We start from the raw sequence: 57671 nt of genomic DNA, 5'->3' as shown, positions 1-57671 counted from the left end.
GCATCGCTCGAAGAAGAATCAGAGCCGCTGAAGGATCGTCCCGGTCGCCAGCGCCCCGCCCGCGCACATCGTGATGAGCGCGAACTCCTTGTCCGTCCGCTCCAGTTCGTGCAGCGCCGTGGTGATCAGCCGGGCCCCCGTCGCCCCCACCGGGTGGCCGAGCGCGATGGCGCCGCCGTTGACGTTCACCTTCTCCAGATCCTGTTCGAAGACCCGCGCCCAGGACAGCACGACGGACGCGAACGCCTCGTTGATCTCGATCACGTCGATGTCCCCCAGCGTCATCCCGGCCTTCCCCAGCACGGCCCGGGTCGCGTCCACGGGTCCGTCCAGGTGGTAGTGCGGATCGGTGCCGACCAGGGCCTGGGCCACGATCCGGGCGCGGGGCCGCAGCTTCAGCGCGCGGGCCATCCGCTTGGACGCCCACAGCACCGCGCACGCGCCGTCCGAGATCTGGGAGGAGTTGCCGGCCGTGTGCACGGCGGTCGGCATGACGGGCTTGAGCCCGGCCAGCGCCTCCATGCTGGTGTCGCGCAGCCCCTCGTCCCGGTCGACGGCCCGCCACATGCCCTCTCCGGCGGCCTGCTCCTCCTCGGTGGTGGGCACCTGCACCGCGAAGGTCTCGCGCTTGAAGCGCTCCTCGGCCCAGGCCCGGGCCGCGCGCTCCTGGGAGAGGAGGCCGAGGGAGTCCACGTGTCCCCGGGTGAGCCCGCGCCGCCGGGCGATCCGCTCGGCGGCCTCGAACTGGTTGGGGAGGTCGACGTTCCACTCGTCGGGGTACGGCTTTCCCGGCCCGTGCTTGGAGCCGCTGCCGAGCGGCACCCGCGACATGGCCTCGACGCCGCAGCCGATGCCGATGTCGATGACGCCGGTGGCGACCATCGTGGCCACCATGTGGTTGGCCTGCTGGGAGGAGCCGCACTGGCAGTCCACGGTCGTCGCGGCCGTCTCGTACGGCAGGCCCATGGCCAGCCAGGCGTTGCGCGCGGGGTTCATGGACTGTTCGCCCGCGTGGGTGACCGTACCGCCGACGATCTGCTCGACACAGTCGGGCTGGATGCCGGTGCGGGCGAGGAGTTCGCGGTAGGTTTCCCCGAGGAGATAGGCGGGGTGGAGATTGGCGAGCGCGCCTCCACGCCTTCCGATGGGGGTGCGCACGGCTTCGACGATGACGGGTTCCGCGGCCATGACTCGTCCTCTTCTCCATCGCGTCCGCGGGGGCTCCCGGCAGCGCCCGCGCCAGAACTAGTACGCGTTCTAGTTCTTCGCTCAGTTTGCTGAGGCCCGCCCTGACGGCGCAAGGGTTGTGCACAGGGCGAGTTGAAGCGTCCGCCTCAAGAAGGACCGTCATGGCCCTTGCTAGTTATAGAACCCGTTACTACCTTCTGGACACTTTCTGATAGGCCGTCAGATCTTGGAGTGGCCGATGTCCTGTCCAGCGCTCCCCGAAGGCTTCGACTTCACCGACCCCGACCTCCATCAGCACCGGGTGCCACTCCCCGAGTTCGCCCAGCTGCGGCAGACGGCCCCCGTGTCCTGGATCCCCCAGCGGCACGGCATCGCCGGGTACGACGACGACGGCTACTGGGCCGTCACCCGGCACGCCGACGTCAAGGAGGTCTCGACCCGGCCCGAGATCTTCTCCTCGCACCGCAACACCGCGATCATCCGCTTCAACGAGCACATCCAGCGCGACCAGATCGAGGTCCAGAAGCTGATCATGCTCAACATGGACCCGCCCGAACACACCCGGGTCCGCCAGATCGTCCAGCGCGGCTTCACCCCGCGCGCGATCCGCTCCCTGGAGGACGCCCTCCACGACCGCGCCGTACGCATCGTGGCGGCCGCCAAGGAGAACGGCACCGGCGACTTCGTCACCGACATCGCCTGCGAACTCCCCCTCCAGGCCATCGCCGAGCTGATCGGCATCCCCCAGCAGGACCGGTCCAAGATCTTCGACTGGTCCAACAAGATGGTCGCGTACGACGACCCGGAGCTGGCCATCACCGAGGAGATCGGCGCCGAGTCGGCCATGGAGCTGATCTCGTACGCCATGAACCTGGCCTCCGACCGCAAGCAGTGCCCCGCCGAGGACATCGTCAGCGCCCTGGTCGCCGCCGAGGACCAGGGCAACCTGGGCTCCGACGAGTTCGGCTTCTTCGTGCTGCTGCTGGCCGTGGCGGGCAACGAGACCACCCGCAACGCCATCAGCCACGGCATGCACGCCTTCCTCACCCACCCCGACCAGTGGGAGCTGTTCCGGCGCGAGCGCCCCGCCACCGCCGCCGACGAGATCGTCCGGTGGGCCACCCCCGTGATGTCCTTCCAGCGCACCGCCACCCAGGACACCACCCTCGGCGGCCGGTCCATCCGGGCGGGCCAGCGGGTCGGCGTGTTCTACTCCTCCGCCAACAACGACCCCGAGGTCTTCGACCGCCCCGAGGTCTTCGACATCACCCGCGACCCCAACCCCCACCTCGGCTTCGGCGGCGGCGGACCGCACTTCTGCCTCGGCAGGAGCCTGGCCGAACTGGAGATCCGGCTCATCTTCAACGCGATCGCGGACACCCTCCCCGGCATCCGCCTCACCGGCGCGCCCCGGCGGCTGCGGTCGGCCTGGCTGAACGGCATCAAGGAGCTGCGGGTGAGCTACGCGTAGCCCATCACCGCCCGGCGTCACTTGAACGGCACGTTGATGCAGGCCACCCGGTTCCCGGCCATGCCCGCGTGCCCCGTCTGCGTGGCGGTGCCATGCTCGTGGATCACCACCGAGCGCGCCTCACCCGGCCTGAAGTGCCACTTCACCCAGGACTTGGCGCGGGCGTCGCCACTGCTGTTGGTGGTGGCGCCGAGCCACATCTCATTGTGCGGATTGGCGTACTTGGGGTTCGTGGACGGCTGCTTCGGGTCCTTCATGTTCTGGTAGTGCGGGCCGGAGGAGTCGGGTTTGGAGCCGCACGGCCTGGTGTGCACGTGTATCCCGAAGCGGTGGTCCGGTGCGACCCCGCGCAGGGCCAGGAAGACGAACGTGCCGCGCGGCGGCATCCCGTGCATCCCGTGGTCCCGCATCTCGTGGTCCTGCATCCCGTGGTCCCGCATCATCTCCCCGTGCCACTTCCCCGGGAGCCGCAGCTCCGCGACGAGTACCACGGCGCTCGTGGGCACGAGGGTCTTGTCGTACGTCACCGCGCCACTGGTGCCCTGAGCCGCCGAGGCCGGCCGGAACCGCTCCAGGACGAACGCCGTGGGATTCGGCGAAGGGTCGTGCGTGTCGCTCGGCGCGGCGACCGTGGGTGAGATGACGGCCATCGATGCGGCCAGCGCTGCGGCGGCCGCCGTTACCAGGGACATCCTCAGATCCCTCCTTGGTCGGGACCCCCGAGACTTCCTGGCGTTCATACCGCTTTACCCAACGCTAGACCGGTGCCCCGGCCCCTTCAACGCGAGGCGTCGGCCGATGCGGCGGCCTCCTCCTCATGGGGGACCTCCGCCCCCTCGGACGTTCCTCCCGGCGCCACGGCGCGCGGCCTTCGTACCAGCGCCCGGGCGCGCTCCCGTACGCCCCGGACGCCCGCCGACAGCATCTCGGTGACCGGGCCGTCCGCCTCCTCGGCGGGCTTCCGGCCGACCCCGAGCAGCACGTACTGCAGACCGAATCCGGCCGCGACGACGGCCGCGCCGCCCACCGCGTCCAGCACATAGTGGTTCGCCGTGCCGACGATCACCGCGACCGTGAGCAGCGGGTACAGCATGCCGAGGATCCTCATCCACAGGTACGGCGCCACCAGCGCGATGACCACCCCGCACCACAGCGACCAGCCGACGTGCAGCGACGGCATGGCCGCGTACTGGTTGGACAGCTTGGTGAGCGCGCCGAAGTCCGGGTTGCTCAGGTCCTGCGGGCCGTGCGCCGTGTCGACGTATCCGAGGCCCATCAGCCGCGGCGGGGCCAGCGGGTAGAGCCAGAAGCCGACCAGCGCCAGCAGCGTCGCGAACGCGAGCGGGGTGCGGGCCCAGCGGTAGGTGGCGGGGCGGCGCAGATAGAGCCAGCCCAGCAGGGACAGCGGGATGAGGAAGTGGAAGGTGCTGTAGTACCAGTTCATGCCGTCCTTCAGCCACGGGGTGTCCGCGACCAGGCGGTTGAACCAGTGCTCGATGTCGATGTGGAGGAAGCTCTCGATGGACAGCACCTGGTGGCCGTGGCCCTCGGCGACGCCGCGCTCGTCCGGCGCGTGGGCGCGGATCCACGAGTACGCGAAGTAGCCGACGCGGATGAACATCAGCTCCAGCAGCAGGTTCGGCCGGGACAGCGGCCGCCGCACGAAGCGCAGCAGCGGCATCCAGGCGAAGCGGCCCCGCCGCGGCTCCTGGACCGGCGTCGGCTCCGGGCGGTCCCAGCGAGGGGAGGTCCGGGAGATGAACGGCACCAGACAGGCCGCGGCGAGGGCGGCCAGCAGCGGCGCGTTGTCACCGATGTGCCCGGCGATCTCCAGGTCGGGCAGCAGCGCGGTACGGCTCAGCGTCATCACCAGCACCACCAGCACCGGCCACACCAGCCGGTCGGAGGCCCGGCGGCCCACCCGGCCGACGACCGCGAGCAGGATCCACAGCTGCTGGTACTGCCAGGAGGTGGGCGAGACCGCCAGCGCCACACAGCCGGTGATCGCCGCGGCCAGCAGCAGCTGCCCGTCCCGCGCGTACCGCACCGCGCGCCGCAGCCCGACGACCGCGACCGCCACCGCCAGGACCGCCAGCAGCGCCAGCTCGACCGGCCCCTCAAGACCGATGCGCAGCAGCAGCCCGTGCAGCGACTGGTTGGCCAGGCTGTCGGCGGGCTCGCCGAGCCCGGCGCCGCCGAGGTGGTGGATCCAGTACGACGACGAGTCGCGCGGCATGGCCACCCAGGCCAGCACGGTGCACGCGGCGAACGTCACGCCCGCCAGCGCGGCCGAACGCCGCCGCCCCAGCAGCCACATGACGACGCCGAACAGCAGCAGCGCCGGCTGCAGGGCGGCGGCCACGCCGATGAGCACGCCCGCCTGCCGGCCGGAGGTGCGGGGCAGCACGGTCAGCACGACCAACAGCACCGGGATGATGCTGGTCTGACCGAGGGTGAAGGTGCTGCGGACCGGCAGGGACAGCGTCAGCAGGCACAGCGCCAGCGGCGCGGCCAGCAGCGAGCCGCGGCGGGAGACCGGCTTCGGCAGGGCACGCGCGGCCGTCAGCCCGAGGACGACGACGAGCAGCAGGGTGCCGAACGTCCAGGCGACGCCCAGGCTCTGCTCGGCGGCCCGGGTCAGCGGTTTGAGCACCAGCCCGGAGAACGGGGTTCCGGTGAACGCGTCCCCGTCGTACAGTGAACCGCCCACATGGAGGACGCCCTGCTCGCCGATCCAGGTCTCCAGGTCGGTCAGCCGCTCGTCCGGAGGCAGCCGCAGCACCGCCGCGGCCTGCCGGGCGGCGAGCAGACCGGCCAGCAGCCAGAGAGCGCCGAGCACCATCATCGTCCGTGGCGTCCGGGCCCCGAGGGCACCGGAGCCCGCCCCCGGTCCCGGGGCACCGCGCAGTCCGCTTCGCTCCCTGTTCGTCACGCCCTGCCGCTCCCCCACTCGCCCTCTTCACCTGTTCGGAATGTTCGTGACCCTACTGAGCCCATGACTCAGACGCTCCACACCACCGCTTCACCTGACTCTCGGCCACGGTTGGCCGAAAGCTGTCAGGCTTTGGCGGGAGTGCGTCTGTACGGAGGGAATCCGCACGGTCCCGGCCCATTTCATCAGGGCTGCGGGGTACGTCGCGAATCCGGCTCGGCGGCGTGCTGGAACGTCCCCGGGGTGATGCCGAAACACCGTACGAACCAGCGGTGGAAGTGGCTCTGGTCGGCGAACCCCGCCGCGGCCGCCGCCTCCGCCGCCGTACGTCCCGACACCAGCAGCCCGCGCGCCTGACGCAGCCGCAGCTGGCGCTGGAAGTCACTCGGCGCCATCCCGTACTCCGCCCGGAACGCCCGGTACAGGGCGAACCGGCTGCACCCCGCCGCCTCCGCCAGCCGCTCCGCCGAGATCTCCGTCGCGTACTCCTCCTCCAGCAGCTCCCGCGCCCGCCGCGCCGCCCACGCCTGCCCGCCGCCCCCGGACGGCAGCCCCCTGGCCCGCACCGGGCGGGTGGCACTGCGCCGCACCATCGCGCCCACGGCCGCGGTCAGCCTCTCGTCGCGGACGAGCGGACCGGCGCCCCCGATCAGCGCGGCGTGCAGCCGTAACAGGGCGCGCCCCAGGAGCGGATCGTCCAGCACGGGCTGGTCGAACAGCGGCAGCGGCACCCGCCCGTCCGCGCCGCCCCGGACATCCGACAGGACGCCGCGCACCACATCGGGACCGAAGTGCATGATGCGGTACTTGTAGCCGAGTTCGGCGGCCGCCTCCCCGTCATGCGGGTCGTCCGGGTTGAACACCATCACCATCCCCGCCCCGCTGGTGCGCAGCGCGCCCCGGCAGCGGAAGCGCTGCGCGCCGGTCTCGGTGACGGCGAAGGAATACGTGTCGTGGCTGTGGGGGTGGAAGCGATGACTGAAGAAGTGCGCGTGCATGGCCTCCACGGACCGCTCCGGGTCACGCCAGTACCGCGCCCAGTCCCCCGGCCCCCCGCCGCCCACCGCTCCTCCTCCACCCATCACCCCATTCTGCCGTCTCGCACCAGCGTTCAATACGGGGCCTCAGGTCCCGGGCGAAGGTGACGGCATGCGATTCGACACCACGATCGCCGTCATCGTCCGGGACGACCTCGCCGACTGGCAGAAGCTGAACGTGACGGCCTTCCTCTCCAGCGGGCTCTCCCGCGCCGCCGACGACATCGTCGGCAAGCCGTACGAAGACGCCTCGGGCAACACGTACCTCCCGATGTTCCGCGAACCGGTCATCGTCTACGCCGCCGACGCCCCCGGCCTCTTCCGGGCCCACACCCGCGCCCTCTCCCTCGGCCTCCCCACGGCCCTCTTCACGGAGGAGCTGTTCGGCACCGACAACGAGGACGACAACCGCGCCGCGATCCGCACCATCGAGGCCCCCGACCTCAACCTGGCCGGTCTCGCCCTCCACGGCCCGCGCGGCCAGGTGGACAAGGTGACGCGGGGCCTGCGGCCGCACCGCTGAGCGGTCACCGAACGATCGAATTATTCGGACCATAGTTCAACGGGTGCATAGGTGGCTCCGGCGCGGCATTCGGGCCCGGGGGCCGGCGCAGGGTACGGCTCCGGGAGGCGGCGCGGCTGCCGCACGCGCGGCGCCTTCGCCGGGGACTTCCTGTCCTTCATGTCCGGCCGCCGGCGATCGACGGCCTACGACCCGCCGCCCGCCCAGGCGTGAGCCGCTCGGGAGACACCGCCCTCGGCTGGGGCATGAGGCAGGTTCAGCGTGCCCGAAGTCCTCTTACCCGCGATGACCTACCGTGCGGGTCTCTTCGCGGGGCGGTGCCGTCGAGGCGCGCACCACGAGTTCGGTGGCGAGTTCAACGTGGTGGGACTCGGCCTTTTCGCCGCCTGCCAGCCGGAGGGCGGTGCGCAGGGCGGTACCGCCCATCTCCCGTAGTGGCTGGCGCACGGTGGTCAGGGGTGGTGAGGCCATCCGGGCGAGGCTCGTGTCGTCGAAACCGACCACGCTCAGGTCTTCGGGGATGCGCAGGCCTCGGGCGCGGGCGGTCTCGATGACACCGAGGGCGATCTCGTCGTTGCCTGCGAAGATCGCCGTCGGTGGCTCGTCCAGGCCCAGCAGCGCGGTGGCGCCGAGCAGCCCGCTTTTGTACGTGAATTCTCCGGGCCGGACGTAGGAGTCGGGTACCCGCGCTCCTTCCGCCTCCATGGCCGCGCGGTAGCCGTGCATGCGTGCCTGGTTGCATACGGCCATGGCCGGACCGCCGAGATAGGCGACACGGCGGTGGCCCAGGGAGAGCAGGTGCCGGGTCGCGGCCAGGCCGCCGGCGAAATTGGTCGCCCCGACGCTGTTGACCCGGCTGTCCGGCAGGTGCAGCGGGTCCAGCACGACCAGCGGCAGCCCGGCCCGGGCCAGTTCGTCCAGGTGCGCCGTGGTGTACACGCTGGTGACCGCGATGACGGCGCGGCGCCCGGCTGAGACCAGGTCACGGGCCCAGTGTGGAGCGCGGGACGCCTTACTGATCACCACCGAGGCCCCCGACCCGGCGGCGGAGTCGACGATGCCTTCCAGGGTCTCGGCCACGTACGGCTTGAGGCCGCCCTTGAACTGCACCTCGATGGTGGGGCTTTCGATGGCGGTATGACGGAACACAGGCGCGAGGTAGTGGTGCTGATGCAGCAGTTCCTGCACCCGGGCGCGGGTCCGCGGCGCCACGTCACCGCGCCCGTTGACCACTTTGGACACGGTCGCGATGGAGACCCCGGCCGCTTGGGCGATGTCCGCCAAAGTGGTGCGCCTGGTGTTCGGTCTCATCGGTTCCTCCCAGCTGTACGTCCACCGGCGTGGTGAACCGCCGGCAGGGTCGGCAACGCGGGTGGAACCGGTCAACCGTACGGCAGCCCGGCACCGAGCTCGTACGGGGAGGTGCCGACGAGCCCCCGGCCTCGACGCGTCGAGCGGTCCGCGCGAGATCGCGACCGGTGAACCCGGTCCGATCGACACGCACGCCGGCCCGCCGCGCCCTCCGGGTCCGAGCATGCCCCCGGACCAGGGCCGACAGCGCGGGGACGCCGGGCCGGGGCGCCTGCGCCGACCGCGTGCCACGACTCGGCACGCACTGCGGCGCTCTCCACCGCGGTCACCGGCTGCGGCCGGGTCATCGCACCATCCCTGGCCTCCGATCAGCATGTTTCGAAAAAATTTCGGCACCGGTCAACGTTTCATCAGCCCCCATCCCGCCCGATGCTACGCAGCCGACCGCTGCCCGACAACGCGTCTGCACATGTCTTGACAGGCCGTCAGTCCGAAACCTAATTTGCACGAACCAAGCTCGAAGAAAGCTGTTTCGAAAAGTTTTCACTACGGCTCGTGAAAAGCCGGTGGTTCTGGAGTGCGGAGAAAAGACATGGCGATCCCCCTCTCTCGACGTACCCTCCTCGGCCTGGCCGCCGGCGTGCCGGTCTCCGGGGCGCTGGCGGCCTGCGGCTCGTCCGGCCCCGGCAAGAGCGGTGGTGGGGCCACGTACTGGTACATAAGCGGCCAGCCGAATGAGGGTGTCAGGGGCGGCGCGGTGGACGCGTTCAACAAGGCCCACCCCAAGGAGCAGATCACAGACACCACCTTCCAGAACGACGCGTACAAGACGAAGATCAAGACCGCCATCGGCGCGGGGAAGGCGCCCACCATCATCTGGGGCTGGGGAGGCGGGACGCTGCGCACCTACGCGAAAGCGGGCCAGGTCGAGGACCTCACCTCGTGGTTCGACGAGCACCCCGAGGTCAAGAAACGCCTGTTCCCGTCCTCGTTCGCCGCGGCGACCGTCGACGGCAAGATCTACGCGATGCCGTGCGATGTCGTGCAGCCGATCGTCCTCTACTACAACAAGAAGGTCTTCGACCGGGTCGGCGTGGAACCGCCGAAGTCCTGGGACGACATCATGGCGCTGGTGCCCAGGTTCAACGCGAAGGGCATAGCGCCGTTCGCTCTCGGTGGCCAGTCCCGGTGGACGAACATGATGTGGCTTGAGTTCCTGTTCGACCGCATCGGCGGTCCTGAGGTGTTCCAGGCCATCACCGAGGGCGAGAAGAACGCCTGGTCCCATCCGGACGCCATCACCGCGCTGACCAGGGTGCAGGATCTGGTCAAGGCCCACGGGTTCATCAAGGGCTTCTCCTCGATCACCGCGGACTCCAACGCCGACCAGGCGCTGCTGTACAGCGGCAGGGCCGCGATGATGCTGCACGGCTCCTGGTCGTACGGCATCCAGCAGACCGAGGGCGGGGACTTCGTCTCCAGCGGCGGGCTGGGCTACATGAACTTCCCGCCCGTTGAAGGCGGTAAGGGCGATCCGAGCGACACCGTCGGCAACCCCGCCCAGTACCTGTCCATCTCCTCGAAGGCCGGCGCCGAGCAGAAGAAGATCGCCAAGGATTTCTTCGCCACGGGCGTCCTCCAGGAGGACGAGATGAAGAAGTGGATCGACAACGGGGCGGTTCCGATCCGGCTGGGCACGGAGAAGCTGCTGGCCGCCTCCAAGAGCGCCGATTTCCTGAAGTTCACCTACGACATCGCCAGCAAGGCCAAGGTGTTCGGCCAGTCCTGGGACCAAGCGCTCAGCCCGGCGGCAGCCGAGGCCCTGCTGGACAACATCGTCAAGTTGTTCCAGCTGTCCATCTCGCCGCAGGGGTTCGCCCGCAACCTCAACGCGGTCACCGGCACATGAGCGCGCACACCGGCCATCCGCCGCGTCGCGAACCGCGCGGCATCCTGCCGTGGCTGGCCACGCCGGCGCTGGTGGTCTTCGTCGGCTTCGCCGTGATACCGCTCATCGGCGTCTTCGCGCTGAGCTTCACCACGTGGGACGGTATCGGCGCCATCCGCTCGTCAGGGCTGGCCAGCTGGCGCACGGTGCTCACCGACCCCGGACTGCCGCACGCCCTCTGGGTGACGTTCCTGGTGATGGCCGTGTCCTGGGCCGTTCAGACTCCGCTGAGCATTCTGCTCGGCACGTTCCTGGCCGGCCGCCAGCGCTACCGTGCGGTGCTGGGCGTGGTGTACTTCATCCCGCTGACGCTCAGCTCCGCGGCGATCGCGATCGCGTACAAGGCCCTGCTGGACCCCAACTTCGGGCTCGGTGCCGGGCTGAAGATCCAGATGCTCAGCCAGGACTGGCTGGGGCGGCCCGGGCTCGCGTTCGGGGTCGTCGTCTTCGTCGTCTCCTGGCAGTTCATCCCGTTCCACTCACTGATCTACCAGGGTGGTGTCCAGCAGATTCCGAAGTCCCTCTACGAAGCCGCGCAGTTGGACGGAGCCGGACGGATCCGGCAGTTCTTCAGCATCACGCTGCCTCAGCTGAAATACACCATCATCACCTCGTCCACGCTGATGGTGGTCGGGTCGCTGACCTTCTTCGACCTCATCTTCGTCCTGACCGGGGGCGGCCCCGGAGACGCCACCCGGGTCCTCGCACTGGACATGTACAAGCGGGGATTCCAGGCCAGCCTGATGGGACCGGCCAGCGCCATCGCGGTCATCCTGGTCCTGGTGGGTCTGACCCTCGCCCTGCTGCTGCGCCGGCTGGGTGGCGGGGACGCCGGTGCGAGCCAACTCGAGGGGGCCTGAGGTGTCCACCACGCCGACCGAACCGCGACGACCGCGGAAGGCCACCCGCCGCGAGCGGCAACGCCACTCCCCTCGGGCGGCCCGCCGGCGCAACTGGGCCGGCGGCCTGTCCGGATGGCTCTGGCTCGTCGTCGTCGCCGTACCCCTGTACTGGACGCTCATCACCAGCCTCAAGGCCCGGAGCCGCTACTACGCGAGCAACCCGCTGGTGCCTTCGGGCGACCCCACACTGGACAACTACCGGCTGGTCATCGAGTCCGACTTCCTCCGCTACTTCGTGAACAGCGTCGTGGTTACCGCCGGCGCCGTGGTGCCGGCGGTCGTGTTCTCCTTCATGGCCGCTTACGCGATCGTACGTGGGTGGCGCATGCGGGTCCTGCGTGCGATGAACGGGCTGTTCCTCACAGGTCTGGCCATCCCCCTGCAGGCGACGGTGATCCCGGTCTACCTGATCATCATCAGACTGCGCCTGTACGACAGTCTGCTGGCGCTGATCCTCCCGTCGATCGCCTTCGCCATCCCGCTGTCGGTGCTGGTGCTCGCCAACTTCGTCCGCGACGTGCCCAAAGAACTGTTCGACTCGATGCGGGTGGACGGCGCCACCGAATGGACGACGCTGTGGCGGCTGGCGGCACCGCTCACCCGGCCGGCCATCCTCACCGTGACCATCTTCAACGCACTGACCATCTGGAACGGATTCCTGCTGCCGCTGGTCCTCACGCAGAGCCCTGACCGCCGGACCCTGCCGCTCGCGCTGTGGACCTTCCAGGGCCAGTACGGGGTCAACGTCCCCGCCGTTCTCGCCGCCGTCGTCCTCACCACACTGCCCGTCCTGGTCCTGTACGCGTTCGGCCGCCGCCAGCTGCTGAGCGGTCTGACCGCCGGATTCAGCCGCTGATCGACGCCGACGCCGGAACCGACGCCGTGGCCGTGGCCGGCCTGTGGCTCGGGCGGCTTGACCCGCACACCTGTTCGCCCGGCACGCCCTGATTCAGGTCTGACGGGCGTGGGAGGAAAGTGAACGCCAACGTGACCGTAGAGAACACCCCCGATATCTCCCTCTGGAACGACCCCGACATTCCCGTCACCGCGAGAGTCGACGCCCTGATCGACACGATGACCCTTCAGGAGAAGACCGCCCAGCTGTACGGAGTGTGGGTGGGCGCCTCCGACCAGGGCGGTGAGGTGGCCCCCCATCAGCACGACATGGAGGAGGCCGTCGACCTCGACGCGCTCCTGCCCACCGGACTGGGCCAGCTGACCCGGCCCTTCGGCACGGTCCCCGTCGACCCCGCCCTGGGCGCGCTCTCCCTGGCCCGTACCCAGACCCGTATCGCCGCCACGAACCGGTTCGGCATCCCCGCTCTCGCGCATGACGAGTGTCTGGCCGGCTTCGCCGCCTGGGGGGCGACGGCCTACCCCGTTCCGCTGTCCTGGGGCGCCACCTTCGACCCGGACACGGTGCGGCGCATGGCCGCCGCCATCGGGCGCGACATGCGTACCGTCGGCGTCCACCAGGGACTCGCCCCCGTCCTGGATGTTGTGCGCGACGCCCGGTGGGGCCGGGTCGAGGAGACCATCGGCGAGGACCCGTACCTCGTCGGCACCATCGGGACGGCATACGTGCAGGGCCTTGAGTCCGCCGGGATCGTCGCCACCGTCAAGCACTTCGCCGGCTACTCGGCCTCCCGCGCCGGTCGTAACCTCGCCCCCTCCTCCGTGGGCCCGCGTGAACGCGCCGACGTTCTGCTGCCCCCCTTCGAGATGGCGATCCGTGAAGGCGGCGCCCGGTCGGTGATGAACGCCTACACCGACACAGACGGCATGCCCTCCGCGGCCGACGAGGATCTGCTCACCGGGCTGCTGCGCGACACGTGGGGCTTCGACGGCACTGTCGTCGCCGACTACTTCGCCATCGCCTTCCTGAAGACCCTGCACGGCATCGCGGCCGACTGGGCCGGCGCCGCCGGCGCGGCGCTGCACGCGGGCATCGACGTCGAACTGCCCAACGTCAAGACGTACGGCGCGCCCCTGGCCGAGGCCGTCGCCGACGGCCGCGTACCGGAGGCGCTGGTCGATCGCGCCCTGCGCCGGGTACTCACGCAGAAGGCGATGCTCGGCCTGCTCGACCCGGACTGGAACCCCGTACCGGCCGCGCTCGACGGAGCCGACCTGGACGACCCGGCCGCCCTGCGCGGCCGGATCGACTTGGACGGTCCGGAGAACCGCGCGCTGGCCCGCACGGTCGCCGAGGAAGCGGTCGTGCTGCTGAGCAATGACGGCACCCTGCCGCTCACGAGGCCACGCCGCATCGCCCTGCTCGGTCCCAACGCCGACGAGCCCACCGCCGTACTGGGCTGCTACTCCTTCCCTCAGCACATCGGCGTCCGCCACCCCGGGACCCCGCTCGGCATCGAACTGCCCACGCTGCGCGACACGCTCGCCGCCGAATTCCCCGACGCCGAGATCACGGTCGCCCGCGGCACCGGAATCGACGACGGAGATCTCTCCGGTATCCGCGAGGCCGCCCGGGTGGCACGCGAGGCCGACGTCGCCCTCGTGGTGCTCGGCGACCGCGCCGGGCTCTTCGGACAGGGCACCAGCGGCGAGGGATGCGACGCCGAGGCGCTGGTGCTGCCCGGTGCGCAGCAGCACCTGCTCGACACCCTGCTCGACCTGGAGACACCCGTGGTCACCGTGCTGCTCGCGGGACGGCCGTACGCCCTCGGCCGCGCCGTGGAGGAGTCCGCCTCGATCGTGCAGTCCTTCTTCCCGGGGGAAGAGGGCACGCACGCGATCGCCGGGGTGCTCAGCGGCCGTACCAATCCCTCCGGACGTCTCCCGGTCAGCGTGCCGCGCGGTCCGGGCTCCCAGCCGGCCACGTACCTCGCGGCACGGCTCGCGCACGCCAGCGAGGTGTCCAACATCGACCCGACCCCCGCGTTCCCCTTCGGCCACGGCCTGTCCTATACGCGGTTCGACTGGGCGGACCTCACCGTGGACGTCCAGGAGGCACCGACGGACGGCGAGTTCACCCTCACCTTCACCGTCCGGAACTCAGGCGGGCGGCCCGGAACCGAGGTCGTCCAGCTCTATCTGCATGACCCGGTTGCCTCCGTCGTCCAGCCGGTGCAGCGCCTCGCCGGCTACACCCGCGTCGAACTGAAGCCGGGCGAGGCCCGCCGCCTCCGTGTCACGGTCCCGGCCGACCTCGCTTCCTTCACCGGACGCGACGGTCGGCGCGTCGTCGAACCGGGCGAACTGGAGCTTCGGTTGGCCGCCTCCAGCGCGGATCCGCGCCTGACGGCCAGGGTCACGTTGACCGGAGCCGAGCGCCACGTGGATCACACGCGGCGCCTGCACGCCACGTTCGGGCAGGAGCCGGCTGCCCCGGCATAGCCGGATGTGCGCAGCGCCCCTCCCGGCAGTGGCGGCGCCGCGCACACGGGACCGCGCGGCCGGGCATGTGGTGGTGGCCGTATGACTCGTGCCGCACCAGTGGCCACCTCACAGCACGCCGCGCCGGGCGAGGTTGTGCATCAGCGCTCGTACGCCGAACGTCCACGGCGTGGCCTGCTCGCTGGGGACGACGTGGTTGACCAGAGCGCCGAGCCGCGGGCTGGAGATCCGCACGATGTCGCCGTGCTCGTGGGTGAAGCCCGCGCCCGGCGCCTGTCGGTCCTCGGTAGGGGCGAACAGCGTTCCGGTGAACAGCACGAAGCCGTCCGGGTATTGATGGTGCGGACCGTGGGTGGCGGCCACCAGGTCCAGTACGTCACGGCTGATCTCGCGCATGGAACTGCTGCCGTGCAGTACGTAGCCGTCCGTTCCGTCGACCCGCAGGTCGATGTCGATCCCGCGTACGGTGTCGAGGTCGAAGCCGTCGTCGAACAGGCGGATGAACGGGCCGATCGCGCATGAGGCGTTGTTGTCCTTCGCGCGGGACAGCAGAAGGGCGCTGCGTCCCTCGATGTCGCGGAGGTTGACATCGTTGCCGAGCGTCGCGCCGCGTATCCGGCCGCGCGAGTCCACGACGAGGACGGCCTCGGGCTCAGGGTTGTTCCACACCGAGGCGCCGAGCACTCCGATGGCGGCGCCGGTGCCGACCGAGGACAGGACCGGGGCCTTGGTGAACACTTCCGGGTCCGGCCCGATCCCGACCTCCAGGTACTGCGACCACAGTCCTTCGGAGACGAGCAGTTCCTTGGCCCTGCCCGCTTCCGGCGATCCGGGACGGATGCCGTCGAGCGTGCCGCCCACCACCTGCCCGACGCGGGCGCGCACCCGCGCGGCTTGTGCCGGATCGCCTCCCGCGCGCTCCTCGATGACGCGTTCCAGCAGACTCCGCGCGAAGGTGACTCCCGCAGCCTTGATCACCTGAAGGTCGATGGGGGAAAGCAGATGCGGAACATCACGGCGGCCGGTCGGTGCCTTGAGCAATTCGTCCAGGCACCAGGCGTGTCCGCCGTCGGCCTCGCGGACGACTGCCGCCGCGTCGTCGCGTTCCATCAGGTCGGAGACGGTGGGTGCGACGGCCGTCAGGTCGACGACCTGATCGCCGCGGACCGCGGCCACACACGGTCCGTCCCATTCCGGGTGGTGGACGCGCGCCACGAGGGCGGCCCGGTCGGCGTCCTCCGGCAGGACGGAGCCGGCCGTGAGGACCGGACGAGGGCGCGCTGCTGCCGATTCCACGATCGACGCTCTCCTGGATTCGAGGGGTGGGGTCAGGCTCAGTGGGAGTCGCGGGGGACCTCGTGTCCACGGCTTCCCCGCAGGAAGCCGAAGTCGGCCCCCTGATCGGCCTGTTCCACGTTCTGGGTGTAGAGCCAGGCGTAGCCGCTGGTGTGCCGCTCGGCGGGGGCCCGCCATGCCTCCCGGCGCCGGGTGAGCTCGGCGTCGTCCACGTCCAGGCGCAGGGTGCGGTTCGGGACGTCGAGGACGACGGGGTCCCCGTCGCGCACCAGGGCGAGAGGTCCCCCGACCGCGGCCTCGGGGCTTACGTGCAGGACCACCGTCCCGTACCCGGTGCCGCTCATCCGGCCGTCGCAGATCCGCACCATGTCTTTGACGCCGGCTTTCAGCAGTTTGGCGGGCAGCGGGACGTTGGAGACCTCCGGCATGCCGGGGTAACCCTTGGGGCCGGCGTTGCGGATGACGATGACGGTGTTCTGGTCGATGTCGAGTTCCGGGTCGTCGGCCACCTCGTGATAGGCCTCGGGGGAGTCGAAGACGCGCGCGGGGCCGCGGTGGGTGAGCAGGTGCGGTGACGCGGCGGACTGCTTGATCACGGCGCCGTCGGGGCACAGGTTGCCCCTCAGCACGGCCGTACCGGTGCCGGCCGGCTGGAAGGGGGCGTCGAGGCCGGTGATGACGTCGGAGTTGACGCGTTCGGCGCTCTCGGTGTTCTCGGCGATGGTGCGTCCGGTGACCGTGATCTGTCCGCCGTGCAGGAGCCTGCCGCGGAGCAGCTCGGCCATGACGGCGGGCAGCCCGCCCGCGTAGCAGAAGTCCTCCATGAGGTACGTGCCGCTGGGCATCAGGTTGACCAGGGTCGGCACCGCGCGGACCAGGTCGTCGAAGTCGTGCAGGCGCAACTCGACGCCGGCCCGCCCGGCGATGGCGGTGAGATGGATGATGGCGTTCGTGGAGCCGCCGATGGCCGCGTTGACCCGGATGGCGTTCTCGAACGCCTCCCGGGTCAGGATGCGCGAGGGGCGCAGCTCCTCCTCCACCATCCGTACGACGCGCTGCCCCGCCGCCTGCGCGGTCTCCATCCGCCGGGAGTCGGCCGCCGGCCAGGCGGCCGAGCCCGGCAGTTGCATGCCGAGCGCCTCGGCCATGCAGGCCATCGTCGAGGCGGTCCCCATCGTCATGCAGTGGCCGGCTGAACGGGCCATGCACCCTTCCGCGAAGAAGCACTCCTCCTCGGTCATCCGGCCGGTTTTCAGGTCCTCCTCGAACTTCCACACGTGGGTGCCGGATCCCACGTCCTGGCCCCGGTACTTGCCGTTGAGCATCGGCCCGCCGGTGACCATGACGGCGGGCAGGTCGACGCTGGCGGCGCCCATGAGCATGGCGGGGGTCGTCTTGTCGCAGCCGGACAACAGCACGACACCGTCGAGCGGATTGGCCCGGATCAGTTCCTCGACCTCCATGGCCATGAGGTTGCGGTACAGCATGGCGGTGGGGCGCATCAGGGTCTCGCCGGTGGCCATGGTGGGGAACTGGAGCGGCAGGCCGCCCGCCTGCCACACGCCGCGCTTGACGGCTTCGGCGACGTGTGTCAGATGGGCGTTGCACGGGGCGAGTTCGGAGGCGCTGGTCGCGATGCCGATGACAGGACGCCCGTCGAACACCTCGTGCCCGAATCCCTGATTGCGCATCCAGGAGCGGTACACCATCCCGCTGCGGCCCCGCGCGCCGAACCACGCCTGACTGCGACGGCTCGTCTTCCGCCCATCGGTCATGCAGGCCCTCCCGTGACTCTGGCGTCGTCCGCTCGCGCGATGGGCGATGTCGGGTGAGGGCCCGCAGGCCGTACCCTGGGCTCAATCATTAAATGATTCGATGAATGGAGTCCAGGGGGCGAGCGGAGATCGTGGCGCACTTCCCGACCACGCACCAGCGCGTGGTCGACGAGCTCGGGCGGCGCATCGTCGGTGGCACGTGGGGGCCGGGGGATCCGTTGCCGGTCGAGAACGCGCTCGCGGCCGAGATCGGCGTCAGCCGAGGCGTATTGCGGGAAGCGGTCAAGACACTGGTGGCCAAGGGGATGCTGCGGGTACGCCCGCGCACCGGCACGCGTGTGCGGCCTCCGGAGCACTGGAACCACCTGGACCGTGACGTGCTGCGCTGGAAACAGGCCGGGGACGCCACCGCCCTGCTGCGCGATACGGGTGAACTGCGCCGGATCGTCGAGCCCGAGGCGGCCCGGCTCGCCGCCGTCCGGGCCGGCCCCGACGACGTACGAATCCTGTACGACTCCCTGTCGGCCATGGAGGCCGCGGCGGCGGAACCCGACCGCAGCGGCTACGTCGAGGCCGACAGCGCCTTCCACCGGGCTCTGCTCGACGCCAGCGGCAACCGTCTCCTCGGCTCACTGGGCCGCGCTGTGGACATCGCGTTGGAACACAGTTTTTTCGTCAGCACCCGGACCCCCGGCGTGGTGAAAGCCTCGCTGCCGGGTCACCGCGCCATCGTGGAAGCCGTCGAGGCCCGCGATCCCGCGGCCGCGGCCGCCGCCGTACTGGCCATCATCGAAGCCGCCGAACAAGAGATCGCCCAGTCCCGTATCGACGAGCACCGCGGACGAAATCCTCGGACGCCTCGCCGGCCTCGAACACCGTGACCCCGGGCGTGGGGCAAGATGAGGGGATGAGTGTTGTCAAGATCAATGTGCTGACGGTCCCGGAGGAACAGCGCGAGGTGCTGGAAAAGCGCTTCGCCGCACGGGCCGGGACGGTCGAGAACTCCGACGGCTTCGAGTGGTTTGAGCTCCTGCGTCCCGTCGAAGGGACTGACACCTACCTCGTCTACACGCGCTGGCGCAGCGAGGAAGACTTCCAGGCATGGATGGAGGGCCCCATGAAGGCGGCCCACCAGCGCGGCGGCGAGGACGCCCCGAAGCAGAAGCCCGCCGCCTCCGGCTCCACCCTGTGGTCCTTCGAGGTCGTCCAGCAAACCGGACCCAAGCAAGGCTGACACTGGCTCTTGACTCGTCGCGAGCCCTCTGAACCTCTACCAGAGGGCTCGCGGCGCTGTGTTCTCACGCGTCGCACCGGCCTCCTGGCACCCGCCCTGCTCCAGCACACCGCCCGGCCCCGGATCCCTGTCCAGGACCACCATGGCCCGATGCCACTCGCCTCGGATGCGCCACGCAGGACAGCCGAATCGGGTGCGAAATCTGGCCACTTGGGCCTGGGGAAAGCCATGGGTGTGTCGTATGATCACACTGATTCTGTTGCATCGGTTCGGTTCTGGCCGTCCCACCCCCTGGAGGCTGCTGCCCGATGGAGAAGTTTGCCCTGCTGTGCGACGCAGTCGCCCACATCCACGCCGGCCGCCCCGCCCAGGCCCGTCCCGCGCTGGAGAACTTGAGGAAGCTGATCGGGCCCGAAGTGCGGCCGCAGGACGCGGCGTACGAGCTCTACCGTGCCGCACTGGTCAACCGTGTCGAGGAGCACGGCAGCCCCTCGGAGACCAACCTGTACACACAGGCCTACGACCAGCCGCAGATCGATCTGTACTACCTGCTCACCACCCACCTGCCGTTCATGGACACGAGCCGGGTCGTCAACGAGCTGCTCGCCGGGCAGGTGGGCGCCGCGGACGACTTCGCCCTGCTGTCGGTCGGCATTGGGCACGGCCGCCAGGAGAGCGCGCTGCTGCACGCTCTCGCGGCCAGAAACCCGGCATTGCGTCACTGCACGGTCATCGGTGTCGACCCCGACCGGGAAAGCCTGGCCACAGCCGAGCGCACCCTGCGGCAGGCCACGGCCGAGCACGGTGTCGATCTGGACTTCCTCCCCGTGGCGAAGGTGGCTGAGGAACTTGACGATGACGACTGGATGAACCTGTCCCGCATTGACGTCCCGTTGGTGGTCAACGCCTCTTTGGCGCTCCACCACATGAAGGACCCGAGTCCCGGTCACGACGCCCGGGACGAGTTCTTCCAGCGGTTGCGCATGCTGGCCCCGCGCGGAGTGGTGCTGAACGAGTTCGACACCGACCACCATGAGGTGTCCTTCCCGCAGCGGTTCTTCAACTCATGGCGGTTCTTCGGCACCATCCTTCGCGCCATCGAGGCCTCGCCTGCCACCCGGCAGGAGAAGGACCACATGAAGACGTTCTTCGCCCGCGAGGTCATGAACATCGTCGGCTCGCGCACCGACGCCCAGCGTTTCGAGCGGCACGAGGCGGCCGCTACCTGGATAAACCGGCTGCGCCGCTGCGGCTTCGAGCCCTACGGTGACACCCCGGGGCTTCCGGTACCCTCGCTCCCCGCGGACTTCACGGTTCGCGTCCTGCCCGAGCAGGTCCGGCTCGGATATCGCGACGCCACGGTCTGCTCCGTCATCGGCGCGCGCCCTGCCGGATGAGGCATCCCGGTGGCCTGCGCGGTTGACCGCACCTGCCGAGCACCTGTCCGCGCTCTCCGCGGTCGCTTATCCACACGTCAAGTGGCGCCCGGCCTTCGGACAACCGAACGCGCGGCCTTGCTTAATGAACACCCAGGAGGCGGCGAACACCGGGATGTCGGATCCGGGTTCCGGCCGGGCCGTGCCGTTGCCGGCACTCTTCATGGCTGGGTGAGATCCGGGTATGCAGGAGCGGCTGGAAGCGCGCACGGCTGTACATGTGCCGACCGGTCAGCCGATTCCCCGCCCGGAACGTCACGTAAGGGGCCAAGGGGACGCTGACGCCGCAACCGTCGAGGCCCTGGGGACGATGACCGTACGTCGAGATCCCCAGGGCGCCGGAGGTTCCCGGGCCGCCCGATCACCAGACCGTCGGTCAGGAGCGACGCCATCCGGTCCTGACGGAGACCGGTCGGCTCCAGCCACGACTGCGCCTGCTGCCATCCCCCCGCGGCGTGAATTTTGTGCTCGCCTTGAGTCTGTTCCCGCACCCGGGGATGGCACTACAGACTTTCGCCCACTCGCTTGAGGGAGGAGCCCGAGCCCTCACTTCCCGGCATCGCGGAGCGCCGCCGAAGGCCGACTGACCGGACCAGCCGCACACTCGGTCCTTCGACGGGATCACTGTCGTCACCAGCGGCATCCGAATGCCGTGGATGAACTCCTTCATGGAGCACTGGATGCAAACCTGCCGGCCCGACCGCTGGACCGCACCTCATAGGGGACCGGCGCCACCTGCTCCACGCGACTACGGGCGCACGCTCGGCCCGCCGCCGGGGACCAGGTGGGTGCATAGGCAGCGATCAATTCCCCGGCACCCGCGGCCGTATGCCGAGGAGTGGGCTGCGGACGCCGTGCTCCGGCTGCCGTGCCGCGCGTGGAGGCCCCCTGTCAGGTCGGGGGCTCGCACGCCTTCTTTGGCGCGTCCTCGTCGCCTTCGGTACCGGCCGCGAGGGCGGCTGGTGTCTCCAGTGCTTGTTTGAGGTCTCCAAGGAAGGCCATCGCGTCGCGGCCGTTGACCACGCGATGGTCGTAGACCAGACCGAGGTACGCGAACCGGCGGACTTCCGGCCTGCCCTGCCGGCCCAGGACGAGCTGTTCGTCGATGCCGCCCAGGGAGAGCGCGCAGGTCTGGCCGGGGAAGACGATGGGGGTGGCGAAGACCACACCGTCGGCCGTGTGCGGAGCGATCATGATGTTGGCGCCGGTGAGCTCGTCGGCTCGGAAAGTGCCGCTGACGGCTTTGGCGCGGAATCCTGTTATCACGTCGGCGATCCGGGCGACGTTCAGCGCGGCGGTGTTGTGTACGACCGGGGTGTACAGGCCCTCTCCGGCGTCCACCGCCACCGCGACGTGTGGGCAGGGAGCGGGCTGGATGGTGCCGTCGTCGAGGAGCCGGGTGAACAGGCTCGGATGCGCGGGGTGTTGGTCTGCCACCGACTTGATGAGGAGGCCGAGCAGGGAGACGTAGCTGCCGGTGCGCAGACGCAGTTGCCGGGCGAGGTCCTGAGCCTGGCCGACGTCGACCTTGGCGAAGGCGGCGGCGGCCGGGATGGTGCGCATCGACTCGGTGACCACGGCACCCACCGCCCGCTGCTGCGCCGACAGTTGAAGGTCGGTGGGGGCACCGGCTTGCGCGGGGCGTGGCAGCAGCGCTTCGACGTCGGCTGCGCGGATCACGGTGCGGCCCAGTCCGCGCAGTTCGTTGTCGCTCAGGCCGTGCTGGTCCGCGAGGGCGCGCGCCGCCTTGGTGAGCGTCAGGCCGGCATCGGTTGCCGGCTCCGGCCGTGCGGTGGGGTCGACGGCCGGTGCGGAGAGGTAGGCATGGCGTTCGTCCTCCGAGGCGAAGAGGTGGGCGACGGTCTGACCGGGGCGGCAGTCGGCGCCGCCTGCGAGGAGGGTGTGCAGGATGCCGTCGGCGGTGCTGTCGATCTCTTCCTGGGCCTTGGAGGTCTCGATCACCAGCAGCGGCTGCCCTTTCTTGACGCGTGCGCCGTGCTCGGCGAGCCATTCGGCCAAGACGTAGCCGGCGTCGTTGGTGTTGAGGGTGGGCAGCTTGACGCTGATCACTGGGAAGCCTCCGTGAGGGCACCGTGAAGTGCGGTCGCCTGGAGCAGGACGGTGTGCTCCAGGTGGGCGGCGGTGGGGATGACGCTCGGTTGGGCACTGAGCAGCAGTACGGGGCGGGCCAGCCGTCGCCACAGGTGCTCATGCAGCTGCTGGGCGAGCATTTCGCCCCAGGTGCCGTCTGCCGCGCTGTCCTCTGCGACACAGATGCGGCGGGCGCGGGACAACGTCGCGAGCAGCGGTTCGACGGTGAACGGGTAGAGCCGGGAGGGCACCAGGAGTTCGCAGGTGATTTCCTCCTCCAGCAGCAGGGTGCGCATGGCGGCGACGGCTCGCTCGACCAGGCCCCCTGGGGCCAGGATGATCCAGTCCGGGTCAGCGCAGTCCACGGGGAACACGCGCGCGGTCCGGCTCGGGTCGTCGAGCAGCTCGTACCGGAAGAGGTCGTCGACGACCCCGCCCTGGTGCATCGTGCGGGTGTAGAGCGTCTTGTCCTCGAACAGCACGCACGGCTGCTCGCGGGAGAGCATGGTGGTGAGGACGTCCGCGTTGTCGTGGAACGGCGATATCTCGTGCAGGCTGAGCGCGGGGATGCCGATGAAGTGCTTCTGCAGGCTCTGGCTGTGGGTCGGCCCGTAGCCCCGGTTGCCGCCGGTGGGGCAGCGGACCACCATGCTCATCGGAACGGTGCGGCCGTACATCGACACGGACTTGCTGGCGAAGTTCAGGAGTTGGTCGAAGGCGAGGGCGGCGAAGTCGGAGAACATCATTTCCACGACCGGGTGGTTGCCGGCCAGGGCGAGCCCGGCGGCGACGCCCACGATGCCGCCCTCGCTGATCGGCGAGGAGATCACCCGTTCCGGGTGGCGGTCCGACAGGCCCCGGGTGGCCTTGAAGGCGCCGCCGTACGGGTCGGCGATGTCCTCGCCAATGGCGTAGGCGCGGGGATCGTTGTCGAGGAGCGTGTGCAGGGACCGGTTGAGGTTGCCGATCACCCGCTCCGGCCTGGTCATGAGTGCTCCCAACGGGACGCGGGGCGGGCCTGGACCTCGCGCACGGCCTCGGCGATCGCCTGTCGCTGGATCCGGTCCGCCACGGCGAAATGCTCCGGGTGCTGCTCCTCGTACCGGTGGTACCAGTCGAGCGCGGCCGCGTGCCGTATCACCTCGGCGGGGCGGGAGTCGTCTCCCTTGCTGTGTGGGCCCACGCGGTTCGTGCTGAACTCCACCACCAAGGGCTGGTGTTGGGTGCGGATGTCGTCGATCGCGCCGGACAACTCCCGGCGCACCCGGGCGACATCATGAGAGGTGACGTGGTGGTGCCGGATGCCGAAGGCCGCCGCGCGCGCCTGGATGGTGCCGGCCATCTGCCGCTCGGTCGGAGTGGACTGGGCGATCTTGTTGTTCTCGACCACGACCAGCAGGGGCAGCCCCCACAACTGGGCCATGTTGAGCGCCTCGTACACCGCGCCTTCGCCCCACGTGCCGTCGCCGATGTGCACCACCGCGATCCGTCCGGGCTCGGCCCGGCGCAGGTGCAGGGCGACACCCGCGGCCACCGGCAGGCTCTCGCCCTGTACGCCGGTGGACAGGTAGCGGTCGCGGTAGATGTGCTGGCTGCCGCCCACCCCGTGGCACACGGCGCCCTCGCGCCCCATGATCTCCGCCAGCAGGCCGTGCGGGTCCCGGAAGCGGGCCAGGTAGTGGCCGTGCCCGCGGTGGTTGCTGAAGACGTAGTCGCCCTCGTCCAGCAGTGCGTAGAGCGCGACGGGAATGTACTCCTGCCCGAGGCAGGTGTGCGTGGTGCCGTGCAGCAGACCCTGCGAGAACAGTTCCAGCACGGCCAGTTCGAAGTGACGGATCATCAGCAGGGTGTCGAGGTCCTCGTCCGGTAGCCGCGACAGGGGCTCCGCGCCTGCCCCGGACGGGGGTGCCGTGGTCTCCGTCGCAGTGGTGCTGCCACCGATGAGACGGTGTGCTGCGCTGGCCGCAGTCGCCTCCTCAGGGAACTTGCCCTCGATGATTTCTGCCGATGTCACAGGGCCGCCTCCCGTGCCCATGCCATCGCTTGGGCACCGGCTTGCTCGACCTGCGGATGCGGGCGCGCGGGAGACGGGATGCCAATACCAGGAACCGCGAAACCGACATCTTGCGACATATAATGATGACGCAGAAAAGTGCCCATGACCTGTCTCCCAATGGTATGAATGGACGCCATAGAGCTCTCACAGAGCCGCGGTGAAGCAGCGGCGCCCCAATCAGGGCTGGCCGGTCGGCCTTGGACTTCAGCACACGCCGGAGAATGGCGAAGTCTCGCCTTCCGATTCATGCGCACATCGTGCAAAGCCACCTGTGAAAGTGTCAACGCTTCCGAGCGCCCCCGAAAAGGGACGTCCGGGGTGCTTGAACAGGAGTTATCCGAGGTGGATACTGACGCCTACGCGCTTGCCACGGAGCACTTTCTGCAGTGCGCGTGCACCTCGACCCTCGGCACACAAGTGGCATAAACGCCGGAAGAATCACCGGACCGATATAGGCACCCGAACCACAGCGGCGGCGACGTGCTGAACGCCTGCGGGCGACAGCACAGGAAACATCGCGTTTAAACACCCGGAACACACTCGGACATTCAATAGCAGGTGCGACAGAAAGGACATAGAGCTCCCTGCGCCGAGCACACGGACAGATCTCCTCGGCAGAGATGATGAACCATTTGGCCGCCTACCCCGTTCAAGCGGCGAAGCCGCCACCGCAGGAGCAGGTGACGGTTACTCGCATACCTTCGCCATCACTAAACACATGTGAGTACGGTGCCCCGAATGTCCCTTATCGCGATCGTCGAGTATCACAGCCTTTTGCGTCGTGGACTGGAAAGCCTGATCTCCGGCCAACCGCGGCTGAACCTCGTCGCCGTGGTGGCGGAGCCCTCGCAGATCGAGCAGCCGGGGACGCAGGCCGACGTGATCCTCTTCGGGCCGTCTCCGCACGCGGCGAAGCCCCTCGACGAGACGATCGGCGACCTGACCGACTGCGGGCGGGTACTGCTGGTCACCAGGCCCGCCGACCCGGGGCTTGTGGCACTCGCCCTCCGATCCGGTGCCCATGGCTGCGTCGCCGAGCACACCGAAGAAGACGAGCTGCTGCGCGCGGTGGACACGGTGGCCCACGGCGGGATCCACATCGCGGCACAGCTCGCGACGGGCCTGCGCGACGAATTACGCAAGCCGCCCGCCGTGGCCCCGCCGGCGCTCGCGCGCCGGGAGGTCGAGACTCTGCGCTGGCTCGCCGCCGGGTTCACCCACGGCCAGATCGCCCGGCGCATGGACCTGACCGAGGCAACCATCAGCACGTACGTCAAGCGCATCAGGAGCAAGCTCAACGTGGGCAACAAGGCCGACCTGACGCGCAGGGCGATCGAGTTCGGACTGCTCCAGGAGGAGCCGGATCCGCCGGTGGCCGGTGACCACCAGCGGATCCGGCGGATACCGCCGGCGGCCTGAGCCCGACGGCGGACACTGTCACGTTGGCCGACCGGGTGGGACGATCTTCTGGTTGATCCTGTTGGCGCGAGTTGGCTGAGCAGAAACCGGAAGTACAGCCGGCCTGAACACCAGGCCGGGGAACCGGCCCCATCACGTCCCGACGCACCGTCGGACACCCGCACAGCCAACAACGTGAGCTCTGCGGGCAGGGTGCTGAGCTCACCAAGGGAGGGTCCGCCACTCCTCGCCTCCGCGGCGGCCTCGCCATTGAGGCTTGTCGCCCACGCCGTCGTCGACCCCACACCCGTCGTCCGCAGTGCGCACCAAATCTCCCAGCACCACCGCACGCTGGTCACCTTGCGCCCCGACCCGACCGGGCCACCCGCCGGGCATCCGCGTCCTGACCGCTTCCCCGTCCCGTCGCCGTCCGCTGACCCGCTCGCACCGGCGCCGGCGCCGCGACGGCATTACGGTAGCGGGGCTTTGGACAGGCCATGTCGCCGGTGGCTCGGGGGACCTCTTCTCTTCCACGTCGGCGCTCCTATGCAGCGTTGACCACGCCCCCGGACAGTTCGCCCTGTCGCGGGGGTCCTGACGTACGTAAAGACAACCGCGCCGGTGCAGTCGTGGGTGGTGACTGTCCGGTGACTGCGCGGTGACAGTCCGTACCCTGGTCACCATGAACAGCGGGGAGTTCGGCCAGAGAGTCCGCGACCTGCTTCGCGATCAAGGCATGAGCGTCCGGGCGGTCGCCCGGTGCCTGAACTACGACCATGCCCATCTGTCGCGCGCTCTCTCCGGAAAACAGCAGCCGTCGCTGCCACTGGTCACGGGGTTGGACAAGCTGCTCAAGGCAGGCGGGGAACTCGTCGAACAAGCGGCACACGTTGCAGCGCCAACAGTCCCGCCAAAGGCTACGAAAGCAACAGCCATCACTGAGCGGATACTCAATCTCAACGAGGCACGGGGAGCTGACTTCGCGGAAGCCATCCGAGAGAATTCCCGTCGGCTGGTCGTCCTGGACAACGAACTCAGCGGTGTGTCCATCGCCGAGCCCGCAGGCCGCGCGTTCAAGGTCGTACATCGGCGGCTTGGCGACGGAGACTACGAGCTTCGACAATGAGCGCGACATTCAATCGGCTGCCGCAGAACTTGCCGAAGTCGCTGGCTGGGCTCTTGGGGACGCGGAAAGAGACGATGCGGCTCAGCGTTTCAACTATGAGGCACTGTTCCTCGCGAAACTCTCAGGGGATCGCTCCATTGAATTGCCGACGTTGCAAAACATGGCGATGCACAGTGAATGGCGCGGACGGAATCAAGAGGCTCTGTCCATCGCCCGGTCGGTACTCAACCGCAGGCGGATGTCTGCGCGCGTCGAGGCGATGTTCCGCATCCGTGAAGCCAAGGGGCTCGTCGGCACTGGACGTACGTCGGATGCCATCGAGTCGCTGGAACGTGCCCGATCGCTCATCGAGGACGGTAACGACGTTGGCGAACCGGAGGAGGTATGGCGGGTGACTCGGCGGAGAGATCGACCGCCAGTGGGGGCACACGCTCCACATCGCAGGCGACACAGAGAATGCGATCGAGCTACTCCTACAGTCCGTAGAACCAGGACGTGACGTCACCACCGGCTACTCAAGCGAACGCGTCGCGCGACTCACGCAATGCCTACTGGACGTCAACGCATGGCGCGAGGCTGAAGACGTAGCCCGGTCCTTGGTTACCGCCACCCCCGGAATCTCATCGGGCCGAACGCTCCGCATCATCGGGCGCGTTGCCGAGCAGCGCGAAAGACTGAACGGCGCACCTCCGAGCCTTACGGATACCCTTGAGCATCTGGGAGAAAAGCTTGATGAGGATCCGTTCACTCTTTGACAGAGCGCGTGGCCGAGTTTCCTTCAGTGGCGCGCTTTGGGCACGCCGCCAGCCGTAGCGGCTTTGGGGCGGGAGCTGCCACGGGGCGAGAGAACGGGGAGCCTTACGCCGGCCCGGCGAATCGGGCGGGTCTGTGATCCTGCCCGCGTTTGCGACCGATTGGCCCCCTGTTTTTAGAGCCTCGCCCCGTGGTGGCTGCCTAAAAGCCTCGAAGGCCGTCGGCCCCAGCCGCAACGCACCAATCCCGGACGGCCGGGTGGTCGCGTCTGCGGTACTCACGTCGCAGCGTTAGGCGTACTGGAGCGAGTCGGTGAAGGTGCGCAGCCCGGCAAGGTGTTCACCGAGTTGCCCGCCGGTCCGTCGGACGGCTGGCGCGCCCAGATCGAGCTCGCGGCCCGGTGCTCCGGGACTTGTTACACCACCACCCGTGGCTCGCGCCGGCCCTGTCCGTGACCCGGCGCCAAATGATGTCCGAGGCCCTGCCCTTCAGCGAGTGGATGGTCGCCGCCCTGCACGCCCAGGGTCTCGACGTCTCGTGCGCCCGGCCTCGCCGCCTTCCTCGGCGAGCCCGGGGATCCGAACGCCCGGTGACGGCGGAGGGCCACCGGCCTGTCCTGAACTCATCGGTGGGGGTCAGGGCCCTGGTGCCGGGGAAGGGGCGGCTCATCTAGGGTCGGCTTGTGTACGGGAGTGTCAGCGAGAAGCCGGGGCCCGCCCGCGGGGACGGGCAGCGCATTCTGGTCGTAGACGATGAGTCCAGGATCGCCGAACTGCTCTCGACCACCCTGGAACTGGCCGGGTATCAGGTCGGCACGGCGGCCACCGGGGGCGAGGCGCTGGACCGGGTGGGGCGGGAGCGGCCGGATCTGGTGATCCTGGATGTGATGCTGCCCGATCTGGACGGGTTCACGGTGTGCCGGCGGATGGTGGCCGCCGACGAGGACCATCCGCCCGTGCTCTTCCTCACCGCCCGCGACTCGCTGGATTCGCTGGTCACCGGGCTCGGTATCGGCGGGAACGACTACGTGACCAAGCCGTTCCGGATCGCCGAGGTGCTGGCCCGGGTGCAGGTGCTGCTGCGCGGGCGGCGGCGGAGGGCACGGGAGGAGGCGCCGCCGCGGTACGCGGACCTGGTGCTGGACGATACTACCCGGCAGGCCCGGCGGGGACGCCGGACGCTGGAGCTGACGCCCGCCGAGTACCGGCTGTTGCGCTATCTGCTGGTCAACGCCGGGCGGGTGGTGTCCAAGGAGCAGATCGGCGAGCACCTGTGGTTCAAGGACCACCGGAGTTACGGGGACAACGCCATCGAGAAGCTGATCTCCCGGCTGCGGCACAAGGTCGACGAGGACGGTCCGGCGCTGATCCACACCCGTCGCGGCTTCGGCTATTGGCTCGGTCGACTCGCCGCCGTATGAAGGACGGCATGAAAGACGGCATGAAAGACGGCATGGGCGACGGACTGGACGACGGACTGGGCGACGAGCACCGGCAACTGGTGGAGGTGCTGCTGCACGAGCTGCGCACCTCGCTGACGACCATCCGCGGCTGGGCCGAACTCCCGCTCCAGGGGCTCAGCGACGACCCCGCGCTGATGGTGCGCGCCCTGCGGCGCATCCAGGAAGAGGCCGACCACATGTATGAGGCGACCCAGCGGGTGTTTCCCCGTTCGGACGCCTCCTGGGAGCGGCCGTCGCCCCTGGAGCCGATGGATCTGCGGGACGTGGCCGACGAGGCGGTCGCGGACCTGGGACTGCTCGATCCCGAACGCCCCATCACCCGCGAGAACTCCGGCCGGACGGCTCTCGTCGCCGACTACCGGATGCTGCGGCACGCGGTGCGCAATCTGCTGGGCAACGCGCTCCAGCACACCCCCGCGGGCTCCCCGGTGACAGTGTCCGTACGCGGGCCGGTGAGCGGGCCCGGCGAAGAGCCGCGGGTGGAGCTGTCGGTCGGCGACCGGGGAGCGGGCATGGATCCGCGGGCGATCGCCCGGCTGACCACGCCGTACCGCGAGAACGACGGCGGCGAGACGGGTGGCGGCCTCGGGCTCACCATCGTGCGGCGGGTGGTCGAACGGCACGGCGGCGAGGTGACCGTGAGCAGCACGCCCGGCCACGGTACGACGGTCACTGTGGCCTTGCCCACAGTCAGCGTTTCGTCAGGTAACTGACCGGGCGGCGTCAGGTCGGGGAGGTTCGCTGGTCATCACGTCCCCGGTACACAAAGGTTCACGCTCCGCTCCTGTCGAAATCCCCCACCCGAGGAGAGACATGACCGAGACGCTGGCAGAGATCACGACCCCGTCGGAAGAACCGATTCCGGCGTATCCGATGCCGCGGGCATCCGGCTGCCCCTTCGACCCGCCGCCGACCGCGCAGGCGATGCACGCCGAACGGCCGGTCGCCAAGGTGCGGATGTGGGACGGCAGCACCCCGTGGCTGGTGACCGGGTACGCCGACGGGCGCGCCCTGCTCGCCGACCCGCGCGTCAGCTCCGAGGCCATACGGCCCGGCTTCCCGCACCCGAACGCGGGCTTCCGTCAGAACGCCCCGCGGCAACGTTCGTTCATCGCCATGGACGATCCCGAGCACGCGCGGATCCGCCGCATGGTCACCGCCCCGTTCGCCATCAAGCGGATCGAGGCGATGCGGCCCGCCATCCAGAAGATCACCGATGATCTGATCGACGCGATGCTGGCCGGGCCCACCCCGGCCGATCTGGTGCGCTCGCTCGCGCTGCCGCTGCCGTCCCTGGTGATCTGCACGCTCCTGGGCGTGCCGTACGAGGATCACGAGTTCTTCCAGGAGAAGAGCTCGCTCATGATCAACTATCGCTCGTCGGCCGAGGAGGTGATCGCCGCCAGCGACGCGCTGACCGACTATCTGGACGAGTTGATCGGGGTCAAACTCGCCGAGCCCGCCGACGACATGCTCTCCGAGCTGGCCACCCGGGTCAGGTCCGGTGAGCTGACCCGGCGCGACGCCGCCTCCATGGGCTTCCTGCTGCTGGTCGCCGGCCATGAGACCACGGCCAACATGATCGCCCTCGGCACCCTCGCGCTGCTGGAGCACCCCGACCAGCTCGCCGTCCTGCGGGAGACCGACGATCCGAAGGTCGTCGCCAAGGCGGTCGAGGAGCTGCTGCGCTACCTGACCATCGTGCACAACGGGCGCGGCCGGGTCGCGCTGGAGGACATCGAGATCGGCGGCGAGACCATCCGGGCCGGGGACGGCATCATCGTCTACACCAGCACCGGCAACCGGGACGCGGAGGTCTTCCCCGACCCCGACCGGCTGGACATCGGTCGCGACGCCCGCCGCCACATGGCGTTCGGCTTCGGCGTCCACCAGTGCCTGGGCCAGCCGCTCGCCCGCATGGAGTTGCAGGTCGTCTACGGCACGCTCTACCGCCGCATCCCCACCCTGCGGCTGGCGACCGGCGTCGACCAGCTGCCGTTCAAGCACGACGCCCTGGTGTACGGCGTCTACGAACTGCCGGTCACATGGGCGTCGTGAACAAGGAAGCCGAGGGAGTCACCATGCGAGTCGAAGTCGATGTTCCCAAGTGTGTCGCGTCCGGTCAGTGCGTGATGATCGCGCCCGATGTGTTCGACCAGCGGGACGAGGACGGGATGGTCGTGCTGCTGGACGACCGTCCCGCTGCCGAACTCCACGACGACGTACGGGAGTCCGCGATGATCTGCCCGGCGGCGGCGATCCGGGTGGTGGAGCAGGAGTGAGGCGTGTCGTCGTGGTCGGCGCCTCGGCCGCCGGGCTCGCGGCGGCGGAGACGCTGCGCCGGGCGGGGTACGACGGCACCGTCACCCTCGTCGGCGACGAACCGCACGCCCCGTACGACCGGCCGCCGCTGTCCAAGCAGATCCTCGGCGGGCAGTGGGACGCCGGACGGCTCCCGCTGCGCGGACGGGACGAGCTGGACGCGCTCGGGCTCGACCTGCGGCTCGGCGTCGCCGCGACCGGGCTCGACCCGGCCGGGCGTACGGTCGCGCTCGCCGATGGGGCGGAGGTGCCGTACGACGGGCTGGTCGTCGCCACCGGGGTACGGCCGCGGCGGCTGCCCGGGGACGGGGGCGCGCATGTGCTGCGCACCCTGGACGACGCGCTGGGCTTGAGGGACCGGCTGACGGCGGGGACGCGGCTGGTGGTGGTCGGCGCCGGGTTCCTCGGCGCGGAGGCGGCCGCCGTCGCGCGCGGGCTGGGCGCGGAGGTGACCCTGCTGGAACCGGCGCCGGTGCCGCTGGCGCCCGCGGTCGGCGAGGAGGTCGGCCGGGTGCTGTCCCGGGCGCACCTCGACCACGGCGTGGACCTGCGCACCGGCGTCACGGTGACCGAGGCGACCGGCGGCGGGGTGCGGCTGACGGACGGCGGCCGGGTCGCGGCGGACGAGGTGCTGGTCGCCGTCGGTTCCGTGCCCAACACCGAGTGGCTGGAGGGCAGCGGTCTGACCGTGGGCAACGGGCTGGAGTGCGACGAGTTCAGCGCCGCCGCGCCCGGTGTCTACGGGGCGGGGGACGTCGCGTGCTGGCACAACCCGCTGTTCGGTACGGTCATGCGGATCGAGCACCGTACGAACGCCACCGAGCAGGGCATGGCGGCGGCCCGCAATCTGCTCGCCCCCGAACCGGAGGCGCGGCGGCCGTATCAGCCGGTGCCGTACTTCTGGTCGGACCAGTACGGGATGCGGATCCAGGCGTACGGCCATCTGCGCGGCCATGACGAGGTGGCCGTGGTGGAGGGCTCCCTGGAGGAGGGGGCCGAGGGGGCGTTCCTGGCCGCGTACCGCCGCGGGGACCGGCTGACCGGGGTGCTGGCCGTGGGCATGTCGCCCCGGGTGCTGCGCGATTGGCGGCGGTCGATCGCCGCCGGGGCGCGGTGGGCGGACGCGGTGCGGCGGGCCCCGACACCGGCCTGACGCCCCGCGGGCGGGGGCCGGGCGCGGGTCAGACCGCGTCCGGCCCCCGCTCGCCCGTGCGTACGCGCACGAAGTCGTCCACCGGGACGGCCCACACCTTGCCGTCGCCGATCCGTCCGGTGCGGGCGGCGGTCACGATGGCGTCCATGACGGTGTCGGCCTCCGCGTCCTCCACGACCACCTCGATGCGCGCCTTGGGCACGTAGTCGATGCGGTATTCGGCGCCGCGGTAGACCTCGGTGTGGCCACGCTGCCGTCCGAAGCCGCTGGCCTCGGTGACGGTGAGGCCCCGCACACCGATCTCCAGCAGCGCCGTCTTCACTTCGTCCAGCTTGAACGGCTTGACGATCGCGGTGATCAGCTTCATGGGGTCGGGGTCCTGTCGGGGCGACGCGGCGGGCGGTGGACGGCGTTCTGCGGCAGGCCATGGCCCAGAACCCCGTGATCATAGGCGCTCTCGGCGTGGACGGCGAGGTCGAGTCCGGACCGCTCGCCCTCCTCGGCCGCCCGGAAGCCCATGGTCCGGTCGATCAGCTTCCCGATGCCGTACGTCATGACGAACGCGTACGCGCCCACCGCCAGCGGGGGGATCGCGACCAGTCCGGCGACCGCGCCGGAGGCGGCGCCGAGGGTGGTGGCGTGGCCGTCGCGGACCTTCTCGACCACCAGCCAGCCCAGCAGTCCGGTGCAGCCCGCCGCCTGGGTGTTGATGAGACGTGTTTCCTCGATGTTTCGCGTGCCCACTGAGCCAAGCGATGAAGTCGGTTCTGCAAGTCAGTCTGCCCAGTAGTCGGACAGCATCTCCCCGGGCCAAGCCGGTTGGCGAACTTCGCCACGCGGTCCCATCTCCTTGAAGTACGGAGCGAGATCGTAGATCGGGCTTCCGTCGACCGCGTCCAGGCCCGTGACGTGGAGGTCGAGACCGTCAGCCTTGAGTAGCCGTGAGAAGGACTGGGCGAGCTGGTCCGGGCGACGGTGGTTGCGGTGTGCGAACGTGCCGGTCGCTGGCCACCGAGGGTCGTTCCGGGGGCTCCGCGCGTGCAAGGCGACGTCACCGGGCGGGGCCAGGTGGAAATGCCAGACCACTAGGGCCTGTTTGGAGTTGTGATCTCGTGGGGTTCCCGGCCCGGGAGGGTTGGGGTCGGGGCCTTGGAGTAAAAGGTGAGGTGTCTCGACCTCAACTTTCGCACGCTGAGTGGGAGTTCATCTCCGCGTTCCTGCCAGTCGGTGAGTACGGGCCCTACCCGGAGAACCTGCGGGCGCACTTTGAGGGCGTCGTGTGGCGGTTCAGGAACGGGGCGAAATGGCGGGAGTTACCCGAACGATTCGGGCACTGGTCCACCGTTTACGGCCGGTTTCGGCAGTGGCGGGATGCCGGAGTGTTCACCACCCTGTTCGAGGAACGACGACGTGTGAGACGTCGCCGCAGGGCCCGGCTCGCCGCCGCCGGCCTGAGCCGTTCACGCGGCGGACTGACCACGAAGAAGCACCTGTCCTGTGTGCCGCAATGCCTGCCCCTCTCGCTCACGATCACTGCGGGGCAAGCCGGGGACAGTCCGCAGTTCATCCCCGTCCTGAACAAGATCCGGGTCCCCGGCCCGGTCGGCCGGCCCCGCACCCGACCCGACGCCGTCGCGGGCGATAAGGCGTACTCGTCCCGCCAGAACCGTTCCCACCTGCGCAAGCGTGGGATCAAAACAGTCATCCCCGAGAAGAAGGATCAGGCCGCCCACCGCGAGAACCGAGGCTCACGCGGCGGACGGCCTGTTACCTGGGACAAGCAGCTGTACAAGCTCCGCAACAGTGTCGAACGCACTATCAGCAAGATCAAGGACTGGCGCGGCCTTGCCGTCCGCTACGACAAAAAGCCTGAAAGCTACCAGGCTGGACTCGAATTATGTGCCGGCCTCCTCTGGATCCGACACCTCGGATCACAGCCTTGACCACAACTCCCTACGCGCCCTAGCCGCACGCCGTGTCGGGATCGTGGCTGGGCTGCCGTGTTATCGGCCGGGTCCGCGTCCGCGTGCGCCGGATTGGGGTGCTCCGCGGCCTGTTGACCACCTGATCGCCCATCAGCCCTCATGATCTACGTGAACGACGGGTCCCCAAGAATCAACTCTTGGTGATTTCGCTGCGGTGCGTAAAGTTCGTTCACCACGTCGAACAAGTCTATTGATTTCTGCCGGGCATCGGCCACGATGCGGTCCGGGGCATGTTGGTAGGTTCCCAGCGGACTGATCGTGTTCTTGATGAAGAATCTCTGGAGCGGGTACAGCCCGACTATGGGAAAGCTCAGTTCTGGGTGCTGCTGCTGAATTTGTTTGGCCACCTTGTTCGCACGCTCGAACAGGACCCGCTCGGAATAGTTCTCCACCATGATTCCCAAGTGGTGAAATCCTGCCATGGCGGAGGAGGAGTGCCCCGCCCGCAGTTCCTCGACCAAGTAGGACAATCCCGCGAGTTCCAGCAGATCGCGAGGATGTGTCACCCCGAGCACCAACGTCCACAACGGATCGTTGCCGGACGCGATCAACGACACCAGTTCGGTAAGCTCGGGAACGCGGCCCGACGCCACGGCGGAACGGAGAAAGCCGGCCAGCTCTCCGAGACCGGACGAGTGTCGCACGGTCGGCGACGATATTGCACCGTCGACAAGGATCCGCGCGCGGCTGAGATCGGCGATGCGCTCATGACGCTCGTCCACATGGTCAAACCATTTCAACACCAGCCGTGGGGTGATGAGTCCACGCCGCATCCAATCCAGTGGATAGAAATAGTACTGCACGCGGGGAATGTCGATGGTGATGGATACCGGTACGGAATCGTGCATCGCACTGGCCAGGTCGCTGACCGCGCCGGTCAGTCGCGTGATGGCCTCGTGCTCATAAAGGGAAAGTTCGTCGTTGACAACGATATCGCGCACTTTTTGGTTGCAATGGTTTGCTCCGTCCAGTCGGACGATCTGCTGCCGTCCGTGATCGAGTTCAACGACCGCTGCTGCCGCGCTGAACAGGCACAGTCCGGTTACCAGGTTGACCTGATCGACTTCGGTCATTCCCTGCGGCAGGTTGGCGGTTCCCTTGAGGTGTAGATGGTGGTCACGACGAGGAAAGTTCGCCTCGACGAAGGGCTGGATGTTGGGTTGAGCCGACTTGAGCGTGTAGTGATAGAAGGCGCTGTCCCCGGACTGCACACTGTTCCCGCCCAGGAGCTGACCTACTGCATTCAGTCGATTCCGCGCTCTGGCCACACATTTGGACACCGAAGCCGGTACCGCCGTGGCCCCCTTCACGTGTGAGTACCCCAGATCGTCCAGCCCGGCTATCCGGTGGCTGACCACGGTGGAATCGAACCGCTGCCGGTGAAGCACGGGGCGCAGGCCAAGCCCATCAGGAGCCGGATCAAGGATGGCGACAGAATGGCCCGGCCTTTCGGTGAAACCCCGGCCGGAGAGCTCGCCGGCCGGGGTTTCCTCCACACCGGAGGGAATTCCAAATGCTTGCCAATCGGTCATTTGCATCACCCTGAAATGAGAAGGGAACGCCGCACTTGTAGCGCAGCCTTTGATCGGTAGACATTTAGGTGGAAATCGGACCTCGATTGCGAAAGGTGAAGCAGAGAGGTGGGTGACTTGCCGTGGCACCGGACCGGCCGGTCACCTGGTAAATTCCTGGCGAAGCATCCGGCCCCGACGACGCCCGCCGCTTCGCGACAGGGGCCTACCGTGCCCATCTGCGCAGCCACCTCGACCTGGCCGCAGCCGCCCGTACCGAACTCGCAGGAAAGGACCGCCAACTCCTGCGAGCCCGAGGCATCACATCCAAGATCGCACGTAAGGGTACCCGCCCACGGTTCCGGCTTGGGCAGGCCCCGCCGGTTCGTGGAGCGGACCTTCGCCTGGCTCCACCAGTTCAAACGCCTCCGAATCCGCTACGAGATACACGCCGACCTCCACCTCGACCTGCTGCGACTCGCCTGCAGCATCATCTGCTTACGACGCCTGCGAACGTCGTTCTGAAACCGTCAGTTACTCGGAGGGGCAGCAAACGGGGCAACTGATCACTGATCCGACTGCACTGAGCAGGCTGCACATGGCCTATGCAAACTGCGCTCACAGGCTCTGCCTCCAGCGGATTCCCTGAGCCTGCTGAAGCGAATGCGAGGAGCGCTACGAGCAACTGGGCCGAGCTGAACTGGTCCCAGGGCGTGTAGGGAGTTGTGGTCAAGGCTGTGATCCGAGGTGTCGGATCCAGAGGAGGCCGGCACATAATTCGATTCCAGCCTGGTAGCTTTCAGGCTTTTTGTCGTAGCGGACGGCGAGGCCGCGCCAGTCCTTGATCTTGTTGATAGTGCGTTCGACACTGTTGCGGAGCTTGTACAGCTGCTTGTCCCAGGTAACAGGCCGTCCGCCGCGTGAGCCTCGGTTCTCGACCGGGCCGGGGACCCGGATCTTGTTCAGGTCGGGGATGAACTGCGGACTGTCCCCGGCTTGCCCCGCAGTGATCGTGAGCGAGAGGGGCAGGCATTGCGGCACACAGGACAGGTGCTTCTTCGTGGTCAGTCCGCCGCGTGAACGGCCCAGGCCGGCGGCGGCGAGCCGGGCCCTGCGGCGACGTCTCACGCGTCGTCGTTCCTCGAACAGGGTGGTGAACACTCCGGCATCCCGCCACTGCCGAAACCGGCCGTAAACGGTGGACCAGTGCCCGAATCGTTCGGGCAACTCCCGCCATTTCGCCCCGTTCCTGAACCGCCACACGACGCCCTCAAAGTGCGCCCGCAGGTTCTCCGGGTAGGGCCCGTACTCACCGACTGGCAGGAACGCGGAGATGAACTCCCACTCAGCATCCGAAAGTTGAGGTCGAGACACCTCACCTTTTTACTCCAAGGCCCCGACCCCAACCCTCCCGGGCCGGGAACCCCACGAGATCACAACTCCAAACAGGACCTGGCTAAGGGCTGTCCCGCAATCCCCAGTGGATCAGCGAGCGGCGTCAGATGCGGTCAATCGCAAGGCGGAGGGTCGTCCTCGTACCGGGTCGTACTCGGGCGATCCCGACAACGCAGCGAGTGGCCGTAGCTGGCGTCGGGAGCCCGCTGGGGATTGCGGGACAGCCCTTAGGCCCGCCGGGCGGCGACGCGGCCCGCCGCGATGTCCACGGCCAGGAACGCGGCCAGCGGAATGCCCAGCAGCGGCAGGTAGTAGCCCACCACGGCGACCCCGACGGCCGACGGGACCAGGACGTACACCGGCACCTGCCGCCAGGCGCCGCGCGGCAGGGGGCGGCCGAAGGCGCCCGCACGGCCGCGCTGCCACCACATGCGGTAGCCCCACACGATGAGCAGGATCAGGGAGAGGGCGAGCGCCGCCAGGGCGAGCTGGTTGACGATGCCGAAGAGGACGCCGGTGTGCAGGTCGATGCCCCACCGGCTCAGCTTGGCCAGCAGCGGATAGTCCGCGAACCGCACGGTGTCGGTGACCTCGCCGGTGGCCGGGGCGACGGCGACCGCGTCCTGCTTCTCCGGCCAGCTGCGCTGGATCTGGCTGACCGTGTACGCGGCGCCCGGCCCTGACGGCGGCACGATCTCCACCGGGTCGCCGAGGCCCTTCGCCCGGGCGGCCCGCAGCACGGCGTCGTAGCCCACGTCGGTGGCGTGGTGCCCACCGTCCGGACCGCCCATGTCCATCCCCGGCATGGCGCCGTGGCCCGCGTGCTCACCGGTGAGCCCGGAGGCCACGGCCGGGGTGGACTGGCCGACCGCGGCGCGCAGGTCGGTGACGTTCGCCCCCGCGTAGGTGGACCAGGTGAGCCCGGTGGCGGACAGGAAGAACAGCCCCGCCGCCACCCAGACGCCGAGGCCGCCGTGGAGGGCGAGGGTGCGGCGACGGCCGCCGGTGGGGGCGGTGGAGTTGAGGGCGGTGGAGTTGAGCGCGAGCGATTCGGCGGTGGCGCGGCGGTTACGGCGGCGGCGGGCGAACCAGAGCAGCAGCCCGCCACCGGCGATCACCCACAGCCAGCTGGCGGCGAGTTCACTGTAGAGACGGCCGCTCTGGCCGAGGTGCAGATCGCGGTGGAACTCGTCGATCCAGGTGCGCAGCGGCAGGGCGCCGGTGCTGCCGTACTGCTCCAGCGCGCCGCGCACCTTCGCGGTGTACGGGTCGACGAAGACGGCGCGAGTGTGGCCCTCGGCGACCCCCTTCACACCGGACAGCAGCACCCGGGCGGTGCCGGTGTCGTCCGGAGACGGGCGCACGGCGCTGATCGTGCCCTCCGGGTGCGCCTCGCGGGCGGCGGCGATCTGCCGGGAGAGCGGCAGCTTGGTGTCGCCGGCCGGGACCCGCAGTTCATGGCCGTACACGATCTTCTCGGCCTGGTAGGAGCCCGCGTACAGCAGTCCGGTGGTGGCCGCGATCAGCAGGAACGGGGCGACGAGGACTCCGGCGTAGAAGTGCAGCCGCAGCACCAGGGGGCGCAGCACGGACCAGGCCGAGCGCGCGGGGGCGTCCCGGTCGGCCACGTCGCCGTCGGCGCCGGGGCCGGCGGCGGCCGGGGCGACGTGTTCGTCGGTGGACATGGCGGCCCTCTCGGTTCGGGGGTGGTGCGCGGCGTGCTCGTCCAGTAGTCGGGGCCGAGGGGAGTCGAGTTCCGGCGCACCCATGTGGCCTGCGTCACATGAACGCGCGTTTTGTCAACTTGGGACGAGTTCACACCGTCATCCGAGGTGGATGGCACGATGACCGGCATGACACCCGGCCCGGCCCTCCGCACCACACGTGCCGCGATCTTCGCGGTGGTGTGCGTGGTGATGGCGGCCCTGGGCCATGCGGTGATGTCCGGCGGGACCGTGCCGGGATGGATGCTGGGCGCGGCGTTCCTGGCCACCGCCTCCGCGGCATGGTGGCTGACGGGGCGCCAGCGCGGCGGCGCGGTCGTGACCGGGGCGACGGTGGGGGCGCAGCTCGTGCTGCACCTGCTGTTCCACTTCTCGCAGTCCTCGCGGCTCGCCCAGGCGCCCATGGGACACGGCGCGCACGGTGCGCACGGCGGCGCGGGCATGAGCGGCGGCCCCGGCATGGACGGCGTGGATGGCATGGCCGGAATGGCCGACGCGCACATGGCGTCGGCCGCGGACGGCATCACCCCCGGCATGCTGCTGGCCCACGCCCTGGCGGCGCTGGTGTGCGGGCTGTGGCTGTGGTGCGGCGAGGCCGCCGCGTTCCGGCTGGGCCGCGCCCTCGCGGCCGCCGTCTTCGTACCGCTGCGCCTGGTCCTGCGGCTGCTGGGCGCGGACGCCCTGCCGCTGCCCACCCGCCGCCTTCCGAGGCGGCCGGGGGCGGGGCGGGCGCTGCGCGCGGCGCTGCTGCACTACGTGGTCGCCCGGAGAGGTCCCCCAGAGGGTCTGATGCGCATCTGACCCGCCTGTCCCGACCGGTGACGGGCGGAAGCCCATCACTTCCGGAGGACATCAGGCGATGCCCCCTGCCCTCGTACAGGAACGCCAGGAGCGCGATCAGCAGATCACCGCATGGGCGCTGGCCGCCCGTGACGGTGACGCGGACGCGGTCGAACGCTTCATCCGCGCCACCCATCTCGACGTCTGGCGCTTCGTCGTCCATCTGAGCGCCGATGTGCACGGCGCCGACGACCTGACCCAGGAGACGTACCTACGGGCGCTGGGCGGGCTGCCCCGCTTCGCCGGGCGCTCGTGCGCACGCACCTGGCTGCTGTCGATCGCCCGCCGCACGGTCGCCGACCGCTACCGCGCCGCGGCGGCCCGCCCCCGCATCGCCGAGACGACCGACTGGCGGACGGTCGCCGAACGGACGCAGCCCGTCGGGCTGCCCGGCTTCGAGGAGGGCGTGGCCCTGCTCGACCTGCTGGCGACGCTGGACGCCCCGCGCCGTGAGGCGTTCATCCTCACCCAGCTCCTCGGGCTCCCCTACGCCGACGCCGCCTCGGCCACGGGCTGCCCGGTGGGGACCGTACGGTCCCGGGTGTCGCGCGCCCGCGAGCACATGACCGCGCTGCTGCGAACGGCTGACGACTGATCGCTGCCAACTGACCGCTGACGGCCACTCGCTGACCGCTGACCACTAACGGCTAACCGCTGACACATTTCACTATCTGTCATCTGCTCTGAGGAGTCCCGCTAATGTCAACCATGCGTACGACGCGCCGCCTCGGTGCCGTGAGCGCCGCCGCGATCGCCGCGACGATCGCCTTCGCCGGTCCCGCCTCCGCCCACGCGGAGGTCACCGCCTCCAACGCCCAGGCGCTGGCCAAGGATGTCGTCCTCACTTTCACGGGCGAGGCCGAGTCGGAGTCCGCCGGCTTCACCGAGGTACGTGTCGTGCTGCCCGAAGGCATCGCCCCGGGTGATGTCACGCTGGACGAGGGACCCAAGGGCTGGAAGATGAAGCCCACCAAGGACGGCTACACGATCAGCGGTCCGAAGCTGGCCGTGGGGACGAACGCCGTCCACAAGGTCAAGGTGCGGCAGTTGCCCGACGCCAAGTCGCTGGCGTTCAAGACCATCGAGACCTACAGCGACGGCAAGGTCTCCCGGTGGATCGAACTGCCCGGCGAGGGCCCGGAACCGGAGGAGCCCGCGCCGGTCCTCGACCTGAAGGCGGCGGCGGCCGGTTCCGAACCGTCCGAGGCACCGTCCTCGTCGGACGACGCCTCGGACAAGACGTCCGAGCAGGCGTCGGACAAGGCGCCCGACAAGGCATCCGGCAAGACGGAGCAGAAGGCGGACGAGAAGGAGGACAGCAACGCGGGCGCCGCCACCGCGATCGGCATCAGCATCGGCGTCCTGATCGTCGCGGGCGCGGGCCTGTGGGTGTTCAAACAGCGCCGCCGGGCCTGACCGAGCCCGTCAGCCGCGTGCCCGCGTCAGCCGCGTGCCTGCGTCAGCCGCTTGTAGAAGAAGCTGCAGTCCTCCAGGGAGCCGTCCGGGGCGGCGGCGTAGTCGGGGACGATGCCGTAGCGGGCCCAGCCGTCGGCGAGGTAGACGTACTCGGCCGGGCTGCCGGTGACGGTGTCCAGCATCAGCAGGGTGACGCCGGCGGCGCGGGCGGCCGACTCCGCGGTGGCCAGCAGCGCCCGGGCCAGGCCACGGCCACGGGCGGCGCGGTGAACGGCCAGCTTGAGGACCTCGGCGCGGTGCCGTCCATTGGGCTTGCGGGCCAGGGCCAGGCTGACGGTTCCGACGATGCCGCCCGTGCTCTCCGGGGCGCGGCAGGCCCAGACGAGCAGGCTGCCATCGGCCACCGCCGGGGCCTGGGCCTGCCACCACGCGGCGGCGTCGTCGTGGCCGAAGGGCGCGAGGAAGCCCATGGAGGCGCCGCCGTCGACGGCGTCGGCCAGGACCTCGGCGAGGTCCTTGACGCTGTCGGGGAAAGTCTCGGCGGACAGGAGGTCTATCGGGGGCATGGCGGGCTTCCTCTCCCGGACCGGCGGGCGGCGCGTCCGGCGCGGTGTCGTGACTGACCGCCGCATCATCGCAAGCGCGACCGCGCGCGAGCGCGAAGAAGGCCGCCGTCCGGAGCGGTGTCCGGGCGGCGGCCGGGAGGGGAGGCGGAGGGCTCAGACGTTGAGCAGCCGCTCCAGGACGTTGCGGTAACCGCGCATGGCCAGGCGCAGTTCCTCCGTCTCCGCGGTGCCCGCGGTGTTCTCGTGCCAGGCGGCGCGGAGGGTGCGGCGGCGTTCGGCGAGGAGATCGACCAGCCGGGCCGAGATCTCTTCGAGGAGAGCGTCCGCCTCTTCCACCGAGCCGCGCGGGGCGTCCACGAAGGCGCTGACCGCGTACCGCAGACGCTGGTTCAGCTTGTCGTGCTCACTCGTCGGCAGGACGGGGAAGCTGGGGCCGTCCGGGGGGTTCGGCTGCTCCACACCGCCGTCCATCGGCTGCCTGGGAGGCGGCACTTCGTGCTTCTCCAGTCCGTGCCGACGGTGGCCGTTGTTGTGCTCGGGGCCGTAGTCCGTCTCCAGGCCGTGGCTCCACTCCGGTCCGTGGTCCGCTCCCGGGCCACGGTCCGTTCCTGAGCCCTGGTTCGTTCCCGGGCCACGGTTCCTTCCCGGGCCGCGATGCGCTCCCGGGCCCTGGTTCGCTCCCGGGCCCTGGTTCGCTCCCGGTCCGTGGCCCGCTTCGGGCCCGCGGTTCGCTCCCGGGCCGTGGCTCCACTCCGGTCCGTTGTCCGTCATCGTGCACCGGCCTTCCCGATGTGCCAGACGTGGGTCTTGCGGCCGGTCCTGCCGGCATGCCCCTCGTGCCCCTGATGCGCGTCGGCCGCGTGGTGGGGCGGTTTCACCAGTTCCTCGAAGAAGGCCCGGGCGTGCACCACGGCCTCGCGCAGCTCCTCGGTGTCGGCCCGGCCCTCACGGGCGCGGGCGGCCGCGACGTGGAGCTGCCGGTAGCCCTGCACACAGTCCGCGTGGTGCACGGACAGGGCCGCGACCTGCTCCTCGTAGCGGTCGGACGGGTAGCCGCGGTCCCGCGCGAGGCGGGCGAGCAGCTGGTCCGCCCCGGCCACCGCGTACTCCGGGGAATCGATGAACTGCTCCTGGGTGCCCACCCATTCGGCCAGGTAGCGCTCGCGCAGCTCACCGGAGAGGGGTTCGGTCTTGAGGTCTCGGTATCGTCGCAGTCGCGTTTCGAGTTCGCGCTCCGCCGCCTTGGTGTCGCCCGCGTGCTCGGCGACGTTCAGGTCGTACTCGGGCCCGAAGTGGCGTCGCAGAGCATTCTTCCTGCCGCTCCCACGCGCACGTACGATGACCGCGGCGAGCACGGTTGCCAGGACGACCGCAGCGGCAATCACGATGATGATCGCGCCAGTTGACATGGTCTGCTTCTGCCTTCCCGCAGGTGCCCCCCTGTTCGGGGGCTCTACGACATCGGGTAGCCCACTGCCCCGCGCTCAAACTGCGTCATATTCCGATGCCGTCGGAGACCGGCCGGTGCCAGGATGCCGGTCATGACCCTCAGCCCGTCCTGGGACGTCGCCGCACGGCCCGTCAGCGACCCGGTCGCCGCCACGCTGCTGCGCGAGTACATGACCGACGTGGCCGACCGCTACTACCGGCTCCACGAGGGGCGCGACGCGACGTCCGAGGAGATCGAGCGCGCGCTGCGGGAGATGCCCAGCGACGATCTGGCCCCGCCGGACGGGGTGCTGCTGGTGGCGCGGCACGGCGGCGACGTGGCCGGGTGCGCGGGGCTGCGGCGGCGGGCCGGCCACCTCGACCGCACCGCGGAGCTGAAGCGGGTGTTCCTGCGCCCCGGCAAGCGCGGACTCGGCGGGGGCGCCGCGCTGCTCGCGGCGGTCGAGAGGGCCGCGGACGCGCTGGGCGTCGTACGGATCGTGCTGGACACCCGGCGCGATCTGGTCGAGGCGCGGGCGCTGTACGCACGCCACGGCTACCGGGACGTACCGGCGTTCAGCGAGGGGCCGTACGCCGAAGTGTGGATGGCCAAGGACCTCATATGACGGGCCTCATAGAAGGACCTCATATGACGGGCCCCATAGAAGGGCCTCACATGAAGGGCCTCACATGAAGGGCCCCGGCAGGAAGCCCGTACGGCTCACCCGGCACCTGGCGGCTCCCGGCGCCAGGGGCGCTCCTCGTCGGAACCGCACATCTCCCGCGACAGCTCCTCCACCAGCTCGACCAGATCCGTCGGCCGTTCGGGTGACCACCAGTCGCCCAGCAGCTCGGCCAGCGACCTCTCGCGCGCCCGGAAGAGGCGGTCCGCGACCTCCCGGCCCCGGGGGGTCAGGGTCAGGTCGAGCCCGTACCGCACGCCGAGCCCGCGTTCCTCGATCTGGCGCGCCGCGCCGGTGATGGCCCGCAGCGGTACGGGCGTGCGCTGGGCCAGGACGGCGGGTTCGACCGAGCCGTCATGGCGGATGCGCAGCAGCATCCAGCTGGCGGCCGGGAGCAGGTCGAGCCCGGCCCGCTCGGTGATGTCGACGTAGATCTTCCGGCGGCCCTCGCGGCTGCCCAGCAGCGACAGGGCCCGCGCGCATTCGTCGTACGAGGAGCGTTCGACGGGGTTGCTGGCCAGGACCTCGCTGGCCTCGGGCGCGGTGACACCGGCGCGCAGCGGCTCCTCCCGCAGGAACCAGGCGAGGACGAAGGCGAGCAGCACGACCGGGACGCCGTACAGGAACACGTCGGTGATGGAGGTGGCGTACGCGTGCACCACCCCGGCCCGCTCGCCCGGTGGCAGCCGCCCGAGGGCGTGGTGGTCGGCGGCGAGCCCGGCGGGGGTGACGCCCGGCGGCAGCGACCGCCCGGCGAGCGCGTCGGCGATCTTGGGGGTGAGGCTGCCCGCGAAGATCGAGCCGAAGACGGACACGCCGAAGGAGGCGCCGATGGAGCGGAAGAACGTCGCGCCGGAGGTGGCGACGCCGAGGTCCTGGTAGCTCACCGAATTCTGCACGATCAGCACCAGCACCTGGATGACGAGTCCGAGCCCGCAGCCGAAGACGAAGAAGTAGGCGCTGGTCTCGACGACCCCGCTGGTCTCGCGCAACTGGTGCAGGAGCAGCAGCCCGATGCCGGTGACGGCGGTGCCCAGGATCGGGAAGACCTTGTAGCGGCCGGTGCGGCTGACGAGTTCGCCGGAGACGGTGGAGCACAGCAGCATGCCGAGGACCATCGGCAGCATGTGGACGCCGGAGAGGGTCGGCGAGACGCCCTGGACGACCTGGAGGAAGGTCGGCAGGTAGACCATGCTGCCGAACATCGCGAAGCCGACGACGAAGCCGATGACCGCGCAGAGCGTGAAGGTGCGGCTGTGGAAGAGCTTCAGCGGCAGCACCGGTTCGGCGGCCCGCCGCTCCACCCGCACGAAGGCGATCAGCAGGACGGCGCCGAGCGCCGCGAGCCCGAGGATCTGCCAGGAGCCCCAGCCGTACGTGACGCCGCCGAGCGAGGCCATCAGCACCACGGTGGCGGCCACCCCGGCGATGAGGCCGGTGCCGAGGTAGTCGATGGTGTGCGGGGTGCGGCGGACCGGGATGTGCAGGACGGAGGCGATGACGAGGAGCGCGACGACGCCGACGGGGATGTTGATGTAGAACACCCAGCGCCAGCTGAGCTGGTCGACGAAGAGGCCGCCGAGCAGCGGTCCCAGCACGCTGGCGGCACTGAAGACGGCGCCGAAGAGGCCCTGGTAGCGGCCGCGTTCACGGGGCGGGACGATATCGCCGACGATGGCCATCGACAGCACGATCAGCCCGCCGCCGCCCAGCCCCTGCAGCCCGCGGAAGCCGATCAGCTGCCCCATGTCCTGGGCGAGCCCGCACAGCGCCGATCCGGTCAGGAAGAGGACGATCGCGGCCTGGAAGAGCCGCTTGCGCCCGTACTGGTCGCCGAGCTTGCCCCACAGCGGGGTGGCGGCGGTGGAGGCGAGCAGATACGCGGTCACCACCCAGGACAGATGATCCAGGCCGCCGAGGTCGCTGACGATGGTCGGCAGCGCGGTGGAGACGATGGTCTGGTCGAGCGCCGCGAGCAGCATGCCGAGCAGCAGCGCGCCGATGGCCACCAGGACCGCGCGCTTCGGCCGGCCCTCCTCGGGGCCCGGCACCACGGGGTCCGGGGCCGAGGTCGGGCGGCCGGCGTCCTGCGTCATGACGACTCCTCGGACTCCTCGGCTGCTCGCCCTCCCATCCTCACCCCGACCCGCCCTTTATGCCCTGTTACGGTCGGCCGGGCCGGGTGTGTCCGTGACGTACCCGGCACGCCTCCTGACGACGAACACATGCGCGGAAGCCGATCGGATGCACATAATCGCTGCGGATTACAGGGAGGGAAATTTCGTGACGGCAGATTCCTGCCCGCACTGCTACGCACCGATCCGCGCGAACGGCCGACCCAGCTGTGCGTGCGCCGAACGTGCCACCACCGCGGGCCCTGCGACGCCGGGGCCCCTGACCGGCCCGGCGACCGGCCCGGCGACCGGCTCGGCGACCGGCGATACCAGTGCGCGGACCACCGACGACCACAGCACCGGCCCCCGGGCGGACGACGCCCCGCGGGCCGACGACGAGCCGGGCGCCGTCCGCCCGTACCTCAGGCTCTCCGGCGAGGGCGAGGGCGAGGGCGACGACGAAGGCGCGGGCGACGACACGACCGGAGCCCGCCCGCGCGACGTCGGACGGTTCTTCCGCACCGCGCGGCGCGAGGCGGAACCCGGGCCACGGCGCGGCCAGGAGCCCGCGCCACGTCCCGGACCGGTGCCCGGCGGGGAGGCGGACGCCACCGACGAGACCCAGGTGATCGACCGCATCGCGCCGATCACCCCGGTCGACCGCATCACCCCCGGCGGTCCCGTCGACCGCACCCGGGTGATCGACCGCATCACCGCGGCGGGCCGCCGGGACAGCGGCGCCAAGAACGACGGACCCGGCGGCGGGGCGGGCGGCGAGACCGTCAGCGGCTCTGACGGCGGTGGCGGCCGCCGCCGCAAGAGCCGCCGTAAGCCCGTCGCCACGGCGGTCGCGGGGGCCGCCGCGGTGGTCGTGGCCGGGACGCTGGCCTTCACCACCGGGCTGCTGGGCGGAAACAAGGACAGCAAGCCCAGCGACAGCGCGCTCACCGAGACACAGACCAGCGCCCCGGACGAACCGCCGACCGAGGACGCGGGCGCCACCCCGTCCCGCGAGTCGTCGCCGAGCAAGAAGCCCGGGCCCACGCAGTCCCCCGCGAAGCCGCCGAGCACGAGCCGGGACCAGGACCGCGCGGCACCACCGGCGCCCCGTACGCCCGCGGCGCCGCCCACGACCCGCCCGACCCGCACGCCGAAGCCGGACGAGCCCAGCACACCGGACAAGACGCGGCGGCCGACCACGTCACCGACCGAGGAGCCGCCGAAGACCCCCGAGCCCACCGGTCCGCCGGTGCTGCGCGAGGGCGACAGCGGAGCCGAGGTCGTCGAGCTGCAGAAGCGGCTGACCCAGCTGCTGCTGTTCATCGGCAACGCGGACGGCGAGTACGACGACGGGGTGAAGGACGCGGTCGCGTCGTACCAGGACCGGTACGACATCAAGGGGGACCCGGCAGGGGTCTACGGCGAGAACACCCGCCGCGACCTCGAATCCCGGACCGACGAGCCCTAGACCCGAAGGGGGCCGCCCCGAAAGACACCCCCGGCCCCTGGCGTACGGGCGGACTGCTTTGTATCGTGGAGGAACAAAGTGGTTCCGCCCGTTTTCCCTGACCGGCGGGCGGGACCACTTGTGTTCTCTTCCGGCCTGCCCGCCCGCCGCGCCCTGGAGTCCCCCATGCCGCTCGCCGCCCGCGCCCTGCTGCTCGACATGGACGGCACGCTGGTGAACTCGGACGCCGTGGTCGAGCGCTACTGGCGGATCTGGGCCACCGAACAGGGGCTGGACCCCGCCGACGTGCTCCCGGTGGTCCACGGCCGCCAGGCGCACGCCACCATGGCGGCGCTGCTGCCGGACCGGCCCATGGAGCGGAACCTGGCCGACAACCGGTGGATGCTCGAACGGGAGACCACCGACCTCGACGGCATCGTGCCGATCACCGGCGCGCCCGCCTTCATGGCCGCGCTCGCCGGTCTGCCGCACGCCCTGGTCACCTCCGCCGACGACGGCCTGGCCCGGGCCAGGATGGAGGCGGCCGGACTGCCGCTGCCCCCCGTCCTGGTGACGGCGGAGCGGGTCGGGGCGAGCAAGCCGGACCCGGAGGGCTTCCTGAAGGGCGCCGCCGAACTGGGCTTCGCGCCGGGTGACTGCGTGGTCTTCGAGGACTCGGAGGCCGGCATCGCGGCGGGCCGGGCGGCCGGGATGCGCGTGGTCGGCGTCGGCCCGCGGGCCGCGGCCCACGCGCCGGACGCCCACGTGACGGACCTGGCGCGGCTGCGGGTCGAGGCGTTGCCCGGCGAGGGCGGCCTGCGGCTGCACCTCGCGGACTGAAGCCCTCCCGCACCCCTCGAAGGCCTGAAAGCCCTCCCGCACCCCCGAAGTCCTCTCAGCGGCTCACGCCGCCACGGCCTCGTACAGGCTGAAGGCGCCCAGCGCCAGCATCACCAGCGCCGCGACCTTCGTGATCAGCCGTAGCGGTACGTACCGCATCAGGGTGCGGCCGCCCAGAATGCCCAGCCCCGCGACCGCCCACAGCGCCAGCACCGCGCCCACGCCGACCGACAGCGGATCGTCGTAGCGGGCGGCGAGGTTGGCGGTCATGATCTGGGTGAGATCGCCGAACTCGGCGACCAGGATCAGCGAGAAGCCCGCCCCGGCGACCTTCCAGAAGGACTGGTCGGCGGGCTTGCTGATCTCCTCCTCCCCGTCGTCCTTCTTCAGCAGCAGGATCGCCGCGCCGCCGAGGAAGAGCACACCGACGACCGTCTGCAGCAGGCGGTGCGGCAGCAGGCCGAGCACACTGCCCGCCGCGATGGCGATCCCGACGTGGATGGCGAAGGCGGCGGCGACACCGGCGAAGACGTACGAGGCGCGGTAGCGGGTGCCGAGCATCAGCCCGGCCAGGGCGGTCTTGTCGGGCAGCTCGGCGAGGAAGACGACGCCGAAGACCACGGCGGCGACGGTGAAGCTGAACACGGGCTGGATACCTCATAGGGTCGGGCCGCGCCGAGGGGCCCTTGAGGAGGGGTCGCTTCGGCACGGCAGCGTCGAACACTGCGGCCGAAGGTCTCGCTGGCGTACGCGGCCCACCTGACCGGCGGTGTCTCGTACGCTCCGGGCGCCGGCCCGCACCTCATGGGGCGGGCAGTATGTCGACGGTCCGGCGAGGAGCTACTCCCCTTCTGCTGCCGACCAGCCTACGGGACGCCTCCGCGGCGCCCTCCCCCGGGGTGGAACGGCGGCACACGGCCCCGGAACGGCGGGCGACGGCGACGCCGGGGCACACTCACCCACCCCTTCACTTTCTGAAGCCCCTTGCGTTGACATGACCGCGTCGCCACTCTGTTACCTGGCGCCTGCCCCACGTCCATCCGGCGCCACCACGATGGCCGCGTCGCAGTGGCCAACGACCCCCCACTCCTAGGGAGTTCGCATGTCGCACATGCACGATCGCCCGCGCGTCTACGCGCGTCGCGCCGCCGTCTTCGGTGGCTTCGCCGGGCTGCTGGGCACGCTGGTGCTCAGCGGACCGACCGCTCAGGCGGCCCCGCCCACCCCGCCGAGCGCCGCCACCGCCCGCACCCAGCTGGCCGGGCTGACGGTGAAGGCCGAGGGGTCGTCCGACGGTTACAGCCGGGACAAGTTCCCGCACTGGATCACCCAGAGCGGCTCCTGCAACACCCGGGAGGTGGTCCTCAAGCGCGACGGTACGAACGTCCAGACCGACTCCAGCTGCGCGGCCACCAGCGGCACCTGGAAGTCCGCGTACGACGGCGAGACCTGGACCGCCGCCTCCGACGTGGACATCGACCACGTCATTCCGCTCTCCGAGGCGTGGAAGTCCGGCGCCAGCGGCTGGACCACCGCGCAGCGCCAGGCGCTCGCCAACGACCTGACCCACTCGCAGCTGATAGCCGTGACGGACAACGTCAACCAGGCCAAGGGCGACAAGGACCCGGCCGAGTGGCTGCCGCCGCTCGCCTCGTACCACTGCATGTACGCGCGCATGTGGGTCTCGGTGAAGTACACCTACCAGCTCACCGTCGACTCGGCGGAGAAGTCCGCGCTGAGCGGCATCCTGAACGGCTGCTGACCCGGCGGAACCGCGAAGCCGCCTCCGTCGTTCCGTACCGTACGACGCGTACGGTACGGACGCGGAGCGACGGAGGAGGGCCGGATGGCCGGGCTGCGCCTGGGACCACTGCTGCGGCACGTGGACTGGGAGACGGGGACGGACGCGACCGTCTGGGTGGAGGCCGACCGGCCCTGCGAGGCGGAGGTGCGCTGCGCCGACGGCGCGGGCGGCACAGCCCGCACCTGGCGGATCGCCGGGCACCACTACGCGCTGATCCCGGTCGGCGGGCTGCGGCCCGGCGCCGAGACGGCCTACCGGGTGCTGCTGGACGGCGAGCAGGTGTGGCCGCTGCCGGACTCCCGCTTCCCGGATTCCACGATCCGTACGCCGGAGGTGTCCGGCCCGTCCGGCCCCGCGGAGCCCGTGCGGGTCGCCTTCGGCTCCTGCCGGTGGGCCGCGCCGCCGTCCGACGCCTCGCACGACCCGGTGGGTCCCGACGCCCTGGACACCCTCGCGCACACCCTCGCCACCTCGCCGGACGCCCCGCGCCCCGATGTGCTCGTGCTGCTGGGCGACCAGGTGTACGCGGACGAGACGTCCACCGAGACCCGCCGCTGGCTGGCCACCCGCCGCGATCTGTCGGAGCCGCCGGGCGACCAGGTCGCGGACTACGAGGAATACACGCGGCTGTACTACGAGTCCTGGCTCGACCCCGAGGTGCGGTGGCTGCTGTCCACCGTGCCCAGCTGCATGATCTTCGACGACCACGACGTGATAGACGACTGGAACACCAGCGAGGCGTGGCTGAACCGGATGCGCGCCACCCCGTGGTGGCGCGAGCGCATCCTGAGCGGCCTGATGTCGTACTGGGTGCACCAGCACCTGGGCAACCTCTCCCCCGCCGAACTCGCCGCCGACGGGCTGTACGCGGCGGTGCGGGACACCGAGGACGGTACGGAGGCGCTGCGGACCTTCGCCGCCCGGGCCGACGCGGACCCCGCGTACGCCCGGTGGAGCTACCGCCGCGACTTCGGCCCGGTGCGGCTGCTGATGGTCGACACGCGCGGCGCGCGGGTGCTGGGCGAGGACACCCGGGCCATGGTGGAGGACAAGGAGCTGGCCTGGGTGCGGCAGCAGGCCCTGGACGGCGCCGGGACGTACGACCATCTCCTGATCGGCACCTCCCTGCCCTGGCTGCTGCCGCACTTCGTGCACGACGTGGAGGCGTGGAACGCCTCGGTGTGCGGCGGCCGGCGCGGGGCGCGCTGGGCGCGGATCGGCGAGGACCTGCGGCAGCGCGGCGACCTGGAGCACTGGGCCGCCTTCCCCGACTCCTTCGACGCCCTGACCGATCTGATCGCCGAGGTCGGGGAGGGGCCCGGAGCGCCCGCCACGATCAGCGTCCTGTCGGGCGATGTGCACCACGCCTACATCGCCGAACCGGACTGGTCCCGCTGGCCGCGCCGCCCGGTCAGCGAGGTCCGCCAGCTGACCTGCTCCCCGGTGCACAACAGCATCCACGCCTCGATACGCCTCGGCTTCCGCTTCGGCTGGAGCCGGGCGGGCCGCGCCCTGGGCCGCGTCTTCACCCGCCACGGCCGCGTCCCGGCGCCCCGGCTGAGCTGGCGCAAGACCGGCGGCCCCTGGTTCGGCAACCAGCTGATGACCCTGACGCTCCAGGGCCGGGCGGTGCGGCTACGCCTCGACCAGGCGGCCGGGGCCCCGGAACCGCGTCTGACCACCCCGTTGCGGACGTCCTGGCCCGAGGGCGGGCAGCTGCCGCCGGAGTGATACGGGACACAACGGAGGGGGACAGTCCGCTCAGCGGGTGGAAACCCCCGGGGCGACCGGCATGATAGGCGCGATCCTGCGTCACATCTGCCCCGGGAGTAACGCCTTGGCCGGAGAGCCCCACGCCATAGCCATCGTCGGGGCCGGTCCCCGCGGCACCAGCGTGCTGGAGCGCCTCTGTGCCTCCGCGCCGGAGCTGACACCGGGGGCCCGGCTGACCGTGCACATCGTGGACCCCTCCCCGCCCGGCGCCGGGCGGGTGTGGCGGACCACACAGCCGGGCGAGTTGCTGATGAACACCGTCGCCTCGCAGGTGACCCTGTTCACCGACGAGAGCGTCGAATGCGACGGGCCGATACGCACCGGCCCGAGCCTGTACGAATGGGCCACCGGCCACGGCGCCGGCGCGCCCACACCGGCCCCCGCCCCCGCCCCCTCCCTCGGCCCCGACGACTATCCGAGCCGCGCCCTCTACGGCCGCTACCTGGAGTGGGTGTTCGCCGAGGTCGTCCGCACCGCCCCGGGCACCGTCACCGTCCGCCCGCACCCGGCCCGCGCCATCGCCCTGGAGGAGGCGCCGGACGGCACCCAGGCCCTGACCCTCGATGACGGCACGCGCCTCGGCGGCCTGTGCGCCGTCGTCCTGGCCCAGGGCCATCTGCCCCGCACCCCCGACGAGACGGAGCGGCGGCTCGGCGCCCACGCGGCCCGGCACGGGCTGCGCTACTACCCGCCCGCCAACCCCGCCGACGTCGACTTGTCGCCCATCGCACCCGGAGAGCCCGTCCTCCTCCGCGGCCTCGGGCTCAACTTCTTCGACCACATGGCACTGCTCACCGAGGGCCGCGGCGGTTCGTACACCACCGGGGCCGACGGTCTGGTCTACCACCCCTCGGGCCGCGAGCCACGGCTGTACGCGGGCTCCCGCCGCGGCATTCCGTACCACGCCCGCGGCGACAACGCGAAGGGTGCGCACGGCCGTCACACCCCGTTGCTGCTGACCCCGGACGTCCTCGAAGGCTTCCGCAAGCGAGCGGACTCCGGCGATCCGCCGGACTTCCTCACGGAGGTGTGGCCGCTGGTGGCCAAGGAGGCCGAAACCGTTTACTACGAGGCCCTGCTGTCCCGCCAAGGCGCTGGCGTCCCGACCCCCTTCCGACGTCGCTTTCTGGCCACTTCCCCCGGGTCCCCCGAAGAGGCCGCCGTCCTCTTGGAATTCGGCATTCCGGCAACCGCGCGCTGGTGCTGGGAGACGGTCTCCCAGCCCGACCGTGAACAAAACTTCACCACGCGTGACGCCTTCCGGCGCTGGCTGCTGACGTACGCGCGCGCGGACGCGGCCCACGCCCGGCTCGGCAATGTGACCGGTCCGGTCAAGGCCGCGCTCGACGTCCTGCGCGACCTCCGGAACGAGGTGCGGCTGATCGTCGACCACGCCGGACTCTCCGGGGTCTCGCGCCGGGCACATCTCGACCGCTGGTACACCCCGCTGAACGCGTTCCTGTCGATCGGCCCGCCGCGCCGACGGATCGAGGAGATGGCCGCGCTGATCGAAGCGGGGGTGCTGGAGATCCTTGGTCCAGGTCTGGACGTCACGGCCAAAACACCTGATGGTCCATCAGGTCACCCCGGCTTCGCCGCCCGCTCGACCCGCGTCCCCGGCCCCTCGATCATCGCCCGGACGCTGATCGAGGCGCGGCTGCCGGAACCGGATCTGCGCCGCACCGCCGACGCGCTGCTGAGCGGACTGCTGCGCTCCGGGCAGTGCCGACCGCACCGGGTGGAGGGCTACGAGACGGGCGGGCTGGACGTCACCCCGGCCCCCTTCCGGATCGTGGACGCGCAAGGACGGCCGCATCCGCGCCGGTTCGCGGTCGGAGTGCCGACGGAAGGCGTCCACTGGGTGACCGCGGCGGGGGCGCGGCCCGGCGTGAATTCGGTCACCCTGTGCGACACGGACGCGGTGGCGCGCGCCGTACTGCGTCTCGCGGCGGCGCCCGAGCCGCGCCGGAAAATCGCCCCGATGTGCGCCGTAGGGCTCTGAGGAGCGGCTTCGACACGGTTCCGAAGCCCTGCCCAGGGCCCCCACAATGGCAGGAACTTGAACTTGCAACAAAAGAAAAGGGGAACCTAACCTGGCGCTCCGTTGTTTCTTCGTCCCCAGAAACAAAAGGAGCAATCCCCTCATGTCTCCCGACGCCCATCCCCGCTCACTCGACGGCCTGCTGGACAGCGGCAGACCGTACGTTCTCTCCCTCTTCCGGATCGTCATCGGTCTGCTCTTCTTCTGCCACGGCGCCTCGTCGCTGCTCGGCTGGATGGGCGGCGCGATGGGCACCGGCAAGACCATCGAGGCGGGCACCTGGCCCGGCTGGTACGCCTCGGTGATCCAGCTCGTCGGCGGCGCCCTGGTGATGCTCGGCCTCGGCACCCGCGTCGCCGCGTTCATCTCCTCCGGCTCGATGGCCTACGCGTACTTCCACGAGCACCAGCCGCAGAAGCTGTGGCCCCTCCAGAACGGCGGCGAGCTGGCGGCCATGTTCTGCTGGGCGTTCCTGCTCATCGTCTTCACCGGCCCGGGCCCCTGGGCGCTGGACCGGATCCTCGGCTCGTCCCGCGCGTCCTCCGCGGCGGCCGAACCGCAGCGCCAGCCGAGCGCGGTCTGACGAACGGGCACCACGTCACGATCCGCTCCGTGACGCGCCCCGGACCGCACGAAACGGTGAACGTGCCGTGAATCGCACCATGCGGGGCCACGTGCCCCGCATGGCGTGATTCGAACAGCATCGTCACCCCTTACCGGTATCCTCGATCGTCACAGGCGTACGCTGTATGGCTGTACAGGTCGCTCCCGCCCGCCCCGCGCGGACATGGACGCGGCGGCGGGGGAACGGGATCGGGAGAAGAACGTTGTTGGAACATCTGGGGTCGCTGACCAACACCCCATGGATCTACGCAGTCATCGCGGTCTCGGTCCTGCTCGACGTCTTTTTGCCCGTCCTGCCGAGCGGCTTCCTCGTCATCACGGCCGCCACCGCCGCCGCGGGCACCACCGTCGACCCGGTCGGCGTGGTGCGCCAGGCCGACGCGGCCGACTTCCCCGAGATGTTCGCGCTGCTGCTGTGCGCCGCGACCGCATCCGTCCTCGGCGACATGGTCGCCTACCGGCTGGCCTGGCGCGGCAGCGACCGGCTCGACCGGGCCATCGCCCGCTCCCGCCGGCTCACCTCCGCCCAGGAGAAGTTGGGCACCGCGGTGGTGCGCGGCGGCGGAGCACTCGTCGTCATAGCCCGCTTCGCCCCCGCCGGACGGTCGGTCGTCAGCCTGAGCGCGGGCGCGGCACACCGTCGGGTGACGGAATTTCTGCCCTGGTCGATGGTGGCCGGTCTGGCCTGGGCCGCGTACAGCGTGGCGCTCGGCTACGTCGGCGGCCAGTGGCTCGGCGCCGGCTGGCTGGGCACGGCGGTCTCGGTGCTCGCGCTGTTCGCCGCGGGCGCGGGCGCGGCGTATGTGATGCGGCGTCCGGCCGAGGACGAGGCCGGGCAGCTCGCGGTCGCCGCGGCGGGCCCGGTGCCCCCGGTCCCGTAGGGTACGCGAAGGCTCCGTAGCGCCACGCCCAGGCCCACCGGGCGCCGTTTGTGGCGTCGATTACGGATCACCCAGGGATTGCCGTTACGGTCCTCCCCATGCGAGCCACGTGTCCCATGCGTCCCATGCGTCACTTCGTTCCCCCGGTCCCGGCATGCTGAGCCGTGCCGCCGGGATGTTCGCGGCATTCGTCGCCGGTCTCGCGCTGATCGTCGCCGCCGTCCTCGTCGTACGGCAGATCATGACGCCGTCCGAGCCCAAGCTGCCCGTCATCCCGGACGCGCGGCGCCCGATCGTGGAGCGGGCGGCGAAGGTGTGCTCCCCGCTGAGCGTGCCGCTGCTGGCCGCGCAGATCGACGCGGAGAGCGGCTGGCGGCCGGACGCGGACTCCGGGCACGCCCAGGGCATCTCGCAGTTCGCGCCGGACACCTGGAAGGAGTGGGGGCGGGACGGCAACGGCGACGGCAAGGCCGACGTCTGGGAGCCCCGGGACGCCATCCCCTCCCAGGCGCACTACATGTGCCATCTGTACGACGTGGTCGAGCGGATCCCCGGCGACCCGACGCGGCTCGCCCTGGCCGCGTACAACGCGGGACCGGGCGCGGTGCTCCGGGCGCGCGGCATCCCGACCATCCACGAGACCCGCGGCTATGTGGACCGGATCATGGGCACGCTGCTGCCCCAGTACCGGAAGAGCGAGGCGCGCTACCAGCGGAGCGAGGCGAAGCGCGACCGCGACCGCACCGCCTCGCCGTCCGCCTCCGCCCCGCCCTCCCCCGAGGCTCCCTCACCGCTGTCGGCACGGGTCCGCACGGGCTAACCGGCAGCGGCTATGAAGTCCTCCACGGCCCGCACGAGTTCCAGCGGCGTCTCGTCGGCGGGGTAGTGCCCCGCCGACGCCAGCTCGACCAGATCGGCGTTGGCGTACCAGCGCAGCCAGGTCCGGCGCATCACCTCCACCGTGAGCGCCGGGTCATGGGCGCCGACCACCACTCGCACCGGCAGCTGGGAGCCGTCCACCTCCTCGTGGAAGTCCTCCAGCGCCCAGGAGTCCAGCCACGCCCGGAACGCCTTGGCGTCGCTCTGCTCCAGCGAATGGCGCACCATCAGGTCGAGCCAGGCGGCCGGATGGCGGCCGCCGGTGGTGAGGTCGATGATCGCCCGTCGGCATTCGGGCCGGTCGGCCGCCGACGTGAACAGCTCCCACTGCTCACCCTCCATCGGCACCCCGCTCGCCGGTACGGGAGCCACCCCGACCAGCCGCCGGACGCGGTGCGGGGCCGCCGCCAGCACGCGCTGGACGACGGCGGCGCCCATCGAGTGCCCGAGCAGCGAGAACCGCTCCCACTCCAGATGGTCGGCGAGCGCGAGCAGATCCCGGCCCGCCTCGCTGGTGGTGTACGCGCCGGGGACGTCACGCGCCTCCCCGTAGCCGCGCAGATCGGGCAGTACATAGGTGAACGCGCGCCGGTCGATGTGCGGCAGCATCGCGGCATAGGCGGCGTGGTCCGAGAACCAGCCGTGTACCGCCATGACATGGTGCGGTCCTTCGCCGACGGTCTCATACGGTGGAACGAGGGGTGGAACAAGCGGTCCCATGGCACCTCCGGTCCCAGTCGAATGCGGACACGCGGCGCGCGCCCGCTGGTGGACAACGGTGGCGTCTCGCGCGGAAGTGGGCAAGCCCGGTGCGCATATGCGCTGGGCGTCATCCGTACGGGTCACCCATACGGCCCACCCCGACGGCGCTCCTCCTCGCCGCGATCATCGCCGAGCGGGACCACACGCGGCGGCAGATCGAGCAGGTGTGCGTCCAACTCGCCGAAAC

49 protein-coding genes and 3 pseudogenes are annotated in these 57671 nt (G+C 70.3%); 30 read left to right on the top strand and 22 right to left on the bottom strand.

Annotated features, from left to right (window positions below):
* Window positions 1–18: 18 nt before the first annotated feature.
* On the bottom strand, window positions 19–1188 hold the full coding sequence (locus tag ASC60_RS14400) for a steroid 3-ketoacyl-CoA thiolase (RefSeq protein ID WP_055550713.1): 1170 nt from the start codon (window positions 1186–1188) through the stop codon (window positions 19–21).
* Between the two features lie 238 nt (window positions 1189–1426).
* Between ASC60_RS14400 and ASC60_RS14395 the strand changes: the two genes are divergently transcribed.
* Entirely contained in the window at window positions 1427–2659 is a 1233-nt protein-coding gene (locus tag ASC60_RS14395; protein ID WP_055550712.1) for a cytochrome P450, read from the top strand.
* A 17-nt stretch (window positions 2660–2676) separates the two neighbouring features.
* Here ASC60_RS14395 and ASC60_RS14390 read toward each other — a convergent pair whose 3' ends face one another.
* The 3 genes from ASC60_RS14390 to ASC60_RS14380 form a co-directional block, all read right to left on the bottom strand.
* Complete coding sequence (locus tag ASC60_RS14390; protein WP_063787131.1) at window positions 2677–3351, bottom strand: superoxide dismutase family protein; 675 nt, start codon at window positions 3349–3351, stop codon at window positions 2677–2679.
* Window positions 3352–3437: 86 nt separating this feature from the next.
* Window positions 3438–5501, bottom strand: a complete 2064-nt coding sequence (locus tag ASC60_RS14385) for a bifunctional glycosyltransferase 87/phosphatase PAP2 family protein (RefSeq protein WP_055551104.1) — start codon at window positions 5499–5501, stop codon at window positions 3438–3440.
* Window positions 5502–5776: 275 nt separating this feature from the next.
* Window positions 5777–6673: an AraC family transcriptional regulator gene (locus ASC60_RS14380; protein WP_055550710.1), complete on the bottom strand. Its 897-nt coding sequence runs from the start codon at window positions 6671–6673 to the stop codon at window positions 5777–5779.
* 67 nt (window positions 6674–6740) lie between these two features.
* Here ASC60_RS14380 and ASC60_RS14375 point away from each other — a divergent pair, with 67 nt between their 5' ends.
* Window positions 6741–7151: a DUF2000 domain-containing protein gene (locus ASC60_RS14375; RefSeq protein WP_055550708.1), complete on the top strand. Its 411-nt coding sequence runs from the start codon at window positions 6741–6743 to the stop codon at window positions 7149–7151.
* A 276-nt stretch (window positions 7152–7427) separates the two neighbouring features.
* On the opposite strand, the gene ASC60_RS14370 is transcribed toward ASC60_RS14375, so the two are convergent.
* Window positions 7428–8462, bottom strand: a complete 1035-nt coding sequence (locus ASC60_RS14370; RefSeq protein ID WP_055550706.1) for a LacI family DNA-binding transcriptional regulator — start codon at window positions 8460–8462, stop codon at window positions 7428–7430.
* Window positions 8463–9060: 598 nt separating this feature from the next.
* Here ASC60_RS14370 and ASC60_RS14365 point away from each other — a divergent pair.
* The 4 genes from ASC60_RS14365 (at window position 9061) to ASC60_RS14350 (ending at window position 14669) form a co-directional block, all read left to right on the top strand.
* Window positions 9061–10371 (top strand): extracellular solute-binding protein, encoded by a 1311-nt coding sequence (locus tag ASC60_RS14365; RefSeq protein ID WP_055551102.1) that lies wholly within the window; start codon window positions 9061–9063, stop codon window positions 10369–10371.
* The gene (locus ASC60_RS14360) at window positions 10368–11270 is read left to right on the top strand and encodes a carbohydrate ABC transporter permease (protein WP_055550704.1); all 903 of its coding nucleotides are present in this window, start codon (window positions 10368–10370) and stop codon (window positions 11268–11270) included. Before ASC60_RS14365 ends, ASC60_RS14360 begins: the two co-directional genes overlap by 4 nt.
* Window position 11271: 1 nt before the next feature.
* Window positions 11272–12168: a carbohydrate ABC transporter permease gene (locus tag ASC60_RS14355; protein WP_055550702.1), complete on the top strand. Its 897-nt coding sequence runs from the start codon at window positions 11272–11274 to the stop codon at window positions 12166–12168.
* 119 nt (window positions 12169–12287) lie between these two features.
* A complete protein-coding gene (locus ASC60_RS14350) occupies window positions 12288–14669 on the top strand; it encodes a glycoside hydrolase family 3 N-terminal domain-containing protein (protein WP_055550700.1) in 2382 nt (793 codons plus the stop codon).
* A gap of 108 nt (window positions 14670–14777) precedes the next feature.
* Here ASC60_RS14350 and ASC60_RS14345 read toward each other — a convergent pair whose 3' ends face one another.
* A complete protein-coding gene (locus ASC60_RS14345) occupies window positions 14778–15965 on the bottom strand; it encodes a fumarylacetoacetate hydrolase family protein (RefSeq protein ID WP_055550698.1) in 1188 nt (395 codons plus the stop codon).
* A gap of 38 nt (window positions 15966–16003) precedes the next feature.
* Complete coding sequence (locus tag ASC60_RS14340) at window positions 16004–17740, bottom strand: IlvD/Edd family dehydratase (protein WP_055550696.1); 1737 nt, start codon at window positions 17738–17740, stop codon at window positions 16004–16006.
* A 104-nt stretch (window positions 17741–17844) separates the two neighbouring features.
* Between ASC60_RS14340 and ASC60_RS14335 the strand changes: the two genes are divergently transcribed.
* The 3 genes from ASC60_RS14335 (at window position 17845) to ASC60_RS14325 (ending at window position 20371) form a co-directional block, all read left to right on the top strand.
* Entirely contained in the window at window positions 17845–18621 is a 777-nt protein-coding gene (locus tag ASC60_RS14335) for a FadR/GntR family transcriptional regulator (protein WP_055550694.1), read from the top strand.
* Window positions 18622–18647: 26 nt separating this feature from the next.
* On the top strand, window positions 18648–18974 hold the full coding sequence (locus tag ASC60_RS14330; protein ID WP_055550692.1) for an antibiotic biosynthesis monooxygenase: 327 nt from the start codon (window positions 18648–18650) through the stop codon (window positions 18972–18974).
* Window positions 18975–19282: 308 nt separating this feature from the next.
* Window positions 19283–20371, top strand: coding sequence for a GRAS family protein (locus ASC60_RS14325; RefSeq protein ID WP_055550690.1), 1089 nt, complete (start codon window positions 19283–19285; stop codon window positions 20369–20371).
* A gap of 930 nt (window positions 20372–21301) precedes the next feature.
* Here the strand turns inward: ASC60_RS14325 and ASC60_RS14320 are convergent.
* Genes ASC60_RS14320 through ASC60_RS14310 form a run of 3 tightly spaced genes read right to left on the bottom strand, consistent with a single transcriptional unit; the run spans window position 21302 to window position 24515 of the window.
* Window positions 21302–22480 carry a 2-oxo acid dehydrogenase subunit E2 gene (locus ASC60_RS14320; protein ID WP_055550688.1) on the bottom strand — a complete coding sequence of 393 codons (1179 nt, stop codon included), beginning with the start codon at window positions 22478–22480 and terminating at the stop codon, window positions 21302–21304.
* Window positions 22477–23490, bottom strand: coding sequence for an alpha-ketoacid dehydrogenase subunit beta (locus ASC60_RS14315; protein WP_055550686.1), 1014 nt, complete (start codon window positions 23488–23490; stop codon window positions 22477–22479). The genes ASC60_RS14320 and ASC60_RS14315 overlap by 4 nt, the downstream gene beginning before the upstream one ends.
* Complete coding sequence (locus ASC60_RS14310; RefSeq protein ID WP_234356944.1) at window positions 23487–24515, bottom strand: thiamine pyrophosphate-dependent dehydrogenase E1 component subunit alpha; 1029 nt, start codon at window positions 24513–24515, stop codon at window positions 23487–23489. Before ASC60_RS14310 ends, ASC60_RS14315 begins: the two co-directional genes overlap by 4 nt.
* Before the next feature lie 780 nt (window positions 24516–25295).
* Here ASC60_RS14310 and ASC60_RS14305 point away from each other — a divergent pair.
* The 7 genes from ASC60_RS14305 to ASC60_RS14275 all read left to right on the top strand — a co-directional run bounded on the left by ASC60_RS14305 (window position 25296) and on the right by ASC60_RS14275 (window position 32771).
* The gene (locus tag ASC60_RS14305) at window positions 25296–25976 is read left to right on the top strand and encodes a response regulator transcription factor (RefSeq protein WP_063787130.1); all 681 of its coding nucleotides are present in this window, start codon (window positions 25296–25298) and stop codon (window positions 25974–25976) included.
* Between the two features lie 661 nt (window positions 25977–26637).
* A complete protein-coding gene (locus ASC60_RS39160; RefSeq protein WP_079038418.1) occupies window positions 26638–27081 on the top strand; it encodes a helix-turn-helix transcriptional regulator in 444 nt (147 codons plus the stop codon).
* A gap of 1435 nt (window positions 27082–28516) precedes the next feature.
* A complete protein-coding gene (locus ASC60_RS14295; RefSeq protein ID WP_055550682.1) occupies window positions 28517–29254 on the top strand; it encodes a response regulator transcription factor in 738 nt (245 codons plus the stop codon).
* A gap of 8 nt (window positions 29255–29262) precedes the next feature.
* The gene (locus tag ASC60_RS14290) at window positions 29263–30009 is read left to right on the top strand and encodes a sensor histidine kinase KdpD (protein WP_234356943.1); all 747 of its coding nucleotides are present in this window, start codon (window positions 29263–29265) and stop codon (window positions 30007–30009) included.
* Between the two features lie 100 nt (window positions 30010–30109).
* A complete protein-coding gene (locus ASC60_RS14285; protein WP_055550678.1) occupies window positions 30110–31354 on the top strand; it encodes a cytochrome P450 in 1245 nt (414 codons plus the stop codon).
* Between the two features lie 23 nt (window positions 31355–31377).
* Window positions 31378–31578 carry a ferredoxin gene (locus ASC60_RS14280; RefSeq protein WP_055551098.1) on the top strand — a complete coding sequence of 67 codons (201 nt, stop codon included), beginning with the start codon at window positions 31378–31380 and terminating at the stop codon, window positions 31576–31578.
* Window positions 31575–32771, top strand: coding sequence for an NAD(P)/FAD-dependent oxidoreductase (locus ASC60_RS14275; protein ID WP_055550676.1), 1197 nt, complete (start codon window positions 31575–31577; stop codon window positions 32769–32771). The genes ASC60_RS14280 and ASC60_RS14275 overlap by 4 nt, the downstream gene beginning before the upstream one ends.
* Window positions 32772–32799: 28 nt before the next feature.
* On the opposite strand, the gene ASC60_RS14270 is transcribed toward ASC60_RS14275, so the two are convergent.
* The 3 genes and pseudogenes from ASC60_RS14270 to ASC60_RS14260 all read right to left on the bottom strand — a co-directional run.
* On the bottom strand, window positions 32800–33138 hold the full coding sequence (locus ASC60_RS14270; protein ID WP_055550674.1) for a P-II family nitrogen regulator: 339 nt from the start codon (window positions 33136–33138) through the stop codon (window positions 32800–32802).
* Window positions 33135–33518, bottom strand: a pseudogene (locus tag ASC60_RS14265) (hypothetical protein); the annotation flags it as partial. The gene ASC60_RS14270 and the pseudogene ASC60_RS14265, both read right to left, overlap by 4 nt.
* A gap of 27 nt (window positions 33519–33545) precedes the next feature.
* Window positions 33546–33857 (bottom strand): annotated as a pseudogene (locus tag ASC60_RS14260) (TrmO family methyltransferase); the annotation flags it as partial.
* Window positions 33858–33937: 80 nt separating this feature from the next.
* Here ASC60_RS14260 and ASC60_RS39155 point away from each other — a divergent pair.
* The gene (locus ASC60_RS39155) at window positions 33938–34714 is read left to right on the top strand and encodes an IS5 family transposase (RefSeq protein WP_079038390.1); all 777 of its coding nucleotides are present in this window, start codon (window positions 33938–33940) and stop codon (window positions 34712–34714) included.
* 146 nt (window positions 34715–34860) lie between these two features.
* Here the strand turns inward: ASC60_RS39155 and ASC60_RS41655 are convergent, their stop codons facing one another.
* Window positions 34861–36288: a hypothetical protein gene (locus ASC60_RS41655; protein ID WP_159043262.1), complete on the bottom strand. Its 1428-nt coding sequence runs from the start codon at window positions 36286–36288 to the stop codon at window positions 34861–34863.
* Between the two features lie 287 nt (window positions 36289–36575).
* Between ASC60_RS41655 and ASC60_RS42205 the strand changes: the two are divergent.
* Window positions 36576–36792 (top strand): annotated as a pseudogene (locus ASC60_RS42205) (IS5/IS1182 family transposase); the annotation flags it as partial.
* A 204-nt stretch (window positions 36793–36996) separates the two neighbouring features.
* On the opposite strand, the gene ASC60_RS39150 reads toward ASC60_RS42205, so the two are convergent.
* Entirely contained in the window at window positions 36997–37641 is a 645-nt protein-coding gene (locus ASC60_RS39150) for a transposase (protein ID WP_079038389.1), read from the bottom strand.
* Window positions 37642–37889: 248 nt separating this feature from the next.
* Window positions 37890–39347 (bottom strand): PepSY domain-containing protein, encoded by a 1458-nt coding sequence (locus tag ASC60_RS14245; protein WP_055550668.1) that lies wholly within the window; start codon window positions 39345–39347, stop codon window positions 37890–37892.
* A gap of 159 nt (window positions 39348–39506) precedes the next feature.
* Here ASC60_RS14245 and ASC60_RS14240 point away from each other — a divergent pair, with 159 nt between their 5' ends.
* From ASC60_RS14240 to ASC60_RS14230, 3 genes are all read left to right on the top strand, one after another.
* Window positions 39507–40187: a hypothetical protein gene (locus tag ASC60_RS14240; protein ID WP_055550666.1), complete on the top strand. Its 681-nt coding sequence runs from the start codon at window positions 39507–39509 to the stop codon at window positions 40185–40187.
* Between the two features lie 58 nt (window positions 40188–40245).
* Complete coding sequence (locus tag ASC60_RS14235; RefSeq protein WP_055550664.1) at window positions 40246–40821, top strand: sigma-70 family RNA polymerase sigma factor; 576 nt, start codon at window positions 40246–40248, stop codon at window positions 40819–40821.
* A gap of 104 nt (window positions 40822–40925) precedes the next feature.
* A complete protein-coding gene (locus ASC60_RS14230) occupies window positions 40926–41642 on the top strand; it encodes a DUF1775 domain-containing protein (protein WP_055550662.1) in 717 nt (238 codons plus the stop codon).
* Between the two features lie 26 nt (window positions 41643–41668).
* Here ASC60_RS14230 and ASC60_RS14225 read toward each other — a convergent pair whose 3' ends face one another.
* The 3 genes from ASC60_RS14225 to ASC60_RS14215 form a co-directional block, all read right to left on the bottom strand.
* Entirely contained in the window at window positions 41669–42208 is a 540-nt protein-coding gene (locus ASC60_RS14225) for an N-acetyltransferase (RefSeq protein ID WP_055550660.1), read from the bottom strand.
* Window positions 42209–42361: 153 nt separating this feature from the next.
* A complete protein-coding gene (locus ASC60_RS14220; protein ID WP_234356942.1) occupies window positions 42362–42667 on the bottom strand; it encodes a hypothetical protein in 306 nt (101 codons plus the stop codon).
* A 308-nt stretch (window positions 42668–42975) separates the two neighbouring features.
* A complete protein-coding gene (locus tag ASC60_RS14215; protein WP_055550658.1) occupies window positions 42976–43617 on the bottom strand; it encodes a hypothetical protein in 642 nt (213 codons plus the stop codon).
* A gap of 123 nt (window positions 43618–43740) precedes the next feature.
* Between ASC60_RS14215 and ASC60_RS14210 the strand changes: the two genes are divergently transcribed.
* Window positions 43741–44262, top strand: coding sequence for a GNAT family N-acetyltransferase (locus ASC60_RS14210; RefSeq protein WP_055550656.1), 522 nt, complete (start codon window positions 43741–43743; stop codon window positions 44260–44262).
* Between the two features lie 95 nt (window positions 44263–44357).
* On the opposite strand, the gene ASC60_RS14205 is transcribed toward ASC60_RS14210, so the two are convergent.
* Window positions 44358–46415: an MFS transporter gene (locus ASC60_RS14205; RefSeq protein WP_055550654.1), complete on the bottom strand. Its 2058-nt coding sequence runs from the start codon at window positions 46413–46415 to the stop codon at window positions 44358–44360.
* Between the two features lie 187 nt (window positions 46416–46602).
* Between ASC60_RS14205 and ASC60_RS14200 the strand changes: the two genes are divergently transcribed.
* Complete coding sequence (locus ASC60_RS14200; RefSeq protein ID WP_055550652.1) at window positions 46603–47901, top strand: peptidoglycan-binding protein; 1299 nt, start codon at window positions 46603–46605, stop codon at window positions 47899–47901.
* Window positions 47902–48066: 165 nt separating this feature from the next.
* Complete coding sequence (locus ASC60_RS14195) at window positions 48067–48720, top strand: HAD-IA family hydrolase (protein WP_055550650.1); 654 nt, start codon at window positions 48067–48069, stop codon at window positions 48718–48720.
* Window positions 48721–48783: 63 nt separating this feature from the next.
* Here the strand turns inward: ASC60_RS14195 and ASC60_RS14190 are convergent, their stop codons facing one another.
* Complete coding sequence (locus tag ASC60_RS14190; protein WP_055550648.1) at window positions 48784–49365, bottom strand: TMEM165/GDT1 family protein; 582 nt, start codon at window positions 49363–49365, stop codon at window positions 48784–48786.
* Window positions 49366–49831: 466 nt separating this feature from the next.
* Between ASC60_RS14190 and ASC60_RS14185 the strand changes: the two genes are divergently transcribed.
* From ASC60_RS14185 to ASC60_RS14160, 6 genes are all read left to right on the top strand, one after another.
* Entirely contained in the window at window positions 49832–50482 is a 651-nt protein-coding gene (locus ASC60_RS14185) for an HNH endonuclease family protein (protein WP_055551094.1), read from the top strand.
* Between the two features lie 84 nt (window positions 50483–50566).
* Window positions 50567–52255 (top strand): alkaline phosphatase D family protein, encoded by a 1689-nt coding sequence (locus ASC60_RS14180; RefSeq protein ID WP_055550646.1) that lies wholly within the window; start codon window positions 50567–50569, stop codon window positions 52253–52255.
* Between the two features lie 61 nt (window positions 52256–52316).
* Window positions 52317–54299 carry an FAD/NAD(P)-binding protein gene (locus ASC60_RS14175; RefSeq protein WP_055551092.1) on the top strand — a complete coding sequence of 661 codons (1983 nt, stop codon included), beginning with the start codon at window positions 52317–52319 and terminating at the stop codon, window positions 54297–54299.
* A gap of 142 nt (window positions 54300–54441) precedes the next feature.
* Window positions 54442–54921, top strand: coding sequence for a DoxX family protein (locus tag ASC60_RS14170; protein WP_055550644.1), 480 nt, complete (start codon window positions 54442–54444; stop codon window positions 54919–54921).
* 244 nt (window positions 54922–55165) lie between these two features.
* Window positions 55166–55843: a DedA family protein gene (locus ASC60_RS14165; RefSeq protein ID WP_055550642.1), complete on the top strand. Its 678-nt coding sequence runs from the start codon at window positions 55166–55168 to the stop codon at window positions 55841–55843.
* Between the two features lie 154 nt (window positions 55844–55997).
* A complete protein-coding gene (locus ASC60_RS14160; RefSeq protein WP_055550640.1) occupies window positions 55998–56663 on the top strand; it encodes a lytic transglycosylase domain-containing protein in 666 nt (221 codons plus the stop codon).
* Here ASC60_RS14160 and ASC60_RS14155 read toward each other — a convergent pair.
* Window positions 56660–57442, bottom strand: coding sequence for an alpha/beta fold hydrolase (locus ASC60_RS14155; protein WP_055550638.1), 783 nt, complete (start codon window positions 57440–57442; stop codon window positions 56660–56662). The two genes, ASC60_RS14160 and ASC60_RS14155, sit on opposite strands and share 4 nt — an antisense overlap.
* Between the last annotated feature and the right edge of the window lie 229 nt (window positions 57443–57671).

The sequence above is a fragment of the Streptomyces sp. NBRC 110028 genome (assembly GCF_001417735.1).
Classification (GTDB): domain Bacteria; phylum Actinomycetota; class Actinomycetes; order Streptomycetales; family Streptomycetaceae; genus Streptomyces.
The sequence above is the reverse complement of the archived record's forward strand: the minus strand, read 5'-3'. Positions and strand labels throughout refer to the sequence as shown.

Bases quoted from the DNA above. Each gene is read 5' to 3' on its own strand.
- ASC60_RS14390 (WP_063787131.1), bottom strand. From the start codon at position 3,351: ATGTCCCTGGTAACGGCGGCCGCCGCAGCGCTGGCCGCATCGATGGCC.
- ASC60_RS41655 (WP_159043262.1), bottom strand. From the start codon at position 36,288: ATGACCGATTGGCAAGCATTTGGAATTCCCTCCGGTGTGGAGGAAACC.
- ASC60_RS14330 (WP_055550692.1), top strand. From the start codon at position 18,648: ATGAGTGTTGTCAAGATCAATGTGCTGACGGTCCCGGAGGAACAGCGC.
- ASC60_RS14380 (WP_055550710.1), bottom strand. From the start codon at position 6,673: ATGGGTGGAGGAGGAGCGGTGGGCGGCGGGGGGCCGGGGGACTGGGCG.
- ASC60_RS14290 (WP_234356943.1), top strand. From the start codon at position 29,263: ATGAAAGACGGCATGAAAGACGGCATGGGCGACGGACTGGACGACGGA.
- ASC60_RS14205 (WP_055550654.1), bottom strand. From the start codon at position 46,415: ATGACGCAGGACGCCGGCCGCCCGACCTCGGCCCCGGACCCCGTGGTG.
- ASC60_RS14375 (WP_055550708.1), top strand. From the start codon at position 6,741: ATGCGATTCGACACCACGATCGCCGTCATCGTCCGGGACGACCTCGCC.
- ASC60_RS14270 (WP_055550674.1), bottom strand. From the start codon at position 33,138: ATGAAGCTGATCACCGCGATCGTCAAGCCGTTCAAGCTGGACGAAGTG.
- ASC60_RS14155 (WP_055550638.1), bottom strand. From the start codon at position 57,442: ATGGGACCGCTTGTTCCACCCCTCGTTCCACCGTATGAGACCGTCGGC.
- ASC60_RS14235 (WP_055550664.1), top strand. From the start codon at position 40,246: ATGCCCCCTGCCCTCGTACAGGAACGCCAGGAGCGCGATCAGCAGATC.
- ASC60_RS14230 (WP_055550662.1), top strand. From the start codon at position 40,926: ATGTCAACCATGCGTACGACGCGCCGCCTCGGTGCCGTGAGCGCCGCC.
- ASC60_RS14325 (WP_055550690.1), top strand. From the start codon at position 19,283: ATGGAGAAGTTTGCCCTGCTGTGCGACGCAGTCGCCCACATCCACGCC.
- ASC60_RS14285 (WP_055550678.1), top strand. From the start codon at position 30,110: ATGACCGAGACGCTGGCAGAGATCACGACCCCGTCGGAAGAACCGATT.
- ASC60_RS14240 (WP_055550666.1), top strand. From the start codon at position 39,507: ATGACCGGCATGACACCCGGCCCGGCCCTCCGCACCACACGTGCCGCG.
- ASC60_RS14340 (WP_055550696.1), bottom strand. From the start codon at position 17,740: ATGACCGATGGGCGGAAGACGAGCCGTCGCAGTCAGGCGTGGTTCGGC.
- ASC60_RS14315 (WP_055550686.1), bottom strand. From the start codon at position 23,490: ATGACCAGGCCGGAGCGGGTGATCGGCAACCTCAACCGGTCCCTGCAC.
- ASC60_RS14170 (WP_055550644.1), top strand. From the start codon at position 54,442: ATGTCTCCCGACGCCCATCCCCGCTCACTCGACGGCCTGCTGGACAGC.
- ASC60_RS14280 (WP_055551098.1), top strand. From the start codon at position 31,378: ATGCGAGTCGAAGTCGATGTTCCCAAGTGTGTCGCGTCCGGTCAGTGC.
- ASC60_RS39160 (WP_079038418.1), top strand. From the start codon at position 26,638: ATGAACAGCGGGGAGTTCGGCCAGAGAGTCCGCGACCTGCTTCGCGAT.
- ASC60_RS14195 (WP_055550650.1), top strand. From the start codon at position 48,067: ATGCCGCTCGCCGCCCGCGCCCTGCTGCTCGACATGGACGGCACGCTG.
- ASC60_RS14245 (WP_055550668.1), bottom strand. From the start codon at position 39,347: ATGTCCACCGACGAACACGTCGCCCCGGCCGCCGCCGGCCCCGGCGCC.
- ASC60_RS14210 (WP_055550656.1), top strand. From the start codon at position 43,741: ATGCCGGTCATGACCCTCAGCCCGTCCTGGGACGTCGCCGCACGGCCC.
- ASC60_RS14215 (WP_055550658.1), bottom strand. From the start codon at position 43,617: ATGTCAACTGGCGCGATCATCATCGTGATTGCCGCTGCGGTCGTCCTG.
- ASC60_RS14305 (WP_063787130.1), top strand. From the start codon at position 25,296: ATGTCCCTTATCGCGATCGTCGAGTATCACAGCCTTTTGCGTCGTGGA.
- ASC60_RS14395 (WP_055550712.1), top strand. From the start codon at position 1,427: ATGTCCTGTCCAGCGCTCCCCGAAGGCTTCGACTTCACCGACCCCGAC.
- ASC60_RS14370 (WP_055550706.1), bottom strand. From the start codon at position 8,462: ATGAGACCGAACACCAGGCGCACCACTTTGGCGGACATCGCCCAAGCG.
- ASC60_RS14225 (WP_055550660.1), bottom strand. From the start codon at position 42,208: ATGCCCCCGATAGACCTCCTGTCCGCCGAGACTTTCCCCGACAGCGTC.
- ASC60_RS14175 (WP_055551092.1), top strand. From the start codon at position 52,317: ATGATAGGCGCGATCCTGCGTCACATCTGCCCCGGGAGTAACGCCTTG.
- ASC60_RS14335 (WP_055550694.1), top strand. From the start codon at position 17,845: ATGGAGTCCAGGGGGCGAGCGGAGATCGTGGCGCACTTCCCGACCACG.
- ASC60_RS14400 (WP_055550713.1), bottom strand. From the start codon at position 1,188: ATGGCCGCGGAACCCGTCATCGTCGAAGCCGTGCGCACCCCCATCGGA.
- ASC60_RS14180 (WP_055550646.1), top strand. From the start codon at position 50,567: ATGGCCGGGCTGCGCCTGGGACCACTGCTGCGGCACGTGGACTGGGAG.
- ASC60_RS14160 (WP_055550640.1), top strand. From the start codon at position 55,998: ATGCTGAGCCGTGCCGCCGGGATGTTCGCGGCATTCGTCGCCGGTCTC.
- ASC60_RS14385 (WP_055551104.1), bottom strand. From the start codon at position 5,501: ATGGTGCTCGGCGCTCTCTGGCTGCTGGCCGGTCTGCTCGCCGCCCGG.
- ASC60_RS14360 (WP_055550704.1), top strand. From the start codon at position 10,368: ATGAGCGCGCACACCGGCCATCCGCCGCGTCGCGAACCGCGCGGCATC.
- ASC60_RS14185 (WP_055551094.1), top strand. From the start codon at position 49,832: ATGCACGATCGCCCGCGCGTCTACGCGCGTCGCGCCGCCGTCTTCGGT.